Source organism: Arthrobacter sp. 10T44 (genome assembly GCF_056393885.1).
This window is the reverse complement of record NZ_JBFTGT010000009.1, coordinates 1-54,545: the sequence shown is the minus strand read 5'-3', so window position 1 is coordinate 54,545 and position 54,545 is coordinate 1. Positions and strand designations below refer to the sequence as shown.

At 68.5% G+C, this 54,545-nt stretch carries 56 protein-coding genes (1 of these 56 running past the window's edge); 33 read left to right on the top strand and 23 right to left on the bottom strand.

The features are described 5' to 3' along the window. The 3 genes from AC1DBL_RS14390 to AC1DBL_RS14380 form a co-directional block, all read left to right on the top strand. A protein-coding gene (locus AC1DBL_RS14390; RefSeq protein ID WP_441419110.1) for a universal stress protein crosses the window boundary here: on the top strand, positions 1-600 show its 3' portion. Its footprint begins 315 nt before the window's first position; the window shows 600 of its 915 coding nt (coding positions 316-915); its start codon lies off the left edge, out of view; its stop codon occupies positions 598-600. Continuing rightward, positions 597-2,126 (top strand): APC family permease, encoded by a 1,530-nt coding sequence (locus AC1DBL_RS14385; protein ID WP_441419109.1) that lies wholly within the window; start codon positions 597-599, stop codon positions 2,124-2,126. The genes AC1DBL_RS14390 and AC1DBL_RS14385 overlap by 4 nt, the downstream gene beginning before the upstream one ends. A gap of 140 nt (positions 2,127-2,266) precedes the next feature. Next, positions 2,267-2,749 (top strand): pyridoxamine 5'-phosphate oxidase family protein, encoded by a 483-nt coding sequence (locus AC1DBL_RS14380; RefSeq protein WP_441419108.1) that lies wholly within the window; start codon positions 2,267-2,269, stop codon positions 2,747-2,749. A 36-nt stretch (positions 2,750-2,785) separates the two neighbouring features. On the opposite strand, the gene AC1DBL_RS14375 is transcribed toward AC1DBL_RS14380, so the two are convergent. Together AC1DBL_RS14375 and AC1DBL_RS14370 are read right to left on the bottom strand one after the other, a co-directional pair. Beyond that, a complete protein-coding gene (locus tag AC1DBL_RS14375) occupies positions 2,786-3,424 on the bottom strand; it encodes an NADPH-dependent F420 reductase (protein WP_476893464.1) in 639 nt (212 codons plus the stop codon). Beyond that, positions 3,421-4,038: a hypothetical protein gene (locus tag AC1DBL_RS14370; RefSeq protein WP_476893463.1), complete on the bottom strand. Its 618-nt coding sequence runs from the start codon at positions 4,036-4,038 to the stop codon at positions 3,421-3,423. The genes AC1DBL_RS14375 and AC1DBL_RS14370 overlap by 4 nt, the downstream gene beginning before the upstream one ends. 134 nt (positions 4,039-4,172) lie before the next feature. Here AC1DBL_RS14370 and AC1DBL_RS14365 point away from each other — a divergent pair, with 134 nt between their 5' ends. Next, the gene (locus AC1DBL_RS14365; protein WP_441419105.1) at positions 4,173-4,550 is read left to right on the top strand and encodes a VOC family protein; all 378 of its coding nucleotides are present in this window, start codon (positions 4,173-4,175) and stop codon (positions 4,548-4,550) included. 86 nt (positions 4,551-4,636) lie between these two features. On the opposite strand, the gene AC1DBL_RS14360 is transcribed toward AC1DBL_RS14365, so the two are convergent. Further along, positions 4,637-5,041: a DUF5997 family protein gene (locus tag AC1DBL_RS14360; RefSeq protein WP_138767873.1), complete on the bottom strand. Its 405-nt coding sequence runs from the start codon at positions 5,039-5,041 to the stop codon at positions 4,637-4,639. 133 nt (positions 5,042-5,174) lie between these two features. Between AC1DBL_RS14360 and AC1DBL_RS14355 the strand changes: the two genes are divergently transcribed. Continuing rightward, on the top strand, positions 5,175-5,912 hold the full coding sequence (locus tag AC1DBL_RS14355) for a LysR family substrate-binding domain-containing protein (protein WP_476909597.1): 738 nt from the start codon (positions 5,175-5,177) through the stop codon (positions 5,910-5,912). Positions 5,913-5,946: 34 nt separating this feature from the next. On the opposite strand, the gene AC1DBL_RS14350 is transcribed toward AC1DBL_RS14355, so the two are convergent. From AC1DBL_RS14350 to chvE, 4 genes are all read right to left on the bottom strand, one after another. Further along, positions 5,947-6,282, bottom strand: coding sequence for a hypothetical protein (locus AC1DBL_RS14350; RefSeq protein WP_476909598.1), 336 nt, complete (start codon positions 6,280-6,282; stop codon positions 5,947-5,949). Positions 6,283-6,414: 132 nt separating this feature from the next. Then, positions 6,415-7,722, bottom strand: coding sequence for a multiple monosaccharide ABC transporter permease (gene mmsB, locus AC1DBL_RS14345; protein WP_441419102.1), 1,308 nt, complete (start codon positions 7,720-7,722; stop codon positions 6,415-6,417). Positions 7,723-7,727: 5 nt separating this feature from the next. Further along, positions 7,728-9,257 (bottom strand): multiple monosaccharide ABC transporter ATP-binding protein, encoded by a 1,530-nt coding sequence (mmsA, locus tag AC1DBL_RS14340; protein ID WP_441419101.1) that lies wholly within the window; start codon positions 9,255-9,257, stop codon positions 7,728-7,730. Between the two features lie 103 nt (positions 9,258-9,360). Then, the gene (gene chvE, locus AC1DBL_RS14335) at positions 9,361-10,485 is read right to left on the bottom strand and encodes a multiple monosaccharide ABC transporter substrate-binding protein (RefSeq protein WP_476909625.1); all 1,125 of its coding nucleotides are present in this window, start codon (positions 10,483-10,485) and stop codon (positions 9,361-9,363) included. Positions 10,486-10,758: 273 nt separating this feature from the next. On the opposite strand from chvE, the gene AC1DBL_RS14330 reads away from it, so the two are divergent. From AC1DBL_RS14330 to AC1DBL_RS14295, 8 genes are all read left to right on the top strand, one after another. Beyond that, positions 10,759-11,781, top strand: coding sequence for a LacI family DNA-binding transcriptional regulator (locus AC1DBL_RS14330; protein ID WP_441419100.1), 1,023 nt, complete (start codon positions 10,759-10,761; stop codon positions 11,779-11,781). A 134-nt stretch (positions 11,782-11,915) separates the two neighbouring features. After that, on the top strand, positions 11,916-13,631 hold the full coding sequence (gene araB / locus AC1DBL_RS14325; protein ID WP_476917291.1) for a ribulokinase: 1,716 nt from the start codon (positions 11,916-11,918) through the stop codon (positions 13,629-13,631). Next, positions 13,628-14,338 carry an L-ribulose-5-phosphate 4-epimerase gene (locus tag AC1DBL_RS14320; RefSeq protein WP_441419098.1) on the top strand — a complete coding sequence of 237 codons (711 nt, stop codon included), beginning with the start codon at positions 13,628-13,630 and terminating at the stop codon, positions 14,336-14,338. Before araB ends, AC1DBL_RS14320 begins: the two co-directional genes overlap by 4 nt. 36 nt (positions 14,339-14,374) lie before the next feature. Next, on the top strand, positions 14,375-15,895 hold the full coding sequence (araA, locus tag AC1DBL_RS14315; RefSeq protein WP_441419097.1) for an L-arabinose isomerase: 1,521 nt from the start codon (positions 14,375-14,377) through the stop codon (positions 15,893-15,895). Beyond that, positions 15,892-16,794: an aldose 1-epimerase family protein gene (locus AC1DBL_RS14310; RefSeq protein WP_441419096.1), complete on the top strand. Its 903-nt coding sequence runs from the start codon at positions 15,892-15,894 to the stop codon at positions 16,792-16,794. Before araA ends, AC1DBL_RS14310 begins: the two co-directional genes overlap by 4 nt. Before the next feature lie 90 nt (positions 16,795-16,884). Further along, positions 16,885-18,027, top strand: coding sequence for a galactose-1-phosphate uridylyltransferase (gene galT / locus AC1DBL_RS14305; protein WP_441419095.1), 1,143 nt, complete (start codon positions 16,885-16,887; stop codon positions 18,025-18,027). Then, entirely contained in the window at positions 18,024-19,205 is a 1,182-nt protein-coding gene (galK, locus tag AC1DBL_RS14300; RefSeq protein ID WP_441419094.1) for a galactokinase, read from the top strand. Before galT ends, galK begins: the two co-directional genes overlap by 4 nt. A gap of 100 nt (positions 19,206-19,305) precedes the next feature. Continuing rightward, on the top strand, positions 19,306-19,833 hold the full coding sequence (locus AC1DBL_RS14295; RefSeq protein ID WP_476893460.1) for a hypothetical protein: 528 nt from the start codon (positions 19,306-19,308) through the stop codon (positions 19,831-19,833). A 30-nt stretch (positions 19,834-19,863) separates the two neighbouring features. Here the strand turns inward: AC1DBL_RS14295 and AC1DBL_RS14290 are convergent, their stop codons facing one another. Next, entirely contained in the window at positions 19,864-20,550 is a 687-nt protein-coding gene (locus AC1DBL_RS14290; protein WP_476926361.1) for a GntR family transcriptional regulator, read from the bottom strand. A 108-nt stretch (positions 20,551-20,658) separates the two neighbouring features. Here AC1DBL_RS14290 and AC1DBL_RS14285 point away from each other — a divergent pair, with 108 nt between their 5' ends. The 5 genes from AC1DBL_RS14285 to AC1DBL_RS14265 all read left to right on the top strand — a co-directional run bounded on the left by AC1DBL_RS14285 (position 20,659) and on the right by AC1DBL_RS14265 (position 26,915). Continuing rightward, positions 20,659-21,432, top strand: a complete 774-nt coding sequence (locus AC1DBL_RS14285; protein WP_476893459.1) for a LamB/YcsF family protein — start codon at positions 20,659-20,661, stop codon at positions 21,430-21,432. A gap of 95 nt (positions 21,433-21,527) precedes the next feature. After that, a complete protein-coding gene (locus tag AC1DBL_RS14280; RefSeq protein ID WP_476926360.1) occupies positions 21,528-22,901 on the top strand; it encodes an MFS transporter in 1,374 nt (457 codons plus the stop codon). A 30-nt stretch (positions 22,902-22,931) separates the two neighbouring features. Further along, positions 22,932-24,626, top strand: coding sequence for a 5-oxoprolinase subunit B/C family protein (locus AC1DBL_RS14275; RefSeq protein ID WP_476926383.1), 1,695 nt, complete (start codon positions 22,932-22,934; stop codon positions 24,624-24,626). Beyond that, positions 24,626-26,407 (top strand): acetyl/propionyl/methylcrotonyl-CoA carboxylase subunit alpha, encoded by a 1,782-nt coding sequence (locus tag AC1DBL_RS14270; protein WP_441419089.1) that lies wholly within the window; start codon positions 24,626-24,628, stop codon positions 26,405-26,407. Before AC1DBL_RS14275 ends, AC1DBL_RS14270 begins: the two co-directional genes overlap by 1 nt. Before the next feature lie 211 nt (positions 26,408-26,618). Continuing rightward, positions 26,619-26,915 carry an antibiotic biosynthesis monooxygenase family protein gene (locus AC1DBL_RS14265; protein ID WP_175322995.1) on the top strand — a complete coding sequence of 99 codons (297 nt, stop codon included), beginning with the start codon at positions 26,619-26,621 and terminating at the stop codon, positions 26,913-26,915. Positions 26,916-26,929: 14 nt separating this feature from the next. On the opposite strand, the gene AC1DBL_RS14260 is transcribed toward AC1DBL_RS14265, so the two are convergent. From AC1DBL_RS14260 to AC1DBL_RS14250, 3 genes are all read right to left on the bottom strand, one after another. Then, entirely contained in the window at positions 26,930-27,529 is a 600-nt protein-coding gene (locus AC1DBL_RS14260) for a DUF6919 domain-containing protein (protein ID WP_476893456.1), read from the bottom strand. Between the two features lie 220 nt (positions 27,530-27,749). Next, positions 27,750-28,760 (bottom strand): bile acid:sodium symporter family protein, encoded by a 1,011-nt coding sequence (locus AC1DBL_RS14255; RefSeq protein WP_441419087.1) that lies wholly within the window; start codon positions 28,758-28,760, stop codon positions 27,750-27,752. Between the two features lie 70 nt (positions 28,761-28,830). Next, complete coding sequence (locus AC1DBL_RS14250) at positions 28,831-29,250, bottom strand: MerR family transcriptional regulator (RefSeq protein WP_441419086.1); 420 nt, start codon at positions 29,248-29,250, stop codon at positions 28,831-28,833. A 175-nt stretch (positions 29,251-29,425) separates the two neighbouring features. Between AC1DBL_RS14250 and AC1DBL_RS14245 the strand changes: the two genes are divergently transcribed. After that, entirely contained in the window at positions 29,426-30,949 is a 1,524-nt protein-coding gene (locus AC1DBL_RS14245; protein ID WP_441419085.1) for a SulP family inorganic anion transporter, read from the top strand. 24 nt (positions 30,950-30,973) lie between these two features. Here the strand turns inward: AC1DBL_RS14245 and AC1DBL_RS14240 are convergent, their stop codons facing one another. Continuing rightward, entirely contained in the window at positions 30,974-31,267 is a 294-nt protein-coding gene (locus AC1DBL_RS14240; RefSeq protein ID WP_441419084.1) for a DUF4287 domain-containing protein, read from the bottom strand. Between the two features lie 128 nt (positions 31,268-31,395). On the opposite strand from AC1DBL_RS14240, the gene AC1DBL_RS14235 reads away from it, so the two are divergent. Then, complete coding sequence (locus tag AC1DBL_RS14235) at positions 31,396-31,836, top strand: protein-tyrosine phosphatase family protein (protein ID WP_476893453.1); 441 nt, start codon at positions 31,396-31,398, stop codon at positions 31,834-31,836. A 37-nt stretch (positions 31,837-31,873) separates the two neighbouring features. Here the strand turns inward: AC1DBL_RS14235 and AC1DBL_RS14230 are convergent, their stop codons facing one another. Next, complete coding sequence (locus AC1DBL_RS14230) at positions 31,874-32,980, bottom strand: GTP pyrophosphokinase (protein WP_476926359.1); 1,107 nt, start codon at positions 32,978-32,980, stop codon at positions 31,874-31,876. A gap of 205 nt (positions 32,981-33,185) precedes the next feature. Between AC1DBL_RS14230 and AC1DBL_RS14225 the strand changes: the two genes are divergently transcribed. From AC1DBL_RS14225 to nhaA, 4 genes are all read left to right on the top strand, one after another. Next, complete coding sequence (locus AC1DBL_RS14225; protein WP_476909611.1) at positions 33,186-33,980, top strand: alpha/beta hydrolase; 795 nt, start codon at positions 33,186-33,188, stop codon at positions 33,978-33,980. Positions 33,981-34,059: 79 nt separating this feature from the next. Next, the gene (locus AC1DBL_RS14220; protein WP_476909612.1) at positions 34,060-35,451 is read left to right on the top strand and encodes a TrkH family potassium uptake protein; all 1,392 of its coding nucleotides are present in this window, start codon (positions 34,060-34,062) and stop codon (positions 35,449-35,451) included. Beyond that, entirely contained in the window at positions 35,444-36,139 is a 696-nt protein-coding gene (locus tag AC1DBL_RS14215; protein WP_476926358.1) for a potassium channel family protein, read from the top strand. Before AC1DBL_RS14220 ends, AC1DBL_RS14215 begins: the two co-directional genes overlap by 8 nt. Before the next feature lie 76 nt (positions 36,140-36,215). Beyond that, positions 36,216-37,577 carry a Na+/H+ antiporter NhaA gene (gene nhaA / locus AC1DBL_RS14210; protein WP_476893448.1) on the top strand — a complete coding sequence of 454 codons (1,362 nt, stop codon included), beginning with the start codon at positions 36,216-36,218 and terminating at the stop codon, positions 37,575-37,577. 17 nt (positions 37,578-37,594) lie between these two features. Here the strand turns inward: nhaA and AC1DBL_RS14205 are convergent, their stop codons facing one another. Beyond that, positions 37,595-38,788 (bottom strand): MFS transporter, encoded by a 1,194-nt coding sequence (locus AC1DBL_RS14205; RefSeq protein WP_441419177.1) that lies wholly within the window; start codon positions 38,786-38,788, stop codon positions 37,595-37,597. Between the two features lie 174 nt (positions 38,789-38,962). Between AC1DBL_RS14205 and AC1DBL_RS14200 the strand changes: the two genes are divergently transcribed. The 5 genes from AC1DBL_RS14200 to AC1DBL_RS14180 all read left to right on the top strand — a co-directional run bounded on the left by AC1DBL_RS14200 (position 38,963) and on the right by AC1DBL_RS14180 (position 42,597). Then, positions 38,963-39,928: a carbohydrate kinase family protein gene (locus tag AC1DBL_RS14200; RefSeq protein WP_476926357.1), complete on the top strand. Its 966-nt coding sequence runs from the start codon at positions 38,963-38,965 to the stop codon at positions 39,926-39,928. A gap of 9 nt (positions 39,929-39,937) precedes the next feature. Continuing rightward, on the top strand, positions 39,938-40,435 hold the full coding sequence (locus AC1DBL_RS14195; protein ID WP_441419079.1) for a YbhB/YbcL family Raf kinase inhibitor-like protein: 498 nt from the start codon (positions 39,938-39,940) through the stop codon (positions 40,433-40,435). 139 nt (positions 40,436-40,574) lie between these two features. Next, positions 40,575-41,393, top strand: a complete 819-nt coding sequence (locus AC1DBL_RS14190; protein WP_441419078.1) for an HAD family hydrolase — start codon at positions 40,575-40,577, stop codon at positions 41,391-41,393. A 111-nt stretch (positions 41,394-41,504) separates the two neighbouring features. Beyond that, positions 41,505-41,750, top strand: a complete 246-nt coding sequence (locus AC1DBL_RS14185; protein WP_441419077.1) for a hypothetical protein — start codon at positions 41,505-41,507, stop codon at positions 41,748-41,750. Between the two features lie 46 nt (positions 41,751-41,796). Further along, entirely contained in the window at positions 41,797-42,597 is an 801-nt protein-coding gene (locus AC1DBL_RS14180; RefSeq protein ID WP_476893447.1) for a glycerophosphodiester phosphodiesterase family protein, read from the top strand. 36 nt (positions 42,598-42,633) lie between these two features. Here the strand turns inward: AC1DBL_RS14180 and AC1DBL_RS14175 are convergent, their stop codons facing one another. Together AC1DBL_RS14175 and AC1DBL_RS14170 are read right to left on the bottom strand one after the other, a co-directional pair. After that, on the bottom strand, positions 42,634-43,527 hold the full coding sequence (locus AC1DBL_RS14175; protein ID WP_441419075.1) for an NAD(P)H-hydrate dehydratase: 894 nt from the start codon (positions 43,525-43,527) through the stop codon (positions 42,634-42,636). Further along, positions 43,511-44,281 (bottom strand): histidine phosphatase family protein, encoded by a 771-nt coding sequence (locus tag AC1DBL_RS14170; RefSeq protein ID WP_476917277.1) that lies wholly within the window; start codon positions 44,279-44,281, stop codon positions 43,511-43,513. The genes AC1DBL_RS14175 and AC1DBL_RS14170 overlap by 17 nt, the downstream gene beginning before the upstream one ends. A 154-nt stretch (positions 44,282-44,435) precedes the next feature. On the opposite strand from AC1DBL_RS14170, the gene AC1DBL_RS14165 reads away from it, so the two are divergent. Beyond that, positions 44,436-45,560, top strand: a complete 1,125-nt coding sequence (locus AC1DBL_RS14165) for a glycerate kinase (RefSeq protein ID WP_476909617.1) — start codon at positions 44,436-44,438, stop codon at positions 45,558-45,560. A gap of 25 nt (positions 45,561-45,585) precedes the next feature. Here AC1DBL_RS14165 and AC1DBL_RS14160 read toward each other — a convergent pair whose 3' ends face one another. Then, on the bottom strand, positions 45,586-46,248 hold the full coding sequence (locus AC1DBL_RS14160; RefSeq protein WP_441419072.1) for a DUF6766 family protein: 663 nt from the start codon (positions 46,246-46,248) through the stop codon (positions 45,586-45,588). A 51-nt stretch (positions 46,249-46,299) separates the two neighbouring features. Beyond that, positions 46,300-46,791, bottom strand: coding sequence for a DUF6328 family protein (locus AC1DBL_RS14155; RefSeq protein ID WP_441419071.1), 492 nt, complete (start codon positions 46,789-46,791; stop codon positions 46,300-46,302). Between the two features lie 223 nt (positions 46,792-47,014). Between AC1DBL_RS14155 and AC1DBL_RS14150 the strand changes: the two genes are divergently transcribed. Continuing rightward, positions 47,015-47,545: a hypothetical protein gene (locus AC1DBL_RS14150; RefSeq protein ID WP_476926356.1), complete on the top strand. Its 531-nt coding sequence runs from the start codon at positions 47,015-47,017 to the stop codon at positions 47,543-47,545. Between the two features lie 92 nt (positions 47,546-47,637). Here the strand turns inward: AC1DBL_RS14150 and AC1DBL_RS14145 are convergent, their stop codons facing one another. After that, positions 47,638-48,993 carry a uracil-xanthine permease family protein gene (locus AC1DBL_RS14145; protein WP_441419069.1) on the bottom strand — a complete coding sequence of 452 codons (1,356 nt, stop codon included), beginning with the start codon at positions 48,991-48,993 and terminating at the stop codon, positions 47,638-47,640. Between the two features lie 111 nt (positions 48,994-49,104). On the opposite strand from AC1DBL_RS14145, the gene AC1DBL_RS14140 reads away from it, so the two are divergent. Continuing rightward, positions 49,105-49,614, top strand: coding sequence for a GNAT family N-acetyltransferase (locus AC1DBL_RS14140; protein ID WP_441419068.1), 510 nt, complete (start codon positions 49,105-49,107; stop codon positions 49,612-49,614). On the opposite strand, the gene AC1DBL_RS14135 is transcribed toward AC1DBL_RS14140, so the two are convergent. The 3 genes from AC1DBL_RS14135 to AC1DBL_RS14125 form a co-directional block, all read right to left on the bottom strand. Next, on the bottom strand, positions 49,501-50,178 hold the full coding sequence (locus tag AC1DBL_RS14135; RefSeq protein ID WP_476926382.1) for a class I SAM-dependent methyltransferase: 678 nt from the start codon (positions 50,176-50,178) through the stop codon (positions 49,501-49,503). The two genes, AC1DBL_RS14140 and AC1DBL_RS14135, sit on opposite strands and share 114 nt — an antisense overlap. Positions 50,179-50,360: 182 nt before the next feature. Next, a complete protein-coding gene (locus AC1DBL_RS14130) occupies positions 50,361-51,515 on the bottom strand; it encodes a multicopper oxidase domain-containing protein (protein WP_476926355.1) in 1,155 nt (384 codons plus the stop codon). A gap of 299 nt (positions 51,516-51,814) precedes the next feature. Beyond that, complete coding sequence (locus AC1DBL_RS14125; protein WP_476909628.1) at positions 51,815-52,831, bottom strand: NAD-dependent epimerase/dehydratase family protein; 1,017 nt, start codon at positions 52,829-52,831, stop codon at positions 51,815-51,817. A gap of 92 nt (positions 52,832-52,923) precedes the next feature. Here AC1DBL_RS14125 and AC1DBL_RS14120 point away from each other — a divergent pair, with 92 nt between their 5' ends. Beyond that, on the top strand, positions 52,924-53,709 hold the full coding sequence (locus AC1DBL_RS14120) for a GNAT family N-acetyltransferase (protein ID WP_441419066.1): 786 nt from the start codon (positions 52,924-52,926) through the stop codon (positions 53,707-53,709). A gap of 197 nt (positions 53,710-53,906) precedes the next feature. On the opposite strand, the gene AC1DBL_RS14115 is transcribed toward AC1DBL_RS14120, so the two are convergent. Then, on the bottom strand, positions 53,907-54,545 hold a 639-nt coding region (locus AC1DBL_RS14115), incomplete at its 5' end, for an HNH endonuclease signature motif containing protein (protein WP_441419065.1).

The following is a 54,545-nucleotide window of genomic DNA, read 5'->3' as shown; positions in this document are numbered from 1 at the left end:
ATCGGGGCCACCAGCAGCGGGCTGTTCAAGCGCTTCACCGTCGGCTCCGTGGCCAGTGCGCTGCTGCACGCTGCAACGGTCCCGGTGGCCCTGGCTCCGCACGGCTACCACCGCCGGGACGCGCTTACCCGCGTCAGCTGCGGGCTCGGCAGCCGTGCCGGCGCCGAGAAGCTGCTGGATTTCGCCGTCTCCATGGCAGTGAACCGGGAGGTGCCGTTGCGCGTCGTGTCGCTGCTGACCCTGGATGCCGGTGACTCGGACGAGGCGGCAGATGCCGCCCGCGAGTACGCCAACAAGCACCTCGCGGCGGCCCTCCCGGCCGATTCGTCGGGCGCCGCGCCGGCCGCGAAGGCCGACGTCGTGGTGGCCCAGGGCCGCAGCGTCGAAGAGGCCGTGGACCGGCTGGACTGGGAAGACGGCGAGATCCTGCTGATCGGATCAAGCCGCCTCGCCCGGAGCCGCTCCATCTTCCTGGGCAGCACGGCCAACCGCATCCTGCGCGCCCTGCCGGTGCCGATGATCGTGGTCCCCAGCGACTACGAGCTCAAGCACCAGAACCAATCACCGTCGATTGACACCTCCCGAGAGGCACAAGCATGAGCACTGAACACGCGACCGCCAAGGCCGCAGCACACAGCAAGCAGGACCACGGCCTGAGCGAGAAGGGACTGAAGGCCGGATCGGTGGGGCTGATTGGCGCCGTCGTCATCGGCGTCTCCTGCATCGCACCGGCGTACACCCTGACCGCGGCCCTGGGCCCGACGGTTTCCGAGGTCGGCGTCCACCTTCCGGCGATCTTCCTGGTGGGCTTCCTTCCCATGCTGCTGGTGGCCTTCGGGTACCGCGAACTGAACAACGCCATGCCCGACGCCGGCACCTCGTTCACCTGGGCCTCGCGGGCTTTCGGCCCGTGGATCGGCTGGATGGGCGGCTGGGGGCTGATCGCGGCGACCATCATCGTGCTGTCCAATCTGGCCGCCGTCGCCGTGGACTTCTTCTACCTCATGCTGGCCCAGCTTTTCGGCAACCCGGAGCTGGCGGACCTGACCACCAACCTGCCGCTCAACATCGCCACGACGCTGGTCTTCATTGCCCTGGCGTGCTGGATTTCCTACCGGGGCATGGAAACCACCAAGACCGTCCAGTACGTCCTGGTCGCCTTCCAGCTGCTCGTGCTGGGCTGGTTCGCCGTTGCGGCCTTCAGCCACGTGGCGAACGGCACGGCTTTTGACGCCACCGCCATCGCGCCGGACTGGTTCAACCCCTTCGCCGTCGAATCCTTCTCCGCCTTCGCGGCCGGCGTCTCGCTGTCCATCTTCATCTACTGGGGCTGGGACGTCACCCTGACCATGAACGAGGAGACCCGGAACCCGGAGAAGACCCCGGGCCGCGCGGCCACCGTGACGGTGCTGGTCATCGTGATCATCTACATGACCGTCGCGCTGTCCACCCTGGCCTTCGCCGGCGTCGGGACCGAGGGCCTCGGCACCGGCAACCCGGAGAACCAGGGCAGTATCTTCGCCGTCCTCGCCGGACCCGTGATGGGCCCCTTCGCGATCCTGATGTCACTGGCCATCCTGAGCAGCTCGGCCGCATCGCTGCAGTCCACCTTCGTTTCCCCGGCCCGCACCCTCCTGTCGATGGGCCACTACAAGGCGCTGCCGCACAAATTCGGCAAGATCAGCCCCAGCTACAAGTCCCCGAGCTACGCCACCATCGCCTCGGCCGTGGCCGCCGCCGTGTTCTACGTCGTCACCCGGACCCTTTCCGAAAATGCGCTGTGGGACACCATCACGGCCCTCGGCATGATGATCTGCTTCTACTACGGCATCACCGCCCTGGCCTGCGTCTGGTTCTTCCGCGCCCAGGCCTTCAGCGGAGCGCACTCCTTCTTCTTCAAGTTCCTCGCTCCGCTGCTGGGCGGCGTCATCCTGCTGGTGATGTTCTTCAAGACCGCCTACGACTCGATGGACCCGGAGTACGGCTCCGGTTCATCCGTCGGCGGCCTGGGCCTGGTGTTCATCCTCGGGATGGGCGTCATCCTGCTGGGTGCGGTGCTCATGCTGGTGATGGCCAAACTCCGCCCCGAGTTCTTCAAGGGACAGGTCCTGACCCGCGGCAACTGACCAGAAGTAAGCCGGAATCCGGACAGTCGAAGGTCCTCCTTCCACCAGCCCTGCGTGTGCGCCTTGAAAAGTAAGCACACTTATCAATAGGCTGGCGGCAGGAGGACCTTCCTCCGTTGGATCAAGGACGAGGTGAGCGCATGTCGGACGCACAGGACATCAGCAAGGTGACGGACATCATTAACGATTCGCGGATCGGGATGTTCACCACTATCAACGAGCAGGGCGCCCTTGTCAGCCGCCCGCTGGCCGTCCAGGACGTCCAGGACGACGGCGACATGTGGTTCTTCACCTCGGAGGGCACCTCGCAGGTGGCACACGTCAAGGCCAACCCCGCGGTCAATGTGTCCTTCGGCAAGGGCACCGAGTGGGTGTCGGTGGCCGGTACGGCGGAAGTGGTCACGGACCGGCAGGCCATCCGCGACCGGTGGAACCAGGCTGTCGAGGCATGGTTCCCGGACGGGCCGGACACCCCCGAGGTGGTACTGCTGCGCGTGGACTCCGATTCGGCCGAGTACTGGACCAGCCCGGGCGGAACGGCCGCGACTGTGCTGCAGTGGGTGAAGTCGAAGGTCACCAACAGCCGGATGAGCGTCGGCGAAAGCGGTACGGTCGAACTCTAGGCCGGCCCGGCCGGCGGCGCTGCTCAGCCGATCATCTCAGTCGATGATCTTGAGCGCCGTCCCCCAATTGAAGGATTCATAGGCCGGGTTCAGCTGCAGGCCGATCACCAGCAGCTGCATCCCCTCCAGTTCGCGGGCGTGCCGCAACGCCCCGACCTGGAGGGGCCGGAGTCCTGCCGCGGCGACAAAGGCCGCCACCTCATTGCGGGCCGCCTCTGAGTCGGAGGCGATAAAGACATCCAGCGCCATGCCCTTCGCCGAGCCCTCCGCCAAGGTGCCCGCGAACGTCGTGTTGAAGGCCTTCACCACCCGGGCTCCGGGCAGCAGCCGGGCGATCTCTTCCGCCGCCGAGGTCCCCGGTTCCACCTCCAGCGAGTCCCCGGTTTCCATATTGACCGGGTTGCTGATCTCGATCACCGTCTTGCCGCTGAGCGTGTCGCCGTAGTGGGTTGCGACTTCCTTGGCCGGTTCGAAGTAGAGGGCCAGGACCACAATGTCGCCCTCGGGCACATCGCCGAGGCCGCCCGACGTCGTAGCCGGACCCAGCTCCGCCGCAAGCTTGGCGGCGTTGTCCGGACTCCGGTCCAGGACCTGGACGGAGCGTCCGGCCGCGACCGCCCTCAGGCCAATCGCCCGGGCCATGTTGCCGCTGCCGATAATCGTGACGTCAGTCATCGTGCCCCTTCAGTGGAAACCCGCAACGCGCCGGCGGCGCGCTCTGCCTCCGCCAGTGCCTGTTCCAGCCGGTCGACGGCGGTGCTGTAGCCGCCGGGTGCCTGGCCGTCCGGGCCGGATCCGTGGCGTAGCCGTTCGGCCGCCTTCATCGCCTTCAGCATCGCGGCGGTTTCCGGCCGGGCCGGATCGCTCATGGCCGGGAAATCGATGCAGAATGCGGGATCCAGTTCGTAGCGCTGCCACCGTGCGAGGACCGCGCGGTGCCGGATGGCCGCGGCTGCATCGGCGGCTGCGGCGCCCCGGGCGGTACGCCTTGCTTCCTGCCAGCGGAACAGCCTAGGCGTCCAGCGGTAGCTGGCAGCAGCCGTCATAACGGCCACGGCTGCGAGCATGAGCCCGGTCCACGGGGAAACCAGCGATGGCAGGAGCACAGCGGGGGCGACGATCGCGATCCCTGCGAAACCGTCCCAGAACACAGCGTCCGGTAGCCCGCCGTCGGACGTCCGGTGCTTCCGGACGAGGTAGACCGTGCCGGCCACCGCGGCCGCGACGAGGAAGGCAAGGGACGCGAACTGCCACGCCCCCAGCGGGGCGGAGCCTGATAGTGACGGCATGGCGCACCTCCTGCGGAACCCGTCCCGGGCGGGTGCAGTTCCGCTGCTTCCATTGGAATCCATCCCGCGCAGGCCGTCAATGGCCGGTTCCCACGCGGTTCCCACCGGGGTGCGTCCCGGGTAGCCTAGGGCCCATGCGACTGAAGATGTGCAGTATCCACGTCAAGGACCCGGCGGCGGCCCACGAGTTCTATACCGGAATCCTGGGGTTCGAAACGCTCATGGCGCTGCCGGAACAGAACCTTTACATCATCAAGGACCCCGGCGGCGGAGAGTCCGCCGGGCTGTTGCTGGAGCCCAGCGACAACCCTATCGGCGCCGCATACATGAATGCGGTTCACGACGCCGGTCTGCCCGCGATCGTGCTCGGCGTACCGGACGTGCGGGCGGAGTACGAGCGGCTGACGGCCAAGGGTGTCATCTTCCAGGCGGAACCTTCAGACGGACCCTGGGGTACGAGCGTGGTGCTCGACGACGGCTGCGGGAACTACGTCCAGCTGCACCAGGACTAAGCGACGGCAGCGCCGTTTCGACGGTTGTCTGCCGGCAGCGCGGTTAGCGGCGTCGAGTGGGCGCGGAACCGTCGAAACGGCAGCGGCTACTCGGCCTTGGCGCGGGCCTTCTTGGCGTCCTTCTTGGCAGCCTCGTCCTTGACGCGCTGGGCTTCGGCGCGGACCGCGGCGTGGGTGGCGCGCTCGGCGACCAGCCAGGCCGGGGGGGCCTGCAGCAGCGCGGTGATTTCCGCCGTCGTCAGCGCCTCCTCGACGCCGCCGCGGGCGAGGCCGCTGATGGAGACGTTGAGCTTCTGCGCGACAACCGGGCGCGGGTGCGGACCGGTGCGGCGCAGTTCGGCGAGCCACTCCGGCGGATTGGCCTGGAGCTCGGCGAAATCAGCGCGGGTGATAACCGAATCCTGGAACTCCTGGGGTGTAGCGGGCAGGTAGATGCCAAGCTTCTTGGCAACGGTGGCCGGCTTCATGGACTGGGAGTTTGCAGAGGTCATGCTTCAAGGGTATCCGGCGGGGCGCCCGCAGGGCACCAACGCAGCATCAAAGCAGGACCAAAGCGGCACCAATGCAGCAACCAGCGGCCGCCGGGGCGGGAGCATCCTGCGGCACTGACGGTACTGTGAACCTGTGCCCGCAGAAGAAGAAACAGCCCAGCCCCACGACGAATCGGTACCCGAGAGCCGGGAACTGAGGTTCGCGTATGTTGCCGGCGTGACTCCCGGTAAATGGATCCGACGGTGGGAAGAGCGGATGCCCGATGTTCCGCTGCACTCGTTCATGTCCGACGACGGCGCCCAGCTCGCGGTGCTGCGCGACGGCTCGGCGGACCTGAGCTTCGTCCGCCTGCCGGTGGAGCGCGAGGGCCTGAGCGTCATCCCGCTCTACGAAGAGCAACCCGTGGTGGTGGCGCCGAAGGGCCATGAGATCTCCGTGTTCGAGGAGGTCGCGCTGGCTGACCTGGCCGCCGAGACGTTCCTCGATGTGGCTGCCCTTGGCGGACCCGAACAGGCGCTGCAGGTGGTGGCCACCGGGGCCGGGCTGGCCATCCTGCCGATGTCTGTGGCGCGGCACTTCAACGTCAAGGACACCGTGGCCCGGAAGCTTACCGGCGCGCCAACGACCGAGATCGCCCTGGCCTGGCCCAGCGATTCAACGGATGCGGTGATCGAGGAGTTCATCGGGATCGTCCGCGGCCGCACTGCGGCCAGCTCCCGGCAGCCCTCGGCCCAGCAGGAGAAACCCAAGCGCGAGCCGAAGCCGGACCGGCGCGGGCCCGCCGTCAAGAAACCCAAGGTGGCGCAACGGTACGCGCCGAACCCGGACAAGGGCCGCGGCAAAGGGTCCCGGAAAAAGGGAAAGCGCTAGCCAGTCCACCCAGCTGGCTCGCAACAACTGCCAGCTACTCGGCGCAGGCGTCCTGTAGGGCCTTGACCGAATCGGCCGGCACCTGGTCGCCCGAATCCGCGATCTGCTTCAGCGGGGTGGTGATCTCCGCAGGCACTCCGGCGCCCTGGGCACCGGCCACCAGGCCGCCAAGGGCCTTCTTGTCTTGGACGCTGACCAGGCCGTCCGCCACGAGGGAGCAGGCCTGCTTCTTGATCTCGCTGCCGGCCGCGGTCGCGACCTGGGAAGCGCCGTCGTTGACGGCCTTCTCGGCGGCCTGCTGCACCTGGCCGCAGCCGGTCAGGACAACCACGAGGACGGCAAGGGAAACAGCGGCGAGGGGACGTTTCATGTTTTCAGCCTAGCAAGCCGCCGGTGCCGGACCTGGTGACCGGCATTCGTCCGTGAAGATCGGCCCGCGACGCGGAAAATTCCTGCCGACCCCGGAATTCGGGGGTCGCCAGGAATTTTGCGCGACGACGGATCAGGGGGTGGGGACGGTCGCGGTCCGGGCAGGTTCCTCAGCGGCGCCGGCGGGACGTGCCGCGGGGGGAGCGGCAGTCTCGGTGGCCGGGGGAGTGGTGTTGCGCTTGAAGCGGTTCCCCAGGACGCTGCCCCCGCCGCCGCGGTTCTTGTTGAAGATGTCGAAGCCGACGGCGATCAGCAGCACCAGGCCCTTGATGAGCTGCTGGTAGTCGGTGCCGAGGCCCAGGATGGACATGCCGTTGTTGAGCACACCCATGATGAGGCCACCGATCATGGCGCCCGCCACGGTGCCGATGCCGCCCGTGACCGCGGCGCCGCCGATGAAGGCCGCCGCGATGGAATCCAGCTCGAAGCCGGTGCCGCCGGCAGGCTGCGCGGAGTTGAGCCGCGCGGTGAACACCAGGCCGGCCAGCGCGGCGAGGACGCCCATGTTCACGAACAGGCGGAAGGTGACGGCCTTGGTCTTGATGCCGGACAGCTCCGCGGCGTGCAGGTTCCCGCCGATCGCGTAGGTGTGGCGGCCGAAAACGCTGTTGTTCATCAGGGCGCTGTAGACGATCACGAGGACCGCGAGCACGATCAGGACAATCGGGGTGCCGCGGTAGCTGGCCAGCAGGAAGGTGATGACCAGCATGAGCAGCGCAATGAACGCGGTCTTAATCACGAACCAGGTCATGGGCTCGTTCTCCAGCTCAAACTTCGCGCGGATCCTGCGTTCCTTGATGGACTGGATCAACAGGGCCAGCGTGGCTCCGACGCCCAGGATGACGGTGAGCCATTCCAGCACCGAGGTCCCGCCGGAGATGTCGGGAAGGAATCCGCCGCCGAGGGCGCGCAGCTCCGCCGGGAACGGGGTGATCTGCTGGTTCTTGAGCGTGATCAGGGTCAGGCCGCGGAAGATCAGCATGCCGGCGAGGGTGACGATGAATGCGGGGATGCCGACGTAGGCAATCCAATAGCCCTGCCACGCGCCGACCAGCGCGCCGACCAGGAGGCAGGCCGGGATGGCCGCCCACCAGGGCCAGCCCCAGTGCACGATCATGACGCCGGCGACGGCGCCGATGAAGCCGGCGACGGAGCCCACGGACAGGTCGATGTGGCCGGCGATGATGACCATCACCATGCCGATCGCGAGGATCAGGATGTAGCTGTTTTGAACGACGAGGTTGGTGACGTTTTGGGGCTCCAGCAGGATGCCGTCGGTCAGGACCTGGAACAGCAGGACGATCAGGATCAGGGCGACGAAGATGCCAACCTGGCGGAGGCGGCTGGTCAGGAAGCCGAGGGATTCTCGTAGGGCGGACATGTTCGCTATTCCTTCTCTTGGGTCATGTAGTGCATGAGGGTTTCCTGGGATGCCTCGGCGATGGGCACCTCGCCGGTGACATGGCCCGCGGACAGGGTGTAGATCCTGTCGCAGATGCCCAGCAGCTCCGGCAGCTCGGAGGAGATGACGATGACCGCCTTACCCTCGGCGGCCAGCTTGGCGATGATCGTGTAGATCTCGAACTTGGCGCCCACGTCGATTCCGCGGGTGGGCTCGTCGAGGATGAGCACATCCGGATCGGAAAACATCCACTTGCTCAGCACGACCTTCTGCTGGTTGCCACCGGAAAGCTTCCCGGTGATGGCCGCCACGGAAGGGGCCTTGATGTTCATGCTCTTCCGGTAGCCGTTGGCCACCAGGGTTTCCTTGTTCTTGTCCACCCAGCCGCCCTTGGCAAGCTTGCGCAGCGCGGCCATGGAAATGTTGCGCTTGATGTCCTCGATGAGGTTCAGGCCATAGAGCTTGCGGTCCTCGGTGGCGTAGGCGAGGCCGTGTTTGATGGCCTCGGCAACGGTGGAGGTGTTGATCTCCTTGCCGTGCTTGAACACCTTCCCGGACGTCGCGGTGCCGTAGGAGCGGCCGAAGACGCTCATGGCCAGCTCCGTCCGGCCGGCACCCATGAGGCCGGCCAGTCCCACCACTTCACCCCTGCGGACATTGAGGCTGGCGTTGTTGACCACCATGCGGCTGTGGTCCTGCGGGTGCCGGACAGACCAGTCTTCGATCCGGAGGACTTCCTCGCCGATCACGGGCTCACGCTCCGGGTACAGGCTTTCCAGGTCGCGGCCCACCATCCCGCGGATAATGCGCTCCTGGGTGACGCTGCCTTCGTCGAGGCGGAGGGTCTCGATGGTCTTGCCGTCCCGGATGATCGTGACGGCGTCCGCAACCTTGCGGATCTCGTTGAGCTTGTGGCTGATGATGATGCTGGTGACGCCCTGGCCCTTGAGGTGCAGGATCAGGTCCAGCAGGTGGCCCGAATCTTCGTCGTTTAGGGCCGCCGTCGGCTCATCGAGGATGAGGAGCTTGACCTTCTTGGAGAGCGCCTTGGCGATTTCGACCAGCTGCTGCTTGCCGACGCTGATCTGCTGGACCGGGGTGACGGGATTCTCGCTCAGGCCCACCCGGGCCAGCAGCTTGGCGGCCTCGAGGTTGGTCTTGCGCCAGTCCACCCAGCCGTTCGTGGCCTGTTCGTTGCCGAGGTAGATGTTCTCGGCGATGGACAGGTACGGGCTGAGCGCCAATTCCTGGTGGATGATGACGATGCCGCGCTCTTCGCTGTCCGAGATGTCGGAGAAATTGCAGGGTTCGTTTTCGAAGAGGATCTCACCGTCGAAGGAGCTGTGCGGGTAGACGCCGGACAGCACCTTCATGAGGGTGGACTTGCCGGCGCCGTTTTCGCCGCAAATCGCGTGGACCTCGCCGCGGTTCACCTCCAGGGTGACGTCCTGCAGGGCCTTCACGCCCGGGAAGGTCTTGGTGATTCCTCGCATTTGAAGAATGGGTGTTTTCATCGTCAATTCCCACTGACTGGTCGAAACTGGACCGCTCTGCGGTTAATAAGGGGCCTCTGCACAGCGGGTGCGGCCGGTGGCCCGGCCGCACCCGCTGGTTCGGCTATTTGACGTCGGCGTCGGTGTAGTAGCCGGAGTCGATGAGTTCCTTCTTGTAGTTGTCCTTGGTGATGATCACGGACTTGAGCAGGTAGGCCGGAACAACCTTGACCTTGTTGTTGTAGGTCTTGGTGTCGTTGGTCTCCGGCTCCTGGCCCTTGAGTACGGCGTCGACCATCTTTACGGCCTGGGCGCCAAGCTGGCGGGTGTCCTTGAAGATGGTGGAATACTGCTCGCCGGCGATGATGGACTTCACGGAGCCCTTCTCGGCATCCTGCCCGGTGACGATCGGCAGGCTGCCCTTGGCGTAGCCGCCGGTGCTGGTCAGTGCCGAGATGATGCCGATGGACAGGCCGTCATACGGGGAGAGCACGCCGTCGAGCTTCTTGCCGGAGCTGTAGGCCGCGGTCAGGATGTCCTCCATCCGCTTCTGGGCCACGGGAGCCTGCCAGCGGAGGATGGCGGCCTGCTCGAACTTGGTCTGGCCGCTCGGAACGTTCAGGGTGCCTGCATCGAGGTACGGCTTGAGCGTGTCCATGGCGCCGCTCCAGAAGAAGTTGGCGTTGTTGTCATCCGGGCTGCCGGCGAAGAGCTCCACGTTGAAGGGACCCTTGCCGTCCACCTTCTTGCCGCTCGCGTCGACCAGCCCCAGGCCGGTCAGCAGCGACGTGGCCTGCTGGACGCCCACCGTGTAGTTGTCAAAAGTGGTGTAGTAGTCCACGTTGGGGGAGCCGTTGATGAGCCGGTCGTAGGCGATGACCTTGACGTTCTGCTCCTTCGCCTTGGCGAGGACATCGGTCAGCGTGGTGCCGTCGATCGCGGCGATGATCAGGGCCTTGGCGCCCTTGGTGAGCATGTTCTCGATCTGCGAGACCTGCGTCGGGATGTCGTCGTTGGCGAACTGCAGGTCCGCCTTGTAGCCGAGCTTCGTGACGGATTCGGAGACGTTCTTACCGTCCGCGATCCACCGCTCGGAAGTCTGGGTGGGCATCGAGATGCCGACCAGGGCGCCGGCGGCATCCGAGGCCGCAGCCGACGACGGGGCGGCGGCGCCGCCGCGGCTCCCGCAGCCGGTGGCCCCGGCGGTGATGGCCAGGACGACGGCGAACGCGCCCAGGAGTTTCTTCATTCTCACGATATTCTCCTTCCGCGGACAGCACAGTCCGCGAACTGATACGGGCTCTGGAAGCGCCTGCGCAACTAGAGAGCCCAGTATGGATGAGGTCCGGTTAGCCATGTCCCGACGAGCCTAGATTATGCCCGCTTGTGTTAGCGCTAACAAGTCTGTTTGATGAACGTAGCACCGGCCCGGCTTGTGAGTCAAGTCACAGAATAGGCGCGGCCGAGGGAGCTTCGGCTCCGGCCGTAGGATGTTGACAACACATTGCACAGGGAGTGGAAGATGCCTCAGCCGGGGAACGCTAACGAACGACGTCCGCCACGACTTGAGGACGTGGCCTCGCGGGCCGGCGTGTCCCACCAGACGGTGTCGCGGGTGGTCAACAACCACCCCAACGTCAGCAAGGCCACCCGGGACCGGGTCGAGGCAGCCATCGCCGAGCTCGGGTACCGGCGCAACACTGCGGCCCGGAGCCTGGTCACCCGCCGCTCCCAGACCATCGGGGTCCTCGGCGTCGAGCTCGCGCAGTACGGCCCGGCAAACACCCTGGTGGGGGTCCAGCAGGCCGCCCGGGAGGCCGGGTACTTTGTCAGCATTGCGGCCCTCAAGGACTCCAGCGCGGATTCCATCGCCGACGCCGTCCGGCATTTCACCGACCAGGGCGCCGACGGCATCATCGTGATCGTCCCGCACGGCGGAACAGTCCAGACCCTCGAGAGCCTCAACCTCCAGGTGCCCGTCGTCGTCGTGGGCGCCGGCAGCCCCGGCCGGTTCAGCGGCGCCATGGTGGACCAGAAGCTCGGCGCCCGCATGGCGGTGGCGCACCTGATCAGCGAGGGGCACCGCCGGATCGGGCACATTTCCGGACCGCGGGACTGGATGGATGCCCACGCGCGCGCCCAGGGCTGGCGCGAGCAGCTGGCGGAGATGGGACTCGAACCGGACCTTGAACTGGAGGGCGACTGGAGTGCCGGCAGCGGGTACCGGCTTGGCCGCAAGCTCGCCGCCGACCGCACCGCCACTGCGGTCCTGGTGGGCAACGACCAGATGGCACTGGGCCTGCTGCGGGCCTTCACGGAGGCCGGTGTCAGGGTGCCGCAGGATGTCTCGGTGGTCGGCTTCGACGACCAGCCCGAGGCCGCGTACTTCACCCCGCCCCTGACCACCGTCCGGCAGGACTTCCGGGAGCTGGGGCGGCGCTGCGTGGACGTGATTCTGGCCCAGATCGAGCACGGTGCGCCGAGCGGGAATACCGTAGTGGCGCCCGAGCTGGTAGTCCGCGCGAGCACCGCCAGCATCGCCTAGTCCGCCCCGCCCGCAATCCCCGACTGCCGCCGCCGGCTGCGCACCCAAGCCGGCGCACTCCTTGACAGCCAAAGTGTTAGCGCTCACAATTGAGCTCAGCCCGCGGTCTGGCGGGCACGTAACTGGAGGATTTCATGGACGTCACAGCTGACGGCACCGAAAACTATGTCATCGGGGTGGACTACGGCACCCTCTCCGGCCGGGCCGTGGTGGTGCGGGTGCGCGACGGCAAGGAACTCGGCAGCGGCGTCTTCGACTACCCGCACGCCGTCCTGACCGACACCCTCCCCGCCGAGTTGGCCGGCGCTGACGCCGCCCGTCTGCCGGGGGACTGGGCGCTGCAGGTTCCCGACGACTACCGTGACGTCCTCCGGCACGCGGTCCCCGCTGCCGTCGCCGACGCCGGGATCGATCCGGCCGCCGTCGTCGGGATCGCCACCGACTTCACCGCCTGCACCATGGTGCCGGTCAAGGCCGACGGGACGCCGCTGAACGAACTGCCGGAGTTCGCGAACAGCCCGCACGCCTACGTCAAGCTCTGGCGTCACCACGCGGCGCAGCCGCAAGCGGACCGGATCAACGCCCTCGGCCGGGAGCGCGGCGAGGAATGGCTGCCGCGCTACGGCGGCCTGATCTCCTCCGAATGGGAGTTCGCCAAGGGCCTCCAGCTCCTGGAGGAAGCCCCCGAGGTCTACGCGGCCATGGACCGGTGGGTCGAGGCGGCGGACTGGATCGTCTGGCAGCTCTGCGGAAGCTACGTCCGGAACGCCTGCACGGCCGGCTACAAGGGCATCTACCAGGACGGCAAATACCCCTCGGAGGACTACCTGGCTGCGCTCAACCCGGACTTCAAGGATTTCGTCAGCAGCAAGCTGGAGCACACGATCGGCCGGCTCGGCGACGCAGCCGGCTACCTCACGGCCGAGGCCGCCGCCTGGACCGGGCTGCCGGCGGGGATCGCCGTCGCCGTCGGCAACGTGGACGCCCATGTCACCGCCCCGGCAGCCCGCGCAGTCGAGCCCGGACAGCTCGTCGCGATCATGGGCACCTCCACCTGCCACGTCATGAACGGGACCGAGCTGAGCGAGGTGCCGGGCATGTGTGGTGCGGTCGACGGCGGGATCGTGGACGGACTCTGGGGCTACGAGGCGGGCCAGAGCGGTGTGGGCGACATCTTCGGGTGGTTCACGGGCAACGGCGTTCCGCCCGAATACCACGCAGCGGCAGCCGGACGGGGGCTCGGCATCCACGAGTACCTCACCGAACTCGCCTCGCGCCAGGCGATCGGCGAACACGGCCTGATCGCCCTGGACTGGCACTCGGGCAACCGTTCCGTCCTGGTCGACCACGAGCTCTCCGGCGTCATTGTCGGCCAGACGCTGGCCACCCGCCCCGAAGACACCTACCGGGCCCTGCTGGAGGCGACGGCGTTCGGTACCCGCACGATCGTGGACGCTTTCCGGGACTCCGGGGTTCCGGTCCGCGAGTTCATTGTGGCCGGGGGACTGATCAAGAACCAGCTGCTGATGCAGATCTACGCCGATGTAACGGGGCTGCGGCTCTCCACGATCGGGTCCACGCAGGGCCCGGCGCTCGGTGCGGCGATCCATGCGGCCGTCGCCGCGGGCCGCTACCCCGACGTCCGGTCCGCGGCCGAAGCCATGGGCGCCGAACCGGGAGCGGTCTACACGCCGATCCCGGAAAACGTGGCAGCCTACGAGGAACTGTTCCACGAATACCGGGCCCTGCACGACTACTTCGGCAGGGGAGCCAACGAGGTCATGCACCGGCTCAAGGCGATCCAGCGCAAAGCCGCCGCCCCGCTGCTGTCCGCGGGGGTCCCGGCATGAGCTCCGGAGCGGAAGATCTGCCGGAAACCATCGCCCGGCTCCGCCGGGAAGTCTGCTCCCTGCACGCCGAACTGACCCGGTACGAACTGGTCGTCTGGACCGCCGGCAACGTCTCGGCCAGGGTCCCCGGCCACGACCTGATGGTGATCAAGCCCTCGGGCGTCTCCTACGACGAGCTCTCCCCTGACCTCATGGTGGTCACGGACCTGCACGGCAACCCCGTAACCGCGGCCGCGGGTTCCCCGGCGCAGTGGCAAAACCCGGAGCTCACGCCGTCGTCGGACACCGCCGCGCATGCATACGTCTACCGGCATATGCCGGAGGTGGGCGGGGTGGTCCACACCCACTCCACCTACGCCACCGCGTGGGCGGCCCGGGGCGAAGCGATCCCCTGCGTGCTGACCATGATGGGCGACGAATTCGGCGGCAGCATCCCGGTGGGACCGTTCGCCCTGATCGGCGACGACGCGATCGGACGCGGGATCGTCGAGACCCTGTCCGGCTCGCACTCCCCGGCGGTGCTGATGCAGAACCACGGACCCTTCACCATCGGTGCGGACGCCCGCGCGGCCGTCAAGGCCGCCGTGATGTGCGAAGAAGTGGCCCGCACCGTGCACATCTCCCGCCAGCTCGGCGAACCGCTGCCGATCGACCAGGCCAAGATCGAGGCCCTGCACGCCCGCTACCAGAACGTCTACGGCCGCTAGGGCCCGGACCAGCCCAAGAATTTCCAGGAGAAACCCATGACCCACGCCCACAACACCTCCCTTGAGCCCTACGAGGTCTGGTTCCTCACCGGCAGCCAGCACCTCTACGGCGAAGCCGTCCTAAAGCAGGTGGCGGAGCAGTCGCAGGAGATCGCCCGCCAGCTCAACAGCTCCTCCGACGTCCCGGTCCGGGTGGTCTGGAAACCCGTGTTGACCGACTCGGACGCGATCCGGCGGACCGCCCTCGAGGCGAACTCCGACGACGCGGTGATCGGCGTGACCGCCTGGATGCACACGTTCTCGCCGGCGAAGATGTGGATCCAGGGCCTGGACCTGCTGCGCAAGCCGTTGCTGCACCTGCACACCCAGGCCAACGTGGAACTCCCCTGGGCGGAGATCGACTTCGACTTCATGAACCTGAACCAGGCCGCGCACGGCGACCGGGAATTCGGCTACATCCAGTCGCGGCTGGGCATCCCGCGCAAGACGGTGGTGGGCCACGTGTCCAACCCCGAGGTCACCCGCCAGGTGGGGGTGTGGCAGCGCGCCTCCGCCGGCTGGGCCGCGGTGCGGACGCTCAAACTGACCCGCTTCGGGGACAACATGCGCAACGTGGCCGTCACCGAGGGCGACAAGACCGAGGCCGAACTGCGCTTCGGCGTCTCGGTCAACACCTGGTCCGTCAACGAGCTCGCGGACGCCGTTCACGGCGCCGCGGAGTCCGACGTCGACGCGCTGGTGGCGGAGTACGATCGGCTTTACGAGGTGGCCGCCGAGCTGAAGGCCGGGGGAGCGCGGCACGAGTCGCTGCGCTACAGCGCCCGGATTGAGCTGGGCCTGCGGCATTTCCTTGAGGCCAACGGCTCCGCCGCGTTCACCACCTCCTTCGAGGACCTTGGCGCGCTGCGGCAGCTGCCCGGCATGGCCGTCCAGCGGCTGATGGCGGACGGCTACGGCTTCGGCGCCGAAGGCGACTGGAAGACCGCGCTCCTGGTCCGCGCGGCCAAGGTCATGGGCGCCGGCCTGCCCGGCGGAGCCTCCCTCATGGAGGACTACACGTACCACCTCACCCCCGGCCAGGAGAAAATCCTGGGCGCCCACATGCTGGAGGTCTGCCCCTCGCTGACCGCCTCCAAGCCGCGCGTCGAGATCCACCCGCTCGGCATCGGCGGCAAGGAGGACCCCGTCCGGATGGTCTTCGACACGGACGCCGGGCCCGGCGTCGTGGTGGCGCTCTCGGACATGCGCGACCGCTTCCGCCTGGTCGCAAACGCCGTCGACGTCGTGGACCTGGACGAACCGCTGCCGAAGCTTCCTGTGGCGCGCGCCCTCTGGTCGCCCAAGCCGGACTTCGCCACCTCCGCGACTGCCTGGCTGACCGCCGGCGCGGCCCACCACACCGTGCTGACCACCGCCGTCGGCATGGAGGTCTTCGAGGACTTTGCCGAGATCGCCCGCACCGAGCTGCTGGCCATCGACGAGGGCACCACGATCAAGCAGTTCAAGAAGGAACTGAACTGGAATGCGGCGTACTACCGGCTGGCCGGCGGCCTGTGACCTGGGCCGACCACCGGATCGAGGCGGACGGGTACAGTGCCGTGTTTACCGCGCGGGCCGGCGCCCTGCGCCAGTTGCGGCACGGGGACCGCGATCTGGTGCTCCCGTTCCCGGCCGGCGGCCCGATCCCGGACTTCCGCGGCATCATCGCGGCCCCCTGGCCGAACCGGATTCCCGACGGCCGCTACAGTTTCGACGGCGGAAGCCACCGGTTGCCGGTCAACGAACCCGAACGCCGCTGCGCCCTGCACGGCCTGGGCCTCGGCGAGGACTGGACAGCCGAGGCCCGGGGGGAGTCCTCGCTGGTGCTGGCCTGCACCCTCGGCCCGGCGCCGGGCTACCCCTTCGCGGTCCGGCTCACCGCCAGCTACCGGCTGGACGGGGACGGCCTGCACGCCGAGGTGACCGCCACCAACACGGGGGACCGGGCCGCGCCGTACGGCATCTGCCCGCATCCGTACCTGCTGGCCGGTCCCGCACCGCTGGACGAGTGGACCCTGGAATTTTCGGCCGACACCTTCCTGGCGGCCGATCCGGAACGGCGCCTGCCCCTAGGGCCGCAGCCGGTGCGCGGGCACGCCTTCAACTTCCGCACCCCGCGTCCCATCGGCGCGACGAAGATCGACAACGCCTTCACCGGGCTGGGCTTCGACGACGCCGGCCGCGCCCGGCTGACCGTCCGGGACCCCGGCGGCAACGGCGTCGGAATGTCCTGGGACCGGAGCCTGCCCTGGCTGCAGCTGTTCACCGGCGACACCGAGCCGCGCGCGACCGGCAGGGCCGGGCTCGCCGTCGAGCCGATGAGCTGCCCGCCGGATGCCTTCAACAGCGGACAGGACCTGGTGCGGCTGGAGCCGGGGGCCTCGCACCGGGCCTCGTGGAGCATCTTCGCCGTTTAGCGGCGGCCCGCCCGGCCCCGTTTCGCATCCCGCCTCCCCGATTTCCGCCCTCCCAATTCCGCTTCACCCAATCCGCGCAAGGACGACACCATGACCAGCAGCACCAGCCGGGAAGATGCCCCCGCATCGCTGACGGCGGTCAGCAGCACGCGCCTCGCCGACGGGCGGGAGCTGCTCTACTTCGACGACGGCGCGCGCGCCCAGCAGCGCCGCACGGAAGACTCCCGGGCGCTGCCCGAGCGGGGCCCCTCCGGTGAGCTCCGCTTCGACGCGCTGACCGGGGAGTGGGTGGCGGTGGCGGCCCACCGCCAGCACCGGACGCACCTGCCGCCGGCGGACGAATGCCCGCTCTGCCCCAGCACCCCGGACCGGCCCTCGGAGATCCCGGCGCCGGACTACGACGTCGTCGTCTTCGAAAACCGTTTCCCCTCGCTGGGGCCAGACCTCGCCGCCGCACCGTCCTCGCCCGGCTGGGGAACCCGCGGGACTGCCGGCGGCCGCTGTGAAGTGGTGGCGTTCACCCCTGACCACACCGGCGCTTTCGCCGATCTGGGCACCCGGCGGGTCCGCACCGTGATCGACGCGTGGGCGCACCGTACCGAAGCCCTCAGCGCGCTGCCCGGGGTCCAGCAGGTGTTCTGCTTCGAAAACCGCGGCCAGGACATCGGCGTGACCCTGCACCACCCGCACGGGCAGATCTACGCCTACCCGTACCTCACGCCGCGGGCCGCGGTGATGGCCAGGGCCGCCGAGGCCTTCCTCGCGGACACGGGACGGACCCTCACCGGGCACATCCTGGCCGGCGAACGGGCCGACGGCTCGCGGATGCTGGTCGAAGGCGAGCACTTCAGCGCCTATGTGCCGTTCGCGGCGCGCTGGCCGCTCGAAATCCACCTCGTCCCGCACCGCCAGGTGGCCGACCTCGCGGCGTTGAACGGTGCCGAACGCGACGAGCTGGCCGTGCTGTATCCGGACCTCCTGGGCCGCCTCGACGGTCTCTACGGCACCCCGACGCCGTATATCAGCGCCTGGCACCAGGCTCCGGTGGACCCGGTCCTGCGCCGCTCCGGATACCTCCACCTGCAGATCACCTCGCCACGCCGGGCCGCGGACAAGCTCAAATTCCTCGCCGGCTCCGAGGCCGCGATGGGCGCCTTCATCAACGACACCACACCGGAACAGGTCGCCGCCGCGCTGCGGGACACCGTCCCGGGCAGGACAGGAACGCCATGACACCGACGGAAACCGCGGGACCCGCCGTAAAGCTTGCCGACGCCTTCACCGCGCACTTCGGGCATGCCCCGGACGGGCTGTGGCAGGCTCCGGGCCGGGTGAACCTGATCGGCGAGCACACCGACTACAACGAGGGCCTGGTTCTACCGTTCGCGATCGACCGGGCGACGACGGTCGCGGTGGCCGCACGCAATGACCGCCGCGTGCTGCTGGCATCCGCCTTCGCCGGGGCGGCGCCCGTCGAGTTTGACCTGAACACCTTCGACCCCGCCACCTTCGCACCCGGGCCAGCGGGGGCTTGGTCCGCCTACCCGGCCGGCGTTGCCTGGGAGCTCGGGCGGGCCGGGGTTTCCGTCCCGGGCTTCGAGCTGTTGGTGTCCTCGGACGTCCCGGTCGGCGCGGGGCTTTCCTCGTCGGCGGCGCTGGAGTGCGCCGTCGCATCCGCCCTCGCCGAGCTCGCCGGGGCGAAGTTGGGCGCCACCGAGTTGGCGGACGTCGGGCGGCGGGCGGAGAACAACGTGGTCGGAGCCCCCACCGGGATCATGGACCAGTACGCCTCGATGCTGGGCGCCCAGGACTGCGCGGTTTACCTGGACTGCCGCGACGGAAGCTTTCGCCGGGTACCGCTGGGACTGGAGGGGGCCGGCCTGGTGTGCCTGGTGATCGACACGAAGGTCTCGCATGCCCATGCCAACGGAGGCTACGCGGCGCGGCGGGCCTCCTGCGCCCGGGGTGCCGAGCTGATGGGCGTGGGTGCCCTGCGGGACCTCGACGTCACTGATCTAACCCGCGCCGAAAGTATTCTCGACGGGGAAACCTTCCGGAGGGTCCGCCACATCGTCCACGAAAACGACCGCGTGGCACGGACCGTCGCGTTGCTGGAGAGCCGGGGCGCAGCGGCGATCGGCGAATTGCTGGACGCGAGCCACCGCTCCATGCGGGACGACTTTGAGATTTCCTGCGCGGAACTGGACCTCGCGGTGGACGCCGCCCGCGGCGCCGGGGCCATCGGCGCCCGGATGACCGGGGGCGGGTTTGGCGGCTCCGCCATCGCGCTGGTTCCCGCGGCCGAAGCCCGGGGAGTGGAAGAGGCCGTGCTGCGGGCCTTTGCCGGGCAGGGATTCGGGGCGCCGGAGATCTTTGCCGCGCGCCCCGCCGCGGGAGCCCGGCGGCTCTGAGCCGGGGGTCTGTCGCGGAACCCGCGGGGCCTTCCGGAAGCCCCTCCCCGGGCGTAACCTGTGCGCACTTGCAGGACGCTAGTTGATGGAGGTGGGCACAATGTTGGACAAAAAGCAGGTGCTGGGAGTCGGTGCAGGAGACCTGCAGTTCGCGGTTTCACGGGAGACCGCACGCATCATGCGGGAGGCCAAAGGCGACCGGCTGAAGGCAACCAAAATCATCCTGGACAAACTCCTGGAGATGGGGCTGATCACGGAAGCGGACCTCCCGGTCCTGGTCCGGATCTGTGAGGAAGGATTTGCCGCCAGCTCCGGCAAGAAGGAGGCATCCGCGGCGTACCACGAGGTCCGGAAATCCTATGACCAATTGCTCCTGCAACCAGGTGCCAGCCCGGTAGCGCTCGCCTTCGCATCGGCGTCGGCCGGCTCCTATCTGTCCGGCGACGTTACGGAGGACGGTGGCGGAGGCAGCACCGGCGTTGTCTACAAAAAGTCCGGCGGGAACTGGCAGGAGACCTTGGCGGGGGCGGGCGCCGCGATCGGCGGCATCCTCGGGGGGGCCGCTGGTGCCGGGCTTGGCACCATCATCGGCGGAGTGGCCGGCAAGATCGTGGACGAATGCCTGTGACATCCGCCTGACGGCCGCCGCCCGGGGACCTCACGCGCCGTGGACGGCGCTCTGCTTCTGTTCCGAGCGGTCGAGGTAGGCCAGCAGGAGCTCCGCTGCGCGGTCAGGCTCGCCGGCTTCCAGTGCGGCGCAGATGTGCTCGTTGTCGTCGAGGTAGCTCCGGTAGAAGTGCGCGTCCACGGTGGCCTTGTGGAAGAACAGCCGCATCTCGGCGAGAACCTGCGACATGATCGTGTCTAGTCGGCGGCTGCCAGCCAGCGCCACGATCGCGCGGTGGAAGTGCTGGTTGGCGGTGCCCAGAGCCTCCTCGTCGTCGGCGGCCGCCGCGGCCTTGCCTTCCTCGACCGCGGCACGGACCGCGGCCACCCGCTCCGGAGTGCCTCCGCCGCGCAGGGCTGCGACCTCGACGGCGCGCCGCACCGTGTACACATCGTGGATGTCGCCGGGGGCCAGGCTGGCCACGAACACTCCGCGGTTGGGCTGCCGGACCACCAGGCGCTCCGCGGCCAGTTCGGCGAAGGCCTCCCGCACGGTGTTGCGTGAGACGCCCAGGTCTTCGGCAATCGTCGACTCGGTCAGCCGGGTGCCCGGCAGCAGCACTCCGTCGGCCAGTTGCTGGCGGAGTTCGGCCGCGACCCGGTCCGCCACGGAGGGGACGGCGATGCGCAGCCGCGCGGCGGCCGCCAGGGCGCGCGGGCTGGCTTCGGAAGTCGTCATAGTGCCGAATGTACACGATTGTCCAAAACGGGAATCGTCGGATTGTTGAACAATCCCACGGGATAGTGCATCCTAAGAGGGGGCCAAGCACTGAGACGAGGATCACAAATGGCACACACCGGGCTAAACACCATCGACCTGAACAGCGACGTCGGCGAGTCTTACGGACGCTGGAGCCTCGGTGACGACACAGCAATGTTCCGCTCCGTTTCGAGCGCCAATGTGGCCTGCGGCTTCCACGCCGGAGACCCAAGCGTCATCCGGCGGACCTGCCGCGAGGCGGTCGCCGCCGGCGTCAGGATCGGCGCCCACGTCGGCTACCGCGACCTGGCCGGCTTCGGTCGCCGCTTCCTCGACATCGATCCGAACGAGCTGGCGGACGACGTCGTCTACCAGATCGGTGCGCTGCAGGCCCTGGCCGCCGCGGAAGGCGGCCAGGTCAGCTACGTCAAGCCGCACGGCGGCCTGTACAACGCGATCGTCGCGCACACCGCGCAGGCGCGGGCCGTCGTCGACGCGGTGAAGTCCGTGGATCCGAACCTGCCCATCCTGGGCCTGCCGGGCTCGGAAGTGCTTCGCCTGGCAGAGGCGGCCGGGATCCGGGCGGTTACCGAAGCCTTCGCGGACCGCGCCTACAACCGCGACGGCACCCTGGTTTCCCGCACCCTCCCCGGAGCCGTGCTGCACGACCACACCGAGGTCACCGAACATGTCCTCCGGATGGCCACCGATTCAGCCGTCCGCACCATCGATGGCTCCATCCTGAAAATCCGGGCCGAAAGCATCTGCGTCCACGGCGACTCCCCGGGAGCCGTAGCCATGGCAGCCGCGGTTCGCGAAGCGCTTAGCGCTGCCGGCATCGGCACCGCCTCATTCATCTAGGAACACCAACAGCCTCACCGGCGCTGCGTCTTGAGCCCGGCGCGACTTCAGCACACCCACCCAGCACAGGCAGCACCCGCATCTGGAGGAACATCATGACCGCACCGCACCAGGCCGCCCCGGCCGCAAGCAAGAGGCCCGGCAAGAGGCCTGGCAAGAGGCCCGGCAAGAGGAACCTGCCCCCTGGCGCCCTCAAGGCCTACATCGCAAGCCTCACCGGCACCTCGCTGGAGTACTACGACTTCGCGATCTACTCCGTGGCGTCGGCGCTGATCTTCCCCAAGATCTTCTTCCCGGTGGGCGACGAGCTGGTCGGCCTGTTGCTGTCCTTCTCCACCTTCGCCGTCGGCTACCTGGCCCGCCCGATCGGCGGCGTCATCTTCGGCCGGCTCGGCGACAGGATCGGCCGCAAGCACGTCCTGGTGGTCACACTGATGCTTATCGGCGTCGCCACGGTACTCATTGGCGCCCTCCCCGACTACTCCGCGATCGGCGTCGCGGCTCCGGCGATCCTGGTGCTGCTGCGCCTGGCGCAGGGCATCGGCGTCGGCGGCGAATGGGGCGGAGCCGTCCTGCTCTCCAGCGAATTCGGCGACGCCCGCAAGCGCGGCTTCTGGTCCTCGGCAGCCCAGATCGGCCCGCCGGCCGGCAACCTGATGGCCAACGGTGTGCTGGCCCTCCTCGCGGCAACCCTCAGTAACGAGGCGTTCCTGTCCTGGGGCTGGCGCGTGGCCTTCCTGGCCTCCGCCCTGCTGGTGGTCTTCGGCCTCCTGATCCGACTCAAGCTCGAAGAAACCCCCGTCTTCAAGGCCATCCAGGCCCACGGCGAGGCCCCCAAGGCCCCCATCAAAGAGGTCTTCACCAAGGAACCCCGCGCGCTGCTGGCAGCCGCCCTGTCCCGCATCTGCCCCGACGTGCTCTACTCCCTCTTCACTGTCTTCGTCGCCCTCTATGCCACCAAGCAGCTGGGCATGACCACCGGCAACGTCCTCGGCGCCATCCTGATCGGCTCGGCTTTCCAGCTCGCCCTGATCCCGGCCGCCGGCGCGCTGACGGACCGCTTCAACCGGCGCCTCGTCTACGGCATCGCCGCCGTTGGCACGGCCCTCTACATCCCGCTGTTCTTCCTGATGATCCAAGGCAAGTCCGTGCTGATGCTCACCATCGGCGTCGTAATCGGCCTTGCCTTCCACGCGTTCATGTACGGCCCGCAGGCCGCCTACATCACCGAGCAGTTCCCGGCCCGGCTGCGCTACGCCGGCAGCTCGCTGGCCTACACCCTCGCCGGCGTGATCGGCGGCGCCATTGCCCCGCTGGTCTTTACGGCGCTCTACGCCGCCACCGGCAACTGGTTCCTGATCGCGGGCTACCTCGCGGTCTCCGCCGTGGTGACGGTGGTAGGCCTGGCGATCGGCCGGAACCCGCAGACAGCCGAGGAAGAGCGGCTGCTGCAGGAAGCCCGCGCCTAAACGGCGCGGACCCTGGAGACGGCGGCAATGATGGAGACAGCAATGGAAACGGTGGCAGCGCGGCAGGCGGCCGTCCACAAAGTGAACGCGGTGCGGGCGGTGGGCACCCGCGCGGTGCTCGCAGAACTCACCGGCACCGAAGGCGTGCTGGCGCTGCAGGCGCTGCTCCTTGAGCACCCGTTGCCCGGGCAACTGGACGTGCTCGCCGCCGCCGAAACCGTCATGGTTACGGCCGACTCGCCCGTCGCCGCCCGCCGGATCGCCGCGCAGCTGCTGCAGCTCGACCTCACCGCCCCGGTGCAGCGCGACGGCGGCCTCGTGGTCATCGACACCGTGTACGACGGCGCGGACCTCGCCCAAGTGGCGGAGCTGACCGGGCTCGGGATCGAGGGCGTGATCGCCGCCCATTGCCGCCAGCAGTGGACGGTGGCCTTCGCCGGATTCGCCCCGGGATTCGGCTACCTCGTCGGGGAGAACGAAGTCCTCAACGTTCCCCGCCGCAGTTCCCCGCGCACCGCCGTTCCCGCAGGTGCCGTGGCGCTGGCCGGAACGTACTCGGCCGTGTACCCGCGCCGCTCACCCGGCGGCTGGCAGCTGATCGGCCACACCGCCGCCCGGATGTGGGACCTGGACCGCGAGCAGCCCGCCCTGGCCGCGCCCGGCCATCGGATCCAGTTCCGCGCGGTCCGGGAGACGGTGGCGCTTGCCCCGGAACCGCAGCCCGAGACCCCCGCGCCGGAGGTGACTTCGGGACTCCGGATCGTCTCGCCCGGCCTGCAGAGCCTGATCCAGGACCTCGGACGCCACGGCCACTCCGGACTGGGTGTCTCCGCCGCCGGCGCCCTGGACCGCGCCTCGCTGCGCCGCGCCAACCGCCTCGTCGGCAACGCGCCCGGCGCAGCCGGTATTGAGACAGTGGCGATCGAGACCGCCGCCGGCGGGCTCACGGTCCAGGCCGTCGGGGACCAGGTCCTGGCCGTCGCCGGGGCGCCGTCGGAACTGGCCATCACCACCCCGGGCCGCCCTGACGCGGAGCCCGACCGCCGTACCGTGCCGATGGCCACCCCGTTCGCCCTGCTTGACGGCGAGACGCTCAGCATCGGCGCGCCGGAGAGCGGCTTCCGCAGCTACCTCGCGGTCCGCGGCGGCGTGGATGCCGCCCCGGTCCTCGGCAGCCGCTCCACCGACACGATGTCCGGGATCGGCCCGGCGCCGCTGACCGCGCGGCAGCTCCTGGCCACCGGCGGCGACTCCGAGTCCGGCGTCGTCGGCCACCCGGAACTGCAGCCCGAGTTCCCCGGCACCGGGGTGACCGTGCTCGACGTCGTCCCCGGCCCGCGCGCTGACTGGTTCGACGCCGAGGCGCTGGAGTCGCTTACCGCCCAGGAGTGGCTGGTCAAGCCGCAGTCCAACCGGGTGGGCATGCGGCTCGACGGAACACCGCTGCAGCGCACCCGGGACGGGGAGCTGGCCAGCGAAGGGACCGTCGCGGGTGCGCTGCAGATCCCGCCCGAAGGCCTGCCGGTGCTCTTCCTCGCCGACCACCCCATCACCGGCGGCTACCCCGTGATCGCCGTCGTCGTCGACTCGCAACTGGACCTCGCCGCGCAGGTCCCGATCGGCGGGACCATCCGCTTCCGCTGGGCGGACTCCGGCACCACCGGCCCCGCCACCTCCGACCGCACCCCCGCCGAAAAAGCCCCCGACGAAGAAGTGAGTAACTGATGCGCAAGGTCCTGATCGCCAACCGCGGCGAAATCGCCGTCCGGATCGCCCGGGCCTGCGACGACGCCCAGCTGGCGTCCGTCGCCGTCTACGCGGACATCGATGCCGATGCGGTGCACGTCTCCGCGGCGGACGAGGCCTTCGCCCTGGGCGGCAATTCGCCCGCCGACACCTACCTGAACATCCCCAAACTGCTGGCCGCGGCCGCCGAATCCGGCGCCGATGCCATTCACCCCGGCTACGGCTTCCTGTCCGAGAACGCCGAGTTCGCCCAGGCCGTCCTCGACGCCGGACTGACCTGGATCGGGCCCGCGCCCGACGCCATCCGGCTGCTTGGCAACAAGATCACCGCCCGTGAAACCGCCGTCCGCGCCGGGGCGCCCCTCGTGGCCGGCAGCGACGGCCCGGTCGGTTCCGCCGCCGAAGCCCGCGCCTTCGCCGAGCAGCATGGACTGCCGATCGCGATCAAGGCGGCGTTCGGCGGCGGCGGCCGCGGCATGAAGGTGGTCCGCGCGCTCGACGAAATCGAGGAGGCCTTCGACTCCGCCGTCCGCGAGGCCGTCGCCGCCTTCGGCCGCGGCGAGTGCTTCGTGGAGCGCTACCTTGACCGGCCCCGGCACGTGGAGGCCCAGGTCCTGGCGGACACCCACGGGAACGTCGTCGTCGTCGGGACCCGCGACTGCTCGCTGCAGCGCAGGCACCAGAAACTCGTCGAGGAAGCCCCCGCACCTTTCCTCACGGAAGAGCAGACCGAGCAGATCTACCGGGCGTCCAAGGCGGTCTGCCGGGAAGCCCGCTACTCCGGCGCCGGCACGGTGGAATTCCTCGTCGCCGCCGACGGCACGGTCGCCTTTCTGGAGGTCAACACCCGCCTGCAGGTGGAGCACCCCATCACCGAGGAAACCACCGGGATCGACCTGGTGCAGGAGCAGTTCCGCATCGCGGCCGGGGAGCCGCTGCGGCTCACCGGGGACCCGGCACCCCGCGGCCACTCCTTCGAATTCCGGCTCAACGCCGAGGACGTGGGCCGCGGCTTCCTCCCCTCGCCGGGCACCGTGACCGGGTTCTCCGGCCCCACCGGCCCGGGGGTCCGGCTCGACTCCGGCGTCCGCTCCGGCTCGTTTGTCCCGCCGCAGTTCGACTCGCTGCTGGCCAAGCTGATCGTCACCGGCGCGGACCGGCAGCAGGCCCTGCGCCGCGCCCGCCGCGCCCTCGCGGAGCTCAGCATCACCGGGGTGGCCACCGTGCTGCCGTTCCACCGGGCCGTGCTGGAGTCCCCGGACTTCACCTCCGAGGCCGGGCTGGGAATCCACACCCGCTGGATCGAGACCGACTTCGCTGACCGGATTCCGGCAGACCCCGGCTATAGCACCACGGCGCCCGACGGCGAACGCCGCACCATCACGGTCGAGGTCGACGGCAAGCGGCTCGCCGTCGGGCTGCCGGCGGATTTGCTGGACGGCTGGGCGCGGTCCGGCCGGGCGCTGCCTGCCGGAGTTTCGCTTGGGGGCTCGCCGGAGGGCTCACCGGGGACCGCGTCCGACGGCGGCGCTGCCGCGCCCGCGGATCCGGGGGAACTGCGGGCCCACATGGCCGGGACCGTGGTGAAGTGGCTCGTCGCGCCGGGGGCCGAGGTCGCGGCGGGGGAACCCGTCGTCGTGCTCGAAGCGATGAAGATGGAAACCCAGGTCGCCGCACACCGGGACGGAACGGTGACCGACGTCCGGGCCGAAGCCGGCGGCGTGGTCACGGCCGGAGCGGTGCTGGCGCTGATCGGGTAGCCGCGGGACATGCCCACCTCCCGAGCCGGCGGGTGGACATAGTGCCACTATGTCCAACCCCGGCGCTCAGGGCTGGGCATGCTCGTCCGTCGAGCGGGCCGCCTTCCGAGCTTTCGGCCGTACCGCCGGGCAGTCCGGCCCTACCGCCACGCGCGTCCCGGGAACATAATCGGCGGTATCAACCCCGTACGGAGAATGGAAGGCGGCAGCCATGTCTGTCTACACGCTTGGAATCTGGCTGGTCCACCCGGGACGCGAGAATGATTTTGTCCAGGCCTGGCGGGATTTGGCGAGGAAAACGCAGGAGGACTATCCCAACACCAAGGCCGTGCTGATGCACGACCATGACGTCAGGAACCGGTTCATCAGCACCGGCCCCTGGGAATCACTCGAACAGATTGAACAGTGGCGGGCATCAGCCACCTTCACCCAGGGGGTGGACGCAATGCGCGAGATGCTGGAGCACTTCGAATCGCGCACGCTCGACGAGGCAGCCAGCATCGGCTGAGGCAGCCGCCGTCGTCAGCTTTGTGCCAGTGCGTCCAGCACGGCAGCCAGCAGCACACCGTCCCGGCCCCAGACGGGGTCGAAAATCTCGACGTACCAGGACTCGGCCAGCACCAGCGCCAGCGATTCGTTGGCCTCGGCGGACCAGTCTTTGAGCTGGTCCGCTTCGATCGGGCTTTCGCTGGTGCCCAGCACGGTAACGATCTCGGCGTCCTGCAGTGTCACGGGAATCGAGGCGCGGCTCATTTCCCCCGGGGCGTGTGCCACCGTCACCAGTTCCGTCCGCGAGGAGAGGTCCAGAAGGCTGCCCGCCGACTCCGGGGTGCAGTAGCCCGTCACGTAGGCCCGCTGGACGTTGCCGCCCTCGCGGAGCCCGGGCTGCGACTCCTTGGTGAACAGCCCGTTCCGGTTGAGTGCCGCCAGCTGGCCGGCGATCGCCTCCGTCTCCGCATCGATGCCGGGGGTGAACGTTCCCGGCTGGTACTGGCTCCGGCCCTCCAGCCAGCGTGCCGTCAGTTCGCCGGCTGCTGGGATCGTGGTGGCCTGCCGCCAGACCTGCCGGTCCGCCAGCAGCCTGCCGAAGCTGTCCCGTTCAGTTGTGTACTGGTCGTCCATGAGCGAGTTCCACCTCCCTGCCGTGCATTGAATCCGGTCTACTTCATCCTGCTGACCCCGAGCTTCCACCGCAAGGCAGGTTTCGCGCCGCGTCACGGAACGGCTGCCGAGCATCGACGTCCGCTCGTCAAACGTCGATTGCTCCGTAACCGCCGTCATGAGGCTTGAAAACGGCGGTTACGGAGCAATCGATGTGAACCGGGAAGGGCCCCGGCGGGAATCAGGCGTCGCGCAGCGGGCGCCGGGCCAGCCAGGCGGCCACGATGGCGCCGGAGATGTTGTGCCAGAGCGAGAACACGGCCGACGGCAGGGCCGCCAGCGGGCTGAAGTGGGCCGTGGCCAGCGTCGCCGCGAGGCCGGAATTCTGCATTCCCACCTCGAAGGCCAGGGCGCGCCGGGCCTTGTCGTCCAGGCGTCCGAGCTTTCCGGCCAGGTAGCCCAGGCCCAGGCCGAAGCCGTTGTGCAGCACCACGGCGAGGAAGACGATGCCGCCGGCGGCCACGATCTTGTTCGCACTGCCCGCCACGACGATTGCCACAATCAGCGAAATGACGACGGCGGAGGCCCAGGGCAGCGCCGGAAGCACCTTGGCGACGACCTTCTTCAGGAACAGGCGGGCCAGCAGGCCGGCGATTACCGGCAGCAGCACGGTTTTGACGATGTCCAGCACCATGCCTGCGGCGTCGATCTGAAGGTAGGACCCGGCCAGGAAGAGCACGAGCAAAGGCGTGACGATCGGGGCGATCAGCGTGGACACGGAGGCGACGGCCACCGAGAGGGCCACATCGCCCTTGGCCAGGAACGCCATCACGTTCGACGCCGTGCCCGAAGGGGCGCAGCCGACCAGGATCAGGCCGACGGCGAGTTCCGGCTCAAGGTGCAGTGCCTGGGCGATCAGCCACCCGGCGCCGGGCATGATGACGTAGTGCGCCACGATGCCCAGCACCACGGCCCAGGGGCGCTTCGCCACGGAGGCGAAGTCCGGCGGGGTCAGGGTCAGGCCCATGCAGAACATGATGATGCCGAGCAGGTACGGCACGCTCGGAGCGAGCGGTTTGAAGGCGCCCGGCAGGAGGAAACCGGCGACGCCGGCCACCACCACCAGGAGCGGGAAAACGGTGACCGCAATGCGGGCGATCTTCGCCTCGGCGGCGAGGGCCGGATTGACCGGGCTGGCCGCGTCAGTGCGGGACTCCGGTGCGGACTGTGGGGATTTGGTTGCCTCAAGCATCCAAGCATGGTGCCACCAGCGTCCGCCATGCGGCCACTTTATGACCAATCGGCGGACGAGTATGTCAGATTTAAAGCCCCGGTGCCGGGCTAGCGGGGTTAGGCGACGGGGTTCGCTGGCCCAGTATGGCGATGAACTCCTCCGCCTGGCGCAGGTTGCGGGCCATCTTGGCGCGCTGGTGTTCGGCCCGTTCCAGGAATTCAGCCAGCCGGGCGTCGGCGCCAGCAGTGTCAGCGGGGCCGGCGGCCTCCGTATTTAGCAGGCCCAGGATTTCGGCCATCTCCTCGAGGGAGAAGCCCAGCGGTTTCATTTGCTTGATCAGCATCAGGCGCGCGGCGTCAGCCTCGGAATAGACCCGGAAGCCGCCCCCGGTGCGGGCCGTCGCGGGGAGCAGCCCGACATCGTCGTAATGGCGAATAGTCCGCAAGGACAGTCCGGTGCGTTCTGCCAGTTCGCCGATGTGCATGGTGCTGCGGCTCGCGTCCGTCAATGGGGACCCCTTCCTTCGTCCAGTTGAAACTCTACCATCACGTTAGGGTAGGGTTTGTGGGGAGTGGTGCGACCGCCAAGGCCGGTCCCGCTCCCTGCCGGCGCAGTGCTGCGCCCCTGCATTCTTCGCAACTGAGGGGCCCTGCCGCGCCTCCTGACCCTGAACGGAGCCAGCGATGGTCGTCAAAACCGCCGGGAATTCCCCGGCCTTCACTCCCGAACAGCTGCAATCGGTCCGGGGCGCCCTGCTGTCCCCTCGGCGGCTGAAGACAGAGGTCCTGGGCGGACTCGTCGTCGCGCTGGCCCTGATCCCGGAGGCGATCGCCTTCTCGATTATCGCCGGCGTCGATCCGCGAATCGGGCTCTTCGCGTCCTTCACCATGGCCGTCACCATCTCCTTCGTCGGCGGCCGGCCGGCAATGATTTCGGCTGCGACCGGAGCCGTCGCCCTGGTGATCGCCCCGCTGGTGAAGTCCCATGGGCTGGACTACCTAGTCGCCGCGGTGATCCTGGCCGGCCTGTTCCAGATCATCCTGGGACTCTCCGGGGTTGCCAAGCTGATGCGCTTCATCCCGCGCTCGGTGATGGTGGGCTTCGTCAATGCGCTGGCCATCCTGATTTTCCTCTCGCAGTTGCCGGAGTTGATCGGCGTCCCGTGGCTGGTCTACCCGTTGACGGCGCTGGGGCTGCTGATCGTGTTCGGGCTTCCCAAGCTCACCAAGGCAGTCCCTGCCCCGCTCGTCGCTATCGTGGCGCTGACGCTCATCACGGTGTTCGCCGCCGTCGCCGTCCCTACCGTGGGGGACAAGGGCGCACTGCCCGATTCGCTGCCCGCGCTCTTCATCCCGAACGTGCCTTTCACGCTCGAGACCCTGCAAATTATCTTCCCCTTCGCCCTCGCCATGGCCTTCGTGGGGCTGCTCGAATCCCTGATGACCGCCAAACTGGTCGATGACATCACGGACACCCGCTCGCCCAAGACCCGGGAGGCCTGGGGCCAGGGCGTGGCAAACGTCGTCACCGGGTTCTTCGGCGGCATGGGTGGCTGCGCAATGATCGGCCAGACCATGATCAACGTGAAGGCCTCCGGCGCCCGCACCCGGATCTCCACCTTCCTGGCCGGTGTCTTCCTGCTGATCCTGGTGGTGGCCTTGGGCGGCATCGTCTCGCTGATCCCGATGGCCGCGCTCGTTGCCGTGATGATTTTCGTCTCCGTGGCCACCTTCGACTGGCACAGTGTCCGTCCGCGGACCCTGAAAATGATGCCCAAGAGCGAAACCGCCGTCATGGTCGCCACCGTCATCGTCACCGTCGCCACCCACAACCTGGCGATCGGCGTCGGCGTCGGGGTGCTGGTCGCGATGGTGATGTTTGCCCGGCGGGTCGCTCACTTCGTTACCGTGCACCGCACCGTGGCAGAGGTCGACGGCGGCCACGTCGCCACCTACCGGGTCGACGGGGAACTCTTCTTCGCTTCCTCAAACGACCTCTATACCCAGTTCGAGTACGCCTTGGACCCCCAGCGCGTGGTCATCGACCTGCATGCCTCACATCTGTGGGATGCCTCCACCATCGCGGCGCTGGACGCCATCACTGAGAAATACCACCAACACGGCAAGGACGTGTTGGTCGTCGGCCTCAACGACGCCAGCGTCCACATGCGCGAACGCCTCGGCGGCAAACTCGGCGCCGGGCACTAGGAACCGGGCACTAGGAACCGGGCGCTACGAGGACGGCTTGGATGCCTTCCCGTCGAGCCAGAGCGTGTCAGACTCGTCGCTGTGCGCGCCGGTGGCGCCAACGTGCTTGCTGCTGATGCCGGGGCCCTGCCGGATGACGTGGACGAGTGCCATCCCGTGGCCGCGGCCCAGCCCGTAATCCGTCTTCAGCCAGTCGAGGATCTCCCCGGCCTGCGCGGGCGCGTCCGCGAAGCCCTTCTGCCGGGCGAGCTCGAGGAGCTGGCGGGGAGTAAGCCCGGTCTTGTCCTCGATCGTGTCGAGGTACGCCTGGAATGACATCCTTGGATTCCCTTCAGCGGTTCTTGAGTTCCGGCCACTCTAAGGACCGGGATCGGTTACCGCCAGACCCGTCTGGCCCTAATTTGGGGTCCTTCAACCGGGTACCGGGAGGGGCTACGCTCGGGACTATGGCGCAGACATGGGAACCGGGTCAACCCGGTGTGCTCAGTCTTCCTTCCGGACGCCTGATCCGTGGCCGGGGCCTGCTGGCGCCGTTCCCGTCCGGTCCACGGCCCGAATTCGGCTTGTACCTGCTGGGCAGTCGCCCGCATCCGACGGAGTGGGACTCCCGCTGGGTCCGCTGGCGGGACCTGCATGTTCCCGCCGACGACGCCGATGCCCTAGACGCCTTCCGGGAGGCGTGGCGGCGCGCGGAGACGGAGCGGGTCGAGGTGGCCTGCTGGGCGGGCCGGGGCAGGACCGGCACCGCTCTTGCCTGCATCGCGGTGCTCGACGGCGTCCCGCCCGCCGAAGCTGTCGCCTTCGTGCGGCGGAACTACCGGCGCACCGCCGTGGAGACGCCCTGGCAGCGTCGCTACGTCAGGCGCTTTGGCGGGGCAGTTTCCTAAGCCGCAAACGCATCGGCGGGGCGCCGATTCCCCAGCCCTAGCCCTGCGTCAGCCGGTAGCGCTCGATCTGCTTGAGCCGGCGCAGCAGGCTGTCGCGCCGCGGGTGCGGGACGGCGTCGGCCGGTTCCGCGGTGAGGTCGATGTGCGCCGTTCCGTACTGCCACAGCAGCAGGTCGTCCAGCAGCCGGTCGGGGCCCGGGGAGTAGCGGTGGTCCAGGGCCTTACGGACCTCGGTGATCCGGTTGGCGCTGAGCAGGCCCGCGAGCTGCACGGTCTGGTTCAAACCGTGCGCGGCCATCAACTCGGCGGCCCAGCCCCAGTCGTCGTCGACCTTGCGGTCCACGTGCGGCAGCAGTGTCCGCCAGACGTCCCGGATCCGGTTCGGGGTGAGCTGCGCGGCGCCCTCGCCGTCCATGTCCCAGTAGCTGCGGACCTCCTCGTAGCGCTCATGCAGGTCCGCGAAGGCCCCCTCCACGGTCTCCAACATGGCGGCCGTGGCGGTGAACTGGCGGTCGAAATGCGGGGTCCATGCCCGCGGATCCTCGGCCTTGAACCGGATGTCGTGCTCAATTTCGCTCCAGGCGTGCGCGAAGACCGTCCGGATCTGGCATTCGAAGAAGTAGCTGCCGTTGGGCTGCACCTCCGGGTTGAAGGCCTGCTGGTACTCCTTGACGGCATCATTCTGGATGGTCCGCAGGATCAGGTGCCGGCTGGAGTAGCCGTAGGTTCCGGACTCGATCGAGCCGATGTCCTTCTCGCGGTCGCCGCGGCAGTCGAAGAGCTGGCGCTGGCGCTTGATCAGGTTGGCGACGACGGCGTTTTCGGCCGGGAGCTTGGTGATGACGCGGATGCCGACCATGTCATTGAGCGTGCGGAACGGGTCCGGAAATTTCAGCACCGGCGGCCCGCCCGGCTCCAGCGGTTCCTCAATGCGGGAAATCTTCTCGCGGAACGACTCCACCGTCTTGGTCCGGCCGGTCACGAACAGCGGCGTCACCTCGGTGCCCTTGAGCATGGCACGCAGCGTCAGCAGCACTTCGCGGGTGACCAGTTTCAGGGCAGGACGGACCCGCTCATAGAGTTCCACGTTGTCCTGCACGGATTCGCGCAGCGCGGGGTCAAGGCGCTCCCAGTTGCTAGCCATGGGCCTAGCTTACGGCGCAGCTGTGACAGCCAGCCGGCCCGTCACCGTGTGGCGGCAATACAGCGCCGGCTTCAACGGCGCCGCGCGGCGCCCAAGGTAGGCTCTGCAGATGGCTGATGTGCGGCGTCGGACTCTATTGGCGGCCGCAGCGGCGGCGACACTGGGGGCGGTCGCTGCCTGTTCACCGGGCCCCAAGGAGGACACAGTGAAGCGGCAGAAGTACCACTACGGCGACGACCCGAGCCAGTGGGGGGAACTTTTCCTCCCGGACGCGGCCGAGCCCAGGGGCGTGGTGGTGGTGATCCACGGCGGCTATTGGCGTTCGCAGTACGGCGCCGAACTCGGCGAACCGCTGGCCAAGGACCTCGCTGCGCACGGCGTGGCCGCCTGGAACCTGGAGTACCGGCGGGCGGGCAACGGCGGAGGCTGGCCGCACACTTTCGCGGACGTCCTCGCCGGAATCGACAAGCTGCGCGACATCGCCGACGAACACGGCCTCGGCTTGGACCGCGTCGTCGCGCTTGGCCACTCGGCCGGCGGGCACCTGGCCGTCTGGGCGGCCGGCCGCAGCCGGCTTGGCCAGCTCGGCGCCCCGGACGCGGACCGCCAGCTGCAGCGCAAGGACGACGACGGCGCGGTGCACCTTACCGGTGTCGTCAGCCAGTCCGGGCTGCTGAACCTGGCCGAGGCGGAGCGGCTCAACCTGAGCAACGGCGCGGTGAGCAACTTCCTGGGCGGTTCCTCGGAAAAATACCCCAAACGGCATAAGTTCGCCGACCCGATGAGCGCCGTGCCGCTGCGGGTTCCGGTGTACGCCGTGCACACCACCGAGGACGATACTGTGCCGATGAGCCAGTCCGAGGCCTACTCGGCCGCGGCCAAGGCCTGCGGCGCCCCGGTCCAGTTCCTCAAGGTCCCCGGCGACCACTTTGCGCTGATCGACCCGAAGGCGGCCGCCTACCGGAAATGCCGCGAGCTCGTGCAGCAACTGCTGGGCTGAACCGGCCGAGGCGGCCCCGGGGAGCGGCCACCCGAATAGGCCCGGCGAAGCAGCCCGGCGCCGGTGATAGCGTGGCCCCATGCATGTGAAAGTTCCCGCGGTGCTCCGTGCCCCCGTGGCGGGCTTCACCAGGTTCGCGCGCGCCTTCGCGCCCAGCCATCCCGCCCAGGTGATCGTCCTTGGCTTTGCCGGCGCCGTCGCCGCGGGGACCGGACTGCTGTCCCTGCCGGTGGCGAAGACCGGCGACGGCGGGGCCACCTTCCTGGAAGCCCTCTTCACGGCCACCTCAGCCGTTTGCGTGACAGGCCTGAGCACCGTGGACACGCCCGTGTTCTGGAGCGGCTTCGGCCAGGTGGTCATCCTCGTGCTGGTCCAGATCGGCGGGTTCGGCGTGATGTCCTTCGGCACCCTGCTCGGGGTCCTGACCGCCCGTCGGCTGGGCCTGAAATCCCGGTTGTCCGCCGCCGCGGAGACCAAAAGCACCGGTTTCGGCGACGTCCGCGGGGTGCTGGTGGGGGTCCTCGGCATCAGCCTGATCGTGGAAGCGCTGTTGGCCGTGATTCTCGCGGCCCGCTTCATGGCCGGCTACGGCTACCCGCCCGGCGAGGCCGTATGGCGTGGCATCTTCCATGCGGTGTCAGCCTTTAACAACGCCGGCTTCGCCCTGTATTCGGACAACCTGATGGGGTTCGTCGGCGACCCCTGGGTGTGCCTTCCGATTGCCGCGGCGGTGATCATCGGCGGCCTTGGTTTCCCTGTCCTCTTTGAACTGGTCCGGCAGTACCGGCGCCCGATCTTCTGGGGCATGAACACGAAACTGGTCCTGGTCGGCTCGGCGGTGCTACTCACCGGCGGGACCGTTTTCCTGACCGCGGTGGAGTGGACCAACCCGGCCACACTCGGCGCGCTGCCGGCCGGTGACCGCGTGCTCGCCGGCTTCTTCCAGTCCGCCATCACCCGCACCGCCGGCTTCAACAGCATCGACATCTCGCAGATGCATCCCGTGTCCTGGCTCGGCATGGACATCCTGATGTTCATCGGCGGTGGCCCGGCCGGAACCGCCGGCGGCTTGAAGATCACCACCTTCGCCGTGCTCTTCTTCATCCTCAGCACCGAACTCCAAGGCGGCACGGCCGTGAACATCTTCGGGAAACGGCTCTCCCGGGCCGTCCACCGCCAGGCGATCACCGTGGTGCTCCTCGCGATCGCCCTGGTGGTCGGATCCACCATGTTCCTGATGCTCATTACCGACTTTGGCCAGGAGCGGATCCTTTTCGAAGTTGTCTCCGCCTTCGCGACGGTGGGCCTGTCCACGGGCATCACCGCCGCCATGCCGCCGGCCGGCCAGCTGGTCCTGATCCTGCTAATGTTCGTCGGCAGGCTGGGGCCGGTGACCCTCGGCGCCGCCCTCGCGTTGCGCGAACGGCCCCTGCTTTACGAATTCCCCAAGGAAAGGCCGCTCATTGGCTAAGAACATTTTTGCCGCCCGCACTGCGGCCGCCAGCACCAAGGCGTCCTCGGTGGTGGTCATTGGGCTCGGCCGCTTCGGCGGCTCCCTGGCCCTGGAGCTCGAGGCCCAGGGGACCGAGGTCCTCGGGGTGGACGCCAGCGAGGAAATTGTCCAGTCCTTCAACGGGCGCCTCACCCATGTGGTCAGGGCCGATTCGACTAAGGAGGAGGTGCTGCGCCAGCTGTCCGTGCACGAGTTTGACCGCGCGGTGGTGGGCATCGGCTCCGACATTGAAGCCAGCATCCTGACCACCTCGCGGCTGCTGAAATTCCAGCGCCCGCAGATCTGGGCGAAGGCAATCAGCGAGCCGCACGCCGAAATCCTCGCCCAGCTCGGCGTCGAGCACGTGATCCGGCCTGAGCATGACATGGGCAGGCGGGTGGCCCACCTGGTCCTCGGCTCCATCCTCGACTACGTGGAATTCGAGGACGATTTTGTGATGATCCGGACGGGCCCTCCGGCTATCGTCCGGGACCGCCCGCTCGGGGTCGTGGGACTGCGGGAGAAATTCGGCGTAACCGTGGTGGCCGTCAAGCGCCCCGGCGGGATCTGGGGCCACACCACGGCGCAAACGGTCCTCTATGAGGAGGACCAGATCATCGTCCAGGGTGCCAAGTCACAGGCGGAACGATTCAGCTCGATGCCGTAGGCAAGTAGACTGGGATCTGGTGCGCCGGGAAGTCTGGTCGGCATAGTTCAGTCGACCCAAATTTTAGGACTTCCGCATGAGCCACACACCTCCTCCCGCGCCCCAGGCCGGCACGCCGCGCCTGACCATCTTCGGTCGCGGCAGTTACGCCGAATCCCTGCGCATCGGCGAAATCCTCCGAAAGGAAACCGTCGGCGGAGCCCTGCTCGTGTTCGCGGCCGTCGCCGCGCTGATCTGGGCCAACTCGCCGGCGTCGGAGAGCTACTTTGCGCTCCGCGACTTCAAGATCGGCTACGAACCCTGGCACCTGGACCTCAGCCTGGGGGCCTGGGCGGCCGACGGACTGCTCGCCATCTTCTTTTTCCTGGTCGGCCTGGAGCTCAAGCGCGAGTTCGTGGCCGGCGATCTTCGCCAGCTGGACAAGTCGATCGTGCCGGTTGCCGCGGCCGCCGGCGGGGTGATCATCCCGGCGGTGATCTACGCCGTCGTCAACCTCGGCAGTCCCGAAACGCTGCGCGGCTGGGCGATCCCCACCGCCACGGACATAGCCTTCGCCGTCGCGGTCCTCGCGATCATCGGCTCGCACCTGCCGAGTGCGTTGCGGATCTTCCTGCTCACCCTCGCCGTGGTGGATGACCTGATCGCCATCACCATCATTGCCGTGTTCTACTCCAGCGACCTCCAGCTTGCCCCCCTGCTGCTGGCCCTGCTGCCGCTGGGCCTGTACACCTACCTGGCGCACCGGTACCGCCGCTTCTTCGGGCTGAAGGCCCCCGCGGCGTGGTTCATCCTGCTGCCCCTCGGCCTGGCCACCTGGGCCCTGGTGCATGCCTCGGGCATCCACGCGACTGTGGCCGGCGTCCTGCTCGGCTTCGCGATCCCGGTGCTGCGCTCCCAGGCCAGCGGGGGACCGGAAGCCGGACCGGGGCTTTCGGAAATCTTCGAGCACCGGTTCCGGCCGATCTCGGCCGGCGTCGCGGTGCCGGTCTTCGCCTTCTTCTCCGCCGGCGTTGCCGTGGGCGGCTGGGGCGGGCTGGGCTCGGCGCTGGCGGACCCGGTCGCCGTGGGTGTCATCCTGGCCCTCGTCCTGGGCAAACCGGCCGGCATCCTGGGCACCACCTGGCTGCTCACCAAGGTAACCAAGGCGCGGCTGGACAACTCGTTCAAGTGGATCGACGTGTTCGGCGTCTCGATCCTGGCTGGGATCGGCTTCACCGTGTCGCTGTTGGTAGCGGAGCTCAGTTTCGGCAATGGCAGCGTCCATGACGACCACGCCAAGGTCGGCATCCTGGCGGCGTCGTTGCTGGCCGCCCTGCTGGCGAGCGTGGTGCTCCGCACCCGCAACCGGCAGTACCGGCAGGCGGAGGAAGAGGAGCGGCGGGACTCGGACAATGACGGCATTCCCGACGTCTACCAGGAGGGCGGCGCGGAGCGCTGAACCTGCGCGGGCCGGTGCTAGGCGTGGTGGTCGGTGCCGCGCATCCGTACCGCGACGACGAGCCCGGACGCCGCCGTCAAAGCGGCGACGACGGCGATCGCCACCGGAATGCCGTAGGCGTCCGCGAGTATCCCGGACAGCAGCGCGCCCACGGCGAAGCCGCCGTCGCGCCACAAGCGGTAGATGCCGACCGAACGCGCCCGCCACTGCGGGTGGGCCACATCGCCGATGGCCGCCAGCAGGGTGGGGTAGACCATCGCCGTGCCCACGCCGAGCAGGACGGCCGCGAGGAGCCAAATTTCGAAGCCATGGCCGGCCGCCACGATGGCCAGGCCCACGGCCTGGATAAACATGCCGCCCGCGATCAGCCACTTGCGCCCCAGCCGGTCTGAGGCGGCGCCGGTGATAAGTTGCACCGCTCCCCAAACCGCCGGGTATACCGCGGCGAGGATGCCGATGCGCTCGATCGAGAGGCCGGCGCCGGCGAAGAGAACCGGGAACAGGCCCCAGGCCAGGCCGTCGTTGAGGTTGTTGACCAGCCCGGCTTGGCTCACCGAGGAGAGCGAGCGGTCCCGGAAGCTGGTCAGGGTAAAGATTTCGCGGGTGCTGAGCGCCGCGCCGGCACCGCTGTGCGCGTCGACGTGGTTTGCGGCCTCGGTTTTCGCATGGTGGTGCGTTTCCTTGACGGCGAGCACGGACAGGCCGAGCCCCAGGGCGATGTAGGCGGCGCCGAGCAGGAACGGCGCCGGCCGCAGGCCGTAGGACGCCGCGAGGTAGCCGGTAACCAGGGCCGTGCCGGCCACGCCAAGGTAGCCCGCGGCCTCGTTGAATCCCATCGCGAGGCCGCGCCGGTTCGGGCCGACCAGGTCCATTTTCATGACCACCGTGGTGGACCAGGTAAGGCCCTGGCTGATGCCCAGGATCACGTTGGCGGCCACGATCCAGGACCAGCTGGTGCCGAAGATCAGCAGCAGCGGCACGGGCAGCGCGATTAGCCAGCCGGCCACCAGCACCGGCTTGCGCCCATAGCGGTCCGAGAGCGTCCCGGCGAAGTAGTTGGTGGCTGCCTTGGCCAGTCCGAAGGCCAGGACGAAAGTCAGGGCGCTCGTGTATTTGTCGAGATGGAACACGTCGCTGGCGAGCAGCGGCAGCACGGTGCGTTCCTGGCCGAGGGTGCCCCCGACGAGGGCGTTGACCGCAACGAGCAGCATGAACTGGGCAATGTTTTGGCGCAGCCCCAGGATCACGGCGCCGGGCGCGACGGCGCGGCGGGGCGAGGGCTGGGTGTCAGGGGTGGGCACTCCTCAAGGCTATACCCCTGGGGGTATCGAATCAAAACACCGGTTGGGGCGGCGCCGGGCGGCGTTCTCTGGCAGAGTATGACCATGCTCACAGTCATTGGTGAGGCCCTGGTTGATGTTGTCCAGCGCTCCTCAGGTATCCAGGCCCACGTCGGCGGCAGCCCCTTGAACGTCGCGGTGGGCCTGGCCCGGCTGGACCACCCGGTGCAGTTCATCGGCCGCTACGGCCGGGACGCCTACGGGGAATCCGTCGCGGCGCACCTCAAGTCCAGTTCGGTGCTGCTCCCGCTGGGTCCGGACGAACTGCCGACGTCGGTGGCAACCGCCTTGATTGACGACGACGGCGCCGCGAGCTACACCTTCGACCTCGCCTGGGAGCTCCCCGGCCTCGCGGACCGGCTGCCGTTCATGCTGCAGGGCAGCACGCTGCTGCATACCGGCTCGATTGCCACGATGCTGGCGCCGGGTGCCGCGGAGGTGCTTGCCGCCGTCGAGCATGCCCATCCTTCGGCGACCATCAGCTTCGATCCCAACTGCCGGCCTAGCATCATTACCGACGCCGACTACGCACGCCACCAGGCCGAAAAGTTTGTCACGCTCGCGGACGTGGTCAAGGCCTCCGACGAGGACCTCGAATGGCTATACCCCGGCGTTGATCCGCTGGATTCGGCCCGCCGGTGGCTCTCGCTCGGCGGCTCGGAGGGCCCCGCCATGGTGGTGGTCACGCGCGGCGCGGCCGGACCGTGGGCCGTCAACGCCGCCGGCGAGGCGCACGTCGCGGCCCCGTCGGTGAAGGTGGCGGACACCGTCGGTGCCGGGGATTCCTTCATGGCCGCGCTGCTCTCCGGTGTCGTGGACCTGGGCCTCAACGGGGCCCAGAACCGCAAGGAGCTGCGCGAGCTATCCGCCGGGAGCCTGCGCGAACTCCTGGGCCACGCCGCCGCGGCGGCCGCCGTTACGGTCTCCCGTGCCGGGGCCAACCCGCCCACCCGGGCCGAACTTAACCGGATGGAACTGGGCCCGGAAAGTGCGGGCCTAACCAGCAATTGAGAGGAAGCCATGGCAGCCTTCAGCCTAAGCAGCGACACTTTCGAGGACGGCCAGATCCTGCCGGCGGCCCAGCGCGGCGCGGCGACCGGTCCCGGCGGCAAGGATGAATCGCCGCCGCTGCACTGGAGCGGCGCTCCGGCCGGCACCCGAAGCTACGCCGTCACGGTGTTCGACCCTGACGCGCCGGGCCACGGCGGCTTCTGGCACTGGGCCGTGCTGGACATCCCGGCGGACGTCACCTCGCTGGCCGCGGGGGCGGGGTCGCGGCACGGCGGCGGCCTGCCGCTGGGCGCCTTCCAGCTCCGGAACGACGGCGGTTCCGCCGGCTACCTGGGGGCCGCCCCGCCCAAGGGCCACGGCCCGCACCGCTACGTCATCACGGTGCACGCCCTGAACGTGGAAAAGTCCGGGCTCGACGCCGGCGCATCCCCGGCCAAGCTGGAAGCCAAGCTCGGCCCGCACACCCTGGCCCGGGCGAGCCTGACCGGACTGTACGAACGGCACTGACCGGCGTCGTGGTATGCAGCGGAACCAGCCCATCCGCGTCCCCTGTTTCGACGCTTCCCTGCGCCCTCGACGATTCCAACCACCCTGCGGGCAGGGAACCGTCGAAATGGCGCGGGCGCGGCCAACGTAGACTGGCAGTATGCGGCTGGTAGCAAGTGATATTGACGGAACGATCCTGGGCCACGACGGCAAAATCAGCGACCGGACCGTGCGCGCTTTCCACGCCTGCCGCGACGCCGGGGTGGAACTGGTGTTCGTCACCGGCCGTCCGCCGCGCTGGCTGCACCCCCTGCAGGAACAACTCGGCCACACCGGAACCGTGATCTGCTCCAATGGCGCGGTGGTGTGGGACCTGGAGGCCGACCGTATGGTGTCCGCCCGGGCCCTGGAGCTCGACGCCGTCTTCGAAGCCCGCCGAATCATCCAGCGGCTGCGTCCTTCCGCGTTGTTCGCCGCGGAGACCCTCACCGGCTTCCACCTGGAACCCGGGTTTCTGGGCACCGGTTCCAGCGGACTGCTCGCCGAATTCACGCCCGCCCCGCTGCAGGACACGCTCCGCGCCGACGACGCCGTCGTGAAGTTCCTCGCGGTCGTCCGGGAAGGCACCGCGGATGAGTTCCTCGCCGAGGTTTCGCCCGCTGTCGCGCATCTGGCCGCAGCCACACACTCGGCCCCCAACATCGCGCTGCTGGAGCTGTCGCTGCCCGGCGTCAACAAGGCCGTGACCCTCGCCGAATACGCGGCGTCCCTGGGCGTTCAGGCGCAGGAGGTCGTGGCCTTCGGCGACATGCCCAACGACATCGAGATGCTGCGCTGGGCCGGGCACGGCTACGCCATGGCCAGCGGACACCCGGAAGCAATCCGTGCGGCCGGCCAGCAGGCACCGCATTTCGACGACGACGGCGTGGCCCAGATCCTCGAAGCCAAGCTCGCCGAGCTGGGCGTCCGGCTCCCGTAACCCACGCCGCCCGGCGGACACGGGATTCCCAGCTGACGGACAACTGCCGTTCACCTTGGCCGCCTAGGCTGGCGTGACCGAACGGATCTCTTGACTGATGGTGGGGCAATCATGGCCAGGTACGGCAACCGACATACTGATGACCAGCCGCTCCGACGGGTGGATCCCGACGCGCATTGGAAGAGCCTGCGCCAGGGCGACCGGGTCCGGGTGCGGCTCACGCCCGGGTTCGAGACCGGCGGGTTCGTCGACGCGGTGACGCCGGACCACACCACTGTGTGGGTGGACCTCGACGGCGGCGGCCGGACACTGCTGCACTGCAGCGACGGGGTGGAGATCCTGCCCCACGGCTCCTGAGCCCGCGTTCCGGCAACGGCCGGCCCGGCTCCGGTACGCTTCAAGAGTGACCCTCCCGCACCCCTTCCTCGCCCCCGGCGGCGCTGCCGGCGCGCCCGTGGCGATGGCCCACCGCGGCTTCTCGCCCGAGGGCGCCGAGAACTCGATGGCCGCCTTCCGCGCCGCCGTCGCACTCGGTTACCGCTACCTGGAAGCGGACGTGCACACCACCGCCGACGGCGTCCTGCTGCTCTTCCACGACGAAACCCTCGACCGGGTCACGGACGGCAGCGGCCGGATTTCCGAGCTCCCGGCCGAAACGGTGGCCCGGGCCAGGATCGCCGGCACCGAGCCGATCCCGCTGCTGGAGGAGCTGGTCGCGGAGTTTCCGGAGGTCCGGCTGAACCTCGACGTCAAGGACTGGAACTCGGTGGCCACCCTGGCCGCGGCGATCGAGCAGTACGGCCTGCATGACCGCGTCCTGATCGCGAGCTTCTCCGACCGCCGCCGGCGCGCCGTGCTGCGCCGCCTGAGCCGGCCCGCCGCAAGTTCCGCCGGCATGGCCTCCAACGCCCTCTTCGTGCTGCTGGGGCCGCTGCTCCCGGCGACACTGCTGCGCCGGGTGACGGCACGTGCGCTCCACGACGTGCACGCCCTGCAGGTGCCGGTCCGCTACGGGGCCGTGCCCGTGGTGACGGCCGGGTTCGTCCGCCGCGCCCACCGCCACGGCCTGCACGTCCATGTCTGGACCATCAACGAGGCGGCCGAGATGCACCGCCTGCTGGACCTTGGCGTCGACGGGATCGTCACCGACCGCGCGGACGTGCTGAAGGCCGTCCTGCAGGAACGTGGGCAGTGGCCGGACTGAGGCCCTGCCCTGACCAACGGCGGCCGCGCGCACCGCTTAACTGCTGAGTTCCACCATCAGCGCCGGCAGCTCATCGCAGAGCTCGCGCGCCAGATAGCCGAGTCCGCCCAGCCTGCTCGCCAGCCGGTCGCCGGCAGCGGCATGCAGATGGGAGCCCCAGCAGGCGGCCTGCGCATCGGTGGTCCCGCGGGCCCGCAGGCCGGCGATGGCTCCGGCCAGTACGTCGCCGCTTCCGGAGGTGCCCAGGCCGCTGTGTCCGGTGGTGATTTCCCAGAGGTTCCCGCCGGGCTCCGCGATCACCCCCTGGCAGCTCACCACCGCCTGGTACTTGTCGGCGATCCGAGGCACGTCCCGCTGAAGATCCTCAATGTCCCGGCCCAACAGGATGCCGCCTTCGGTGACGTTGGGGGTCAGGATCAGCCGGCCGGCCCAGGGCTGCAGTTCGCCGGCCAGTTCGGGCAGGCAGCCCAGTGCATAGGCATCGAGGACGACGGCGGGTCCGCGCTTCGGCCGCGACCGGCCCGGCAGCAGCAGCGCCCGCAGCAACGACAGGGTCTCGTCCTTGTCGTCCAGGCCGGGTCCGACGAGGATGGCGTCAGCGGCGCCGGCCTCGTCTGCCAGCAGCGACGCCCCGGAGCCCTTAACCGATCCGTGGCCCGTTTCCGGCAGCCCCACGACGCCGGACTCCGGGAACGCCACCGCCAGCTGCACCGCCGTCGACTCTGCCACCGCCAGGGTCAGCCGGCCGGCGCCGGAGCGCAGGGCCGCGACGCCGGCGAGGAGGGCGGCCCCCGGCGTCTTGCGGGCGCCTCCCACCACCAGCACCGAACCGCGGTCGTCCTTGCCGGAGCCGCCGCCGGGCAGCGGCCAGCCGCGCAGCAGAGTGGGTGTCAGCTGCACCGCGGGCGATGACTTAGCGCGGGTGGACATCGGCGTCCCCGGCGTGCTCGGTGACGGGAACGCCCTGCTCCGCCAGATGGTCTGCCATGTTGAAGCTCTCGAGCTCCCACGCCCCCGTCCCGTCGGTGCGGACAAAGCGGCTGACGGAGGCGTTCAGAATGCTGGTCGTGGCGGCAATGTCCAGCAGCTCGGACTCCGAGAGGCCCTGCAGAATGTAGCGGAACAGCACGATCAAGGCATCGTGGCAGACCAGCAGAACCTCTTCCCCGGCATGGTCACGATCCAGGTCGGCCAGCAGCGAGCGGAGCCGCAGCACGACGTCGGCCCATGATTCGCCGCCCGGCGGCCGGTAGTAGAACTTCCCCAGCCACCGCCGTCGCTGGGCTTCCTCCGGCAGCCGCGCCTCCACGCCCGCGGAGGTCAGCATGTCCAGGATGCCGAGTTCGCGGTCGCGGAGCCGCTCGTCCAGCCGGATCTGCACCCGCCATCCGCCGGTCTGGACTGCGAGTTCGGCGGTCTGCCGGGCGCGGGCGTAGGGGGAGGACCATACGGCGGTGCGGCCCGGCTCGGGGACGCGGGCCAGCAATCGGCCCAGCGCCAGCGCTTGTTCCCGGCCGGTGTCCGAGAGTCCGACGTCGGCGTCGCGCGCCGGGACGTTTATGACCTGCGCCCCGGCCTGATGCGCGAGGGTGGCGGCAACGTTGCCTTCACTTTCCCCGTGCCGGACCAGTACGAGTCCCGTGATGCCCGGCAAGCTGCCGCCGGTGTGTCCGATGTTGCTCACCGCTACCTCCTGCTCGCCGGCCCGCGGGGCGGGCCGGAACTGCCACGGCCGTCCGCGGGAGGATCCCGGGCGGCCCGGAAGTGCCCACGTTACTCCGGCGCTCCCGGCCTTGTCTCGGAAAGTAATTGTCGGCGCGGGCTGGCAGGATGGAGCCATGCGTATCCTGATCGCCCCTGACAAGTTCAAGGGCTCCCTGACTGCCGCCGAGGCCGCCGCCGCCATTGCCGAGGGCGCCCTGCGCGTCTACCCCGAGGCCGAGGCCGTCCAGTTCCCCGTGGCCGACGGCGGCGAGGGCACCTTGGAGGCGGCGGTCGCTGCCGGGTACGAGGAGCGCCTGAACGCCGTCGTCGGGCCGATTCTGGCGCCGATCGGCGCGGCCTGGGCGATCCGCCAGGACGCCTTCGGCGGGGCGACCGCCGTCATCGAGACGGCACAGGCGTCCGGGCTCGCACACATGGAGCCGACGCCGGCCAACGCCCTGCGGGCCCACAGCTACGGGTGCGGACAGCTGATCGCGGCCGCGCTGGACGCCGGCGCCACCGAAATTGTGCTTGGCGTGGGCGGCTCGGCCATGACCGACGGCGGCAGCGGCGCCCTGCGCGCCCTGGGCCTCAAGCCGGTGGACGCCGCCGGCAATGTGGTGCCGCTCGGCGGCGGCTCGCTCGGCGACGTGGTCGCCGTGGACCTCAGCGGACTGGATCCGCGGCTGGCGGCCGTGAAGTTCAGGATTGCCGTGGACGTGCAGAACCCCCTCTACGGCGCCGACGGCGCCGCGCACGTCTTTGGCGCCCAGAAGGGCGCCGACGCGGAGGCCGTGGAGGTGCTCGACGCCGGGCTGCGCAACTGGGCCTCGGTGCTGCGGCAGGCCACCGGCCGTGACGTCAACGTCCCCGGCGCTGGCGCCGCCGGCGGCTTCCCGGCGTCGTTCCTGGCCTTCAGCAACGCTGCGCTGGAGGGCGGCTTTGAACTTGTCGCGGGGCTAACCGGGCTTGCCGCGAAGCTCGCGGACGCGGACCTGGTGATCACCGGGGAGGGCTCCCTGGATTCCCAGTCGCTGGCCGGGAAGGCGCCGATTGCCCTGGCCGACGCTGCCCGCGACCTGGGCATCCCGGTCATCATGGTCGCCGGCCGGATTCTCGTCACCCCCGAGGACCTCGACCGCCACGGGGTGGTCGCCGCCGCCCAGTTGCTGGACGTGGCGCCCAGCCCCGCCGATGCCATCGCCAACGCCGCGAAGTACCTGGCCTGGGCCACCAGCCAGGTGCTCGAAGGGGCCTGAGCCGCGAAGCCGGAGAGCCTCCGCCCTAGGCGCCGGTTTCGTAGTGCGGCTCGGCCACTGGCTTGGACTCCGGGGATCCCTTCTCCCGCAGATACACGGAAGCGCCGACCAGCACCGCGACGGCCAGGAACTCGCTCTGCCAGTTCTGGAATGACTCGAACCAGAACCGGCTCGTCGTGAGGTAGCCCAGCACGGTGACCGGGGGCTGGCCATGGGCCTGCTGCTCCTGGCTGTACTCCTCGCTGCCGCCTACCGCGTGGAGCGCGACTGACATCAGGAACAGCAGCAGGAACATGATCGAGAGGGAGTGCTCATAGATTTTCAGCACCCAACCGCCGCGGCGCACCGGCCACGGCGTCGCCGCCTTGATCGTGGCCTCCCGCGGATCCTCGTCCTGCGGGGCCTTTTTCCCCATCGGCTTCGACTCGGAGGAACCCTTCTGGAAGAGGAAGACCGTCAGGATGACGTACATGCCCATCTGCAGGAACTCCGACTCCCAGTTCTCGAAGGTCGCCTCTAGGAACGCTCCGGTCCCCAGATACTCGAAGATTCCGACGGCGGCCTGGCCGTGGGCGAGCTGGTCCTCGCTGTAGTCGGCGGCCCCGCTGATGACCATGCCGCCGAAGAAGACGACGAAAAGTCCGATGTTCGCCAGCAGCAGTCCGTGTTCCTTGGCCCACTTGCGCATTCTTGCTCCCGATTCTGGGTGGATCGTGTGAGGTGCAGTTCCGTTCATGGCCTACCCCCGTCCGGTCTTGCGGCGGAGCCTGTTGGGAATCAGCACGAGCAGGATCAACAGTACGGCCAGCAGCGCGCCGCCGGCGGTAAGTCCGGCGGTCCGTCCCGCTGTCACGTCAAAGACCAGCGCAGAAGTACCCACGCTCAGCAGTGCGACGCCGGCCAGGGCCACTTTCGCGATCCGGTCCGCACTGGCCACGAGGGTATCCTTGAGCCCCTTGCGGAAGAGCCGGCGATGCGCGCTCACCGGCAGCAGGATCAGTGCGGTGGTTAGGGCTGCCAGGACAACGTTGGTGAGGTAGAGGGTCAGCTGGAACCCGTCCAGCGTCTCGAAGCGTGATTGGAACGGCAAGGTCAGCAGGAAACCGGCCAGGATCTGGACGCCGGTCTGAAGAACCCGCAGCTCCTGCAGCAGTTCGGCCCAGTTGCGGTCCATCTTCTCGTCGAAGGTTTCGTCCCGGCCATCGTTCCGGGTTTCTTCGGCGTTGGGCATCGTCGCTCCCTTTCAAGTTTCACCTGCGACCCCCTTGCGTGCGCCCGGCACGGGATGGCGGTCAACTTGGCCCGAAACACAAATTCAGGTCGGTACTAAGCTTACTGAGGATTTTTCGGGTACGGTGGAAAACACGGAAAGGCTGCGCTCCCGGGCGCGGCTGGACTCCAGATCCGATCATCCAGATTCGACCGGCCGAATGCCAGAAAGCAGGAGGAACGACGTGACTCAGGACCCGCAAGGACGCCCCATCGAAGAGGAAGCGGGCGGCTACGGAACCCCCACCGCCGAGCAGGAACTGCCAGGCGGGGACGCGAAGACGTTTGCACAGCCCCGCGATGAAGAGGCCTTCGATGCCGCGGGCCTCAACCAGGACAGCCCGGACGGCGAGACCTACCCGGCGGGGACGCCGGACCTGAGCCAGTTCGGGGCCGAAGACCAGGACAGTGCAGGAGAACCCGGAGCCGGACGCTTCGGAGGAACAGAGGAACAGATGAACGCGGAAAACGAAAGCAGCGAAGCCGGATTCGAGCAGGGCAACGAAGCGGCAGCCGAAAGCGGCGGCGCGGTGCCCTCCTCGGACGCGGAGATGGACGCGGCCAACACGGAGGAACCGGAGCCGGGCCGGCCGTTCTCCTCGGAGTCCGGCCAGGACGCCGCCGGAATTCCGGACGGCAGCGGCACGGACCTGCCGGATGAGAAGTCACCGAAGGATCGTGACAGCGAAGACAAGGAATCGTTCGACGCCGGCTAGACCGCCGCGGACACGCCGAAGGCCGGCGCCCTGCCACCGCATGGTGGGAGGGCGCCGGCCTTTTGTGCAGCGGGTTGTGTGCCTGCCGGCGGCTAGCGGCGCTTCTTCGGAGAGCGCTTCGCCGCGGCGTTGACGGCAGCCCGGGCCGCTGCGACGGGCGCGGCGTCTTCGGTCTCCGGTTCGGCCACGGTGCCGCGGGCCTTCGCGATGGCCTTCATGCCGTGGTAGATCACCAGGGCGGCCGCGGAGCCCAGGGCGATGCCGGTGAACTTGAGGTCGCCGATGGTCCAGGTGTAATCGGCGATGCCGACAATCAGGGCCACTGCGGCGGTGGTGAGGTTGATCGGGTTGGAGAAGTTGACCTTGTTCTGCACCCAGATCTTCACGCCCAGGACGCCGATCATGCCGTAGAGCATGGTGGCTGCGCCGCCGAGCACGCCAGCCGGGACGGTCGCGATGAGTTCGCCGAACTTCGGCGAGAAGCTCAGCACGACGGCGAAGATGCCGGCCACCCAGTAGGCCGCCGTCGAATAGACCTTCGTTGCGGCCATGACGCCGATGTTTTCGGCGTAGGTGGTGGTACCGGATCCGCCGCCCAGGCCGGCGAGGACAGTCGCGGCGCCGTCGGCCATCAGTGCGCGGCCGGACACGCCGTCGAGGTTCTGCCCGGTCATGGCGGAGACCGACTTCACGTGGCCGATGTTCTCCGCCACCAGCACCAGCACCACCGGGACGAAGAGGCCGACGACGCCGAGGTGGAATTCGGGGGTCTGGAAGTGCGGGAGCCCGACCCAGGCGGCGGCGTCGACCTTGTCGAAGTTGATCTCGCCGCGGATCATCGCGACGAGGTAGCCCACCACGACGCCGACCAGGATGCTGAGGCGGCCAAGGATGCCGCGGAAGAAGACGCTGACCACGATGATCACCGCGAGGGTGACCAGGGCGGTGATGGGGGCGGCGTCGAAGTTGTTCTTGGCGGCGGGGGCCAAGTTCAGGCCGATCAGCCCCACGATGGCGCCGGTGACGATCGGCGGCATCAGCCGGTTGATCCAGCCCGCGCCGAACTTCTGCACAATGGCGCCGATGATGGCCAGCCCCACGCCGGCCAGCACCACGCCGCCCAGCGCGCCGGGAATCCCGTACTGCTGTTGGGAGGCCATGATCGGGGCGATGAACGCGAAGGAGGAGCCGAGGTAGCTGGGCACCCGGCCCTTGGTGATGACCAGGAACAGCAGGGTGCCGATGCCGGAAAAGAACAGCGTGGTGGCCGGCGGCATGCCGGTGATGATCGGCACCAGGAAAGTGGCGCCGAACATGGCGACAACGTGCTGCATGCCCACGCCGATTGTCAGGGGCCACGCGAGGCGCTCATCCGGCCTGACGACCTCGCCGGGGCGGATGGACTTGCCGTTTCCGTGGAGCTTCCATTTGGTGCCGAGCATGCTCATTGCAGCGAGCCTTTCAAGAATGTGTGGCGGGACCGGGAAGGAATCTTCCGGTGACACTTTACCGCGCCGGCCGGACGGCATTGGTGCCGGAAGCATCGATATAGTGCCGGTATGCCAGCCCTGACTGTTCCTTCTCTAGGTTTGCGCGCCGCCTGGCTTGAGGCCCACGCCGAGTGGGGGCCGGGTCACGAGGATGGCTTCGGGCTGCTGCCGGACGACGACGTTGAGTCTCCTTCCGGTTTCGAGGCGTGGTTGGAACGACTGGCTCAGGAGTCGGCCCGTTGCACCTACCGATGGATCATCGAGGACGGACGGGTGCTCGGCGGGATCGCACTGCGCCACGCGTCCACCGGGTCCGAGGATCGGACCGGGCACATCGGCTACGGCATCCGGCCGTCCGCGCGCCGGCGCGGACTGGGAACCTGGGCGCTCGGGAAGATGGTCGACGAGGCGCAGTTGCTCGGCATGGACCGAGTCCTGCTGGTCTGCGCCGCCGGCACCGTCGCCTCAGCGAAAACTATCGAGCGTCAGGGCGGAGTGCGTGAGAATGTCAGCAAGGCCGGACCTAGTAGGGTCTGGCGCTACTGGATCAGCGTAAGACAGTCCGCCGCAGGGTACTAAGGGACTGCCGCTGCGGCTGGGGCGTCCGGTTTGCCCATAAGGAGCATTGCCTGCGGGTGTTTTTCGCCTTCCCGTGCGGCCCGGACAAGTTGCACCTCCAGCGCGAAGCCCTGCTCCGTGAAGCGGCGGACGACGTCGTCGGGACTGTGCAGTTCTGCCCGGAGTACGACGTCGTGCCCGTAAGCGCGCTCGATGGTGCGCTGGCCGCTGGCCGCTGCCCGCCTGGAAGGCGATGAGGGCCCAGCCGCCGGGGCGGAGCGCCCGCCAGAACTCCTGAGCGATCTGCCGCAGCTCCGGCGGGGAAGCGTGGATGATCGAGTACCAGGCGAGGATGCCGTGTGCGGCAGCGTCGGCCGCCGGGAGAGCTGTCAGTTCGCCCACTTCGAATGCGAGCCCGGGATGGCTTCGTTGTGCCACCCGGACCATCCCCGGTGAGAGATCCACGCCTGTAACGTCGAGCCCCGCTTCGGCTAAGCGGACACTCAATCGTCCGGCGCCGCATCCGGCGTCGATCACTTTCCGTCCCGGGGCAGCGCGAAGCCGCGCGCAGAAGTCGTTGGTCATCGCCATATCGAGCCGCGTTTCAAAGCTGGTGTCCGGGAGCGCCTCTGAATAAGCCTCGGCCACCGTGTCATATGCGGTTCTTACGCCGGCCAGGTTCTCGGAGTTTCCCATTGCCCGAGCGTACCGACCCTGGGTCTTCCCGGCGGGCCGTCACTCTCCCAAAAACCGGCCGCGCCTGCCTGCTACGGCGTGTGGTCGGAATGGTCGCTGCTGCCGGTGCTCGCCGCGTCCGCCACCCGGTACCGGACCGACATACCGGCGGTCAGATGGTCGTTGACGTGGCAATGAAAGAGCCAAGTACCCACGTCGTCGGGAACCATATCGGCCACCACCATGCTTGCCGGCAGCAGGCTCACGACGTCGGTGCGCATACCCAGCGCCGTCGCGGTGTTTCCGTGCCAGTGCGGTGTGTGCAGGTCCACCTCGGTACCCATGCCCATCAGGTACCAGCGGACCCGTTCGCCCTTTTTCATAGTCAGCGCATCTAACGGCAGATTGCCGTACACGTACCCGTTGATGGAGTGCATCAGATTGCTCTCGACGAACTCTTCATCAGCCGGCGCCACCGAACGCGGGTCGCCGGCGAAGCGGTCGATATTGCGCTTGAGGTACGGGCTGGCGTTTTCGTTACTGACTTTGAACTGGACAAAGAACTCGCGGTCCACATCGTTCGGGGTACCGTCCGCGCGGGCGGCGCCGGTCTTGGTGATGACCATCGGACCGACTAGGCCGGCGTAGTCGTCTCCGACTTCGTCCTTGTGCGAGTGGTACATCCACATCACGGAACTCCCGTCCATCGGGCCGGGACCGGCCCGGTCCGGCACTTTGTAGCTGTAAATGTAGGAGTGTCCCGGAGGTACGGCGTCGTCCCCGTGGTCCGCCGCCCCGGTGCCGTCGTCGTACGGGGCGCCCTCGCTGGCCTTGTCGTAGAACACGCCGTGGACGTGCACGGAAGCCGGACGGTCGAGGTTGTTCTTGAAGACCACCTTGATGGTGTCGCCGACGACGCCCCGGATGACCGGGCCGAGCATGCCGAGATGCCGTTCGGCGGCGCTGCGCGGCTTGAGCTTGGTGAAGGACGCGTCCGTGTACTCCCGGTACAGCGCCTTCACGTAGGTGGCGCCAATGCGCCGGGGGCCGCGCTGGGTGAAGACGGCCGCTGTTTTGTCGAAGGCTGCGCCCGTGACCTGGTTCATTCCGGACGGCGCATAGTTCCAGTCGACCTCGTCCGCCCCGATGTAATACGTCCGGGTCTGCGGAACGTACTGTCCCTTCGCGGACGTTGCCATCGCCGTGCAGCCTGCGAGGGCAACAACCGTCGCCAGTGCCGCGGCCATTGCGGCGTGCAGCGCAACCAGAATCCTTCGCGGCCAGAAGAGAGGGCCCCGGTGCACTTGCTCCATTGCCATGAGATGACTGCCCATTGGGTGGCCCACCTTCGAATCCATGCCGAGCGGAGAGACTTGAGCCTTAGGCTCTTAAGCGTAGGACGGAGGCCACAATAAGCGTAGGGCCGGGGCCGAGGATTTTCCTTGCGGGATACCCCTGACGGAGCGTGCTGCTTTCCCTCCGGACTCCGCCAGGACGCTGCTGCGGTTTCGGTCAGCGCCTGCAGGTGCCGGGCCGGGATCGGATCCTAGCTCCGTGCGGCGAGGAAGGCGTCTTCAGCGGCGTAGTCGGTGAGGTGGTCGAAGAACGGCTCCGCGGGGCCCGGCTGGTTGGCCGGGTTGGCGAGTAGCCAGTCGATTTCCGCAGTGACAGTTTGGGCGTAGGTTCCAACGGGCTGGTAGCCGAGAGCCGTGGACGCCTGCGTGTCGAGGATCAGCGGCGGAGTGAAGTTCCAAGGGTGCGCGCCGAGGTCCGGATGGGCGTCGGAATCGAGGAGGATTTCTTCCCACTCGTGGTCAAGGCGGTCCGCGATCGTGCGGGCGATGTCCAGACCGGTAGGGGCGTCGGGGTCCGCGCTGTTGAGGATCCGTTGGCCGGGGCGGGCTGCGATCGTTTCGACCAGGGCCGCTGTGTTGACGGCGGCTGTGGTGTGGTCGCCTCCGGCCCCTTTGGAAGCCAGGAACACCGCAGGCCGTCGGTCGAGGACCCGCTTGACGAACATCCATTCCCGCGGCCGGGCAGCTCCATCGCCGTGAACCTTCGAGGCGCGGATTACAGTCACGGGATAGCCGCTGTCCAGGAGGACGTGCTCGGCAGCGACCTTGTTGGCGCCGTATCCCTCGCGGGATTCGTAGTCACCGTTCCCCGGCTGCATGGTCGCTTGGTCTTCCCTGATAGGAAGCGGGAATCTTGGCGCGACGTCGGAATTCACGTGATTGCCGGCGTCGTCGATGTAGACGGCTTTGCTGGATAGCATGACCGCCGACCCGACCGCGGCCAGATGGGGGAGTAGCAGGCGGGCGTCCGCCGCCGTGTAACAGGCCGCGTCCACCAAGAGGTCCGCTCCGTTGCCCACGGTTCGTGCAAGGTCTGCGTCGTTCCTCCGGTCGGAGGACTCGAATGTGGCCCCCGCCTCGCGCAGCACTGCCGGCATCTTCGACGCGTCCCGGCCCGTGATTTCCACCTGCCAACCGGCATCCAGCAGGCGTCGCGCGATGGCCCGTCCCAACACACCTGTACCCCCAAGAATGACCGCTCGCTTCATCACGCCAACCCTAGCGGGCGATGACCACGAATCCTGCCATCAGATCCAGTGACGCGGCCCGTAACTGCGGCGCCGCTGTAGCCTGAGGTCCGATGACGAATTTGAAACTCCTTACGGCGTACGATCAGCAACTCCGCACCGATGCGGAGACCCCTAGTGCGGTCGCCGTCGAGCGTTTGGGCCCGCTGCGGCTGGTGACCTTCGCGGGCGGCCGCGGATTCGTGACCTATCAGGATCTGGCCGGAGCCGATGCGTCGAAGATCGCGCGGTGGGTGGCAGAAACGGTGGCGTTCTACCGCGCGGATCCGGAAATCGTGCGGGTCGAATGGAAAACCCGGGGCCACGACAATGCGCCCGGGCTGCACGAGGCGCTGCTCGAGAACGGGTTTGAGCCAGACGAGACAGAATCGGTCATGATCGGGGATGCCAGCGCGCTCGACGTCGACGTGGACCTGCCGCGCGGGGTGAGCCTGCGGCGGGTTACGGACGAAACGGACATCCGCGCCATGAGCGCCATGCAGGACGAAGTCTTCGGCAGCCCCGCCTCTGACGGAAACGCTGAAGCAATCCTGCGCCGAATGGCCCGCGGCGACGGGATGGAGCTGTGGGTCGCCGAGCACCAAGGCGTGATCGTCAGCGCCGGCCGCCTGGAACCGGTGCCGGACACCGACTTCGCCGGCATCTGGGGCGGCGCCACACGCGAGGAATGGCGCGGCCGGGGAATTTACCGAGCGCTCACCGCAGCCCGCGCGCGGGCGGCGATATCCCTCGGCAAGACGCTCATCCACAGCGACTCCACCGAATATTCGCGGCCTATCCTGGAGCGCTACGGCCTGGTCCGGGTGTCCACGACGACGCCGTACCGCTGGCGCCGCTGACCGCGGAAGACGTCGGCGACCGCCGTAGCAGACTGATTCCGTGACCCACGGACCGGACTATGCTGCGTACGCCGCCAAGATGCGCGGCCTGGCCGTCTCTGGTTGCAGCACCGCCGACGGCCCGGACGGGATTTTCGTCCTCGACACGTGATACCGCGCCGCGTGCCCCGTTTCACCGCCGACGTCGGCTGCGTGGTTCAGCATCTGAAGTAGTGGTTTCTTCGGGGTGTTTGGCGTGGGTCGAGGTGGGGTGGCGGGATGAACCAGGGGATCCCGGCACGGATCTGGATGGTCCATTGTTCTTTGTGGGTCAGGTGGTGATGGTGGGAGCAGAGGAGCGTTCCGTTGTCGGTGGATGTGGTGCCGCCTGTGGACCAGTAGTTGATGTGGTGGGCTTCGCACCAGGGTGCGGGGATGGTGCAGCCGGGGAAGGCGCAGCCCTGGTCGCGGGCGGTGATGGCTTTGCGGAGGTGGGGCGGGAAGATCCGGGTGGTGCGGCCGATGTCCAGGATCCGGCCCTGGGATCCGAGCAGGACGGGGATGATGTCCGCGTCGCAGGCGATTTTGCGGATGATCGCGGCGGTGACGGGGCCGGTGAAGGCCAGCGTCCCGGTGCCGGTGAACTCGAGCGGGACTGTCCCCGCGGCGTGTTGGCCGGCCCCGTCGGCGGCGGTGCCGGTGTCTCGGTGGAGGCGTTCGAGGAGGTCGCGGTAATCGATGGTGACCATGACCTGGGGCCGGAGCCCTCCGGTGGCGGGCAGTGCGCCGGAAGCCAGGGCCACTTTGCAGGCGCCGACCAGGCCGTCGAGGGATTTCTGCGGCCTCGACCGCCGGTC

Bases quoted from the DNA above. Each gene is read 5' to 3' on its own strand.
- AC1DBL_RS14385 (WP_441419109.1), top strand. From the start codon at position 597: ATGAGCACTGAACACGCGACCGCCAAGGCCGCAGCACACAGCAAGCAG.
- AC1DBL_RS14380 (WP_441419108.1), top strand. From the start codon at position 2,267: ATGTCGGACGCACAGGACATCAGCAAGGTGACGGACATCATTAACGAT.
- AC1DBL_RS14375 (WP_476893464.1), bottom strand. From the start codon at position 3,424: ATGACTGACGTCACGATTATCGGCAGCGGCAACATGGCCCGGGCGATT.
- AC1DBL_RS14370 (WP_476893463.1), bottom strand. From the start codon at position 4,038: ATGCCGTCACTATCAGGCTCCGCCCCGCTGGGGGCGTGGCAGTTCGCG.
- AC1DBL_RS14365 (WP_441419105.1), top strand. From the start codon at position 4,173: ATGCGACTGAAGATGTGCAGTATCCACGTCAAGGACCCGGCGGCGGCC.
- AC1DBL_RS14360 (WP_138767873.1), bottom strand. From the start codon at position 5,041: ATGACCTCTGCAAACTCCCAGTCCATGAAGCCGGCCACCGTTGCCAAG.
- AC1DBL_RS14350 (WP_476909598.1), bottom strand. From the start codon at position 6,282: ATGAAACGTCCCCTCGCCGCTGTTTCCCTTGCCGTCCTCGTGGTTGTC.
- mmsB (WP_441419102.1), bottom strand. From the start codon at position 7,722: ATGTCCGCCCTACGAGAATCCCTCGGCTTCCTGACCAGCCGCCTCCGC.
- mmsA (WP_441419101.1), bottom strand. From the start codon at position 9,257: ATGAAAACACCCATTCTTCAAATGCGAGGAATCACCAAGACCTTCCCG.
- chvE (WP_476909625.1), bottom strand. From the start codon at position 10,485: ATGAAGAAACTCCTGGGCGCGTTCGCCGTCGTCCTGGCCATCACCGCC.
- AC1DBL_RS14330 (WP_441419100.1), top strand. From the start codon at position 10,759: ATGCCTCAGCCGGGGAACGCTAACGAACGACGTCCGCCACGACTTGAG.
- araB (WP_476917291.1), top strand. From the start codon at position 11,916: ATGGACGTCACAGCTGACGGCACCGAAAACTATGTCATCGGGGTGGAC.
- AC1DBL_RS14320 (WP_441419098.1), top strand. From the start codon at position 13,628: ATGAGCTCCGGAGCGGAAGATCTGCCGGAAACCATCGCCCGGCTCCGC.
- araA (WP_441419097.1), top strand. From the start codon at position 14,375: ATGACCCACGCCCACAACACCTCCCTTGAGCCCTACGAGGTCTGGTTC.
- galT (WP_441419095.1), top strand. From the start codon at position 16,885: ATGACCAGCAGCACCAGCCGGGAAGATGCCCCCGCATCGCTGACGGCG.
- galK (WP_441419094.1), top strand. From the start codon at position 18,024: ATGACACCGACGGAAACCGCGGGACCCGCCGTAAAGCTTGCCGACGCC.
- AC1DBL_RS14295 (WP_476893460.1), top strand. From the start codon at position 19,306: ATGTTGGACAAAAAGCAGGTGCTGGGAGTCGGTGCAGGAGACCTGCAG.
- AC1DBL_RS14290 (WP_476926361.1), bottom strand. From the start codon at position 20,550: ATGACGACTTCCGAAGCCAGCCCGCGCGCCCTGGCGGCCGCCGCGCGG.
- AC1DBL_RS14285 (WP_476893459.1), top strand. From the start codon at position 20,659: ATGGCACACACCGGGCTAAACACCATCGACCTGAACAGCGACGTCGGC.
- AC1DBL_RS14280 (WP_476926360.1), top strand. From the start codon at position 21,528: ATGACCGCACCGCACCAGGCCGCCCCGGCCGCAAGCAAGAGGCCCGGC.
- AC1DBL_RS14275 (WP_476926383.1), top strand. From the start codon at position 22,932: ATGGAGACAGCAATGGAAACGGTGGCAGCGCGGCAGGCGGCCGTCCAC.
- AC1DBL_RS14270 (WP_441419089.1), top strand. From the start codon at position 24,626: ATGCGCAAGGTCCTGATCGCCAACCGCGGCGAAATCGCCGTCCGGATC.
- AC1DBL_RS14265 (WP_175322995.1), top strand. From the start codon at position 26,619: ATGTCTGTCTACACGCTTGGAATCTGGCTGGTCCACCCGGGACGCGAG.
- AC1DBL_RS14260 (WP_476893456.1), bottom strand. From the start codon at position 27,529: ATGGACGACCAGTACACAACTGAACGGGACAGCTTCGGCAGGCTGCTG.
- AC1DBL_RS14255 (WP_441419087.1), bottom strand. From the start codon at position 28,760: ATGCTTGAGGCAACCAAATCCCCACAGTCCGCACCGGAGTCCCGCACT.
- AC1DBL_RS14245 (WP_441419085.1), top strand. From the start codon at position 29,426: ATGGTCGTCAAAACCGCCGGGAATTCCCCGGCCTTCACTCCCGAACAG.
- AC1DBL_RS14240 (WP_441419084.1), bottom strand. From the start codon at position 31,267: ATGTCATTCCAGGCGTACCTCGACACGATCGAGGACAAGACCGGGCTT.
- AC1DBL_RS14235 (WP_476893453.1), top strand. From the start codon at position 31,396: ATGGCGCAGACATGGGAACCGGGTCAACCCGGTGTGCTCAGTCTTCCT.
- AC1DBL_RS14230 (WP_476926359.1), bottom strand. From the start codon at position 32,980: ATGGCTAGCAACTGGGAGCGCCTTGACCCCGCGCTGCGCGAATCCGTG.
- AC1DBL_RS14220 (WP_476909612.1), top strand. From the start codon at position 34,060: ATGCATGTGAAAGTTCCCGCGGTGCTCCGTGCCCCCGTGGCGGGCTTC.
- nhaA (WP_476893448.1), top strand. From the start codon at position 36,216: ATGAGCCACACACCTCCTCCCGCGCCCCAGGCCGGCACGCCGCGCCTG.
- AC1DBL_RS14205 (WP_441419177.1), bottom strand. From the start codon at position 38,788: ATGCTGCTCGTTGCGGTCAACGCCCTCGTCGGGGGCACCCTCGGCCAG.
- AC1DBL_RS14200 (WP_476926357.1), top strand. From the start codon at position 38,963: ATGCTCACAGTCATTGGTGAGGCCCTGGTTGATGTTGTCCAGCGCTCC.
- AC1DBL_RS14195 (WP_441419079.1), top strand. From the start codon at position 39,938: ATGGCAGCCTTCAGCCTAAGCAGCGACACTTTCGAGGACGGCCAGATC.
- AC1DBL_RS14190 (WP_441419078.1), top strand. From the start codon at position 40,575: ATGCGGCTGGTAGCAAGTGATATTGACGGAACGATCCTGGGCCACGAC.
- AC1DBL_RS14185 (WP_441419077.1), top strand. From the start codon at position 41,505: ATGGCCAGGTACGGCAACCGACATACTGATGACCAGCCGCTCCGACGG.
- AC1DBL_RS14175 (WP_441419075.1), bottom strand. From the start codon at position 43,527: ATGTCCACCCGCGCTAAGTCATCGCCCGCGGTGCAGCTGACACCCACT.
- AC1DBL_RS14165 (WP_476909617.1), top strand. From the start codon at position 44,436: ATGCGTATCCTGATCGCCCCTGACAAGTTCAAGGGCTCCCTGACTGCC.
- AC1DBL_RS14160 (WP_441419072.1), bottom strand. From the start codon at position 46,248: ATGCGCAAGTGGGCCAAGGAACACGGACTGCTGCTGGCGAACATCGGA.
- AC1DBL_RS14155 (WP_441419071.1), bottom strand. From the start codon at position 46,791: ATGCCCAACGCCGAAGAAACCCGGAACGATGGCCGGGACGAAACCTTC.
- AC1DBL_RS14145 (WP_441419069.1), bottom strand. From the start codon at position 48,993: ATGAGCATGCTCGGCACCAAATGGAAGCTCCACGGAAACGGCAAGTCC.
- AC1DBL_RS14140 (WP_441419068.1), top strand. From the start codon at position 49,105: ATGCCAGCCCTGACTGTTCCTTCTCTAGGTTTGCGCGCCGCCTGGCTT.
- AC1DBL_RS14135 (WP_476926382.1), bottom strand. From the start codon at position 50,178: ATGACCAACGACTTCTGCGCGCGGCTTCGCGCTGCCCCGGGACGGAAA.
- AC1DBL_RS14130 (WP_476926355.1), bottom strand. From the start codon at position 51,515: ATGGCCGCGGCACTGGCGACGGTTGTTGCCCTCGCAGGCTGCACGGCG.
- AC1DBL_RS14125 (WP_476909628.1), bottom strand. From the start codon at position 52,831: ATGAAGCGAGCGGTCATTCTTGGGGGTACAGGTGTGTTGGGACGGGCC.
- AC1DBL_RS14120 (WP_441419066.1), top strand. From the start codon at position 52,924: ATGACGAATTTGAAACTCCTTACGGCGTACGATCAGCAACTCCGCACC.